This window comes from Brevundimonas sp. UBA7506, assembly GCF_002479495.1.
Classification (GTDB): domain Bacteria; phylum Pseudomonadota; class Alphaproteobacteria; order Caulobacterales; family Caulobacteraceae; genus Brevundimonas.
Genome location: NZ_DLNQ01000015.1, coordinates 655,180 through 699,692, shown reverse-complemented (window position 1 = coordinate 699,692; position 44,513 = coordinate 655,180). Strand labels below are relative to the sequence as shown.

Here is a 44,513-nt window from a genome sequence, read left to right as displayed (position 1 = left end):
TTGTCGGCGGGCGCGGCGGCGATCTCGATGTCCGAGACGATCGACACCGGTACCGAGTTCACCAGCGGCTTGGGCTCGTCTGCCGACGACCACGAGACAAGGGCGAGCGCCACCACGCCGGCGTGCAGCGCGAGCGATCCGACAATGGCGGGACTGGGTCGACGCAAAGCCGTCAGCCCTCCGTCGTCTCGTCAGCGGCGGTGTCGGTGATCAGGTTCAGCTTGGTGAAGCCCGAGGCCGACAGGCGCGCCATCACGCGCGCCACGGCCTGATAGGGCGCGCGGCCGTCGGCGCGGATGAAGACGGCCTTGTCGCGCGCCTTGTCTCCGCCCTCTTCGGCCACGCGGATCGCCAGGTTCTCCCAGCGGACCTCGCCCTCGCCGATGAAGATGGCGCCGTTCTGGTCGATCGAGACCGTGATCGGCTTGTCGGTCGTCTCGACCGCGCTGGCCTCGGTCTTGGGCAACTCAACCGGCACGCCGACGGTCAGCAGAGGCGCCGAGATCATGAAGATGATCAGCAGCACCAGCATGACGTCGACCAGCGGCGTGACGTTGATTTCGCTCAGCGGCCGCTTGCGCGCGCGGCGACGACCGCGCCCGCCCGAGCTTCCGCCTCCTCCACCCATCGCCATGGATCAGGCGCCCCGACGCAGGTTCAGGTCAGCAGACGGCGGCGGGGGCGGCGGCGGGGCCGAGGGCGCGCCCAGACGGCGGGCGATGGCCGACTGCAGGTCGTCGGCGAAGGCTTCCAGACGGCCGGTGAACTTGCCCGCCGACACCGAGAAGGCGTTGAAGGCGATATAGGCCGGGATGGCCGCGGCCAGACCAATGGCCGTGGCGAACAGGGCCTCGGCGATGGCCGGCGCCACCGTCGTCAGATTGGTGTTGCCCGCCGCCGCGATGCTGTCGAAGGCGTTCATGATGCCCCAGACCGTGCCGAACAGGCCGATGAAGGGCGAGGCCGTGGCCACCACCGACAGCACGCCCAGACCGTTCTCGATCTTCTGGCTCTCGCGGGCGATGACCGAATCCAGCGCCCGGTCGATGCGGGCGATCAGCATATTGCCCTGCGTGTCCGTCATGGCCCCGCGCGAACGCGCCTCGCGCCAGTCCTGCAGGGTCAACACCAGCATGCGCGGCAGGGGATCGGCGGGCTGGGCGCCGGCCTGAGCCGCCACGTCTTCCAGCGACCGGCCGCTCTCGACCTGCTTTTCGAACTCGCTGGCGCGGGCGTTCATGCGGGCGAAGCGCACGCCCTTGTCGATGATGATGGTCCAGGACCAGACCGAGGCCGCGGCCAGGCCGACCATCACGGTCTTCACCACCCAGTCGGCGGTCATGAACAGCTCGATGGGATTCAGCAGCGAGGCGTCGACTGGGGCGGTCATGCGGGGTCCTTGGATGGGTCCGGTGTCGTCCGACCTTATCGAGCGGGCGGACGTGGCGGTTTCATGGCGGCGGGTCTAGCCGTCGTCGGCTCCTGCGTCACGGGGGGCCGATCTGACAACCTCGTTATTGCGAGGCTTCGCCCGACAGCCAGGGCGTCACCAGCTCGATCAACCGCTTCGTCGGTCGCCGCGGCCGCCCGTCCAGATGGATGCAGACCGCCGTCACATCGGCCCGGCACAGCGCCTCGCCGTCGCGCTCGACCGTCTGGCGGATGATCAGGCGCGGCCCCTTGATGGCCTCATAGCGGGTCCGCACCACCAGGGCGTCGTCGATCCGCGCGGGCCTGGCGTAACGGATGTTCAGCTCCGCCACGACAAAGGCCAGAGGCTCGTCCTGTTCCAGCAGTTCGGCATGGCCGACACCCGCCAGCCGCAGGAAGTCCGACCGCCCCCGCTCGAAATAGCGCACATAGTTGGCGTGATAGACCAGACCGGTGAAGTCGGTGTCCTCGTAATAGACCCGCACCGGCAGCAGGTGATCCAGTCCGTCGAAACGGCCGGCGGTCGGTTGGTCGGTCATCGGTCAGCCCCGGGCGGAAGTCGTGAACGAGGCCTTAGCCGTCGGAGCAGCTGCGTTGAAGCCCGGACAGAACTCGGCCTTCATGTCGGCGAACTCGGCGCCCAGGGGCTCGTCCCCCATCAGGATGCGGTTGGGCCGCGAGACGAAGGCCACGGCCTGCCTTTGCCCGGCGATCCCGGCGTAGCCGCAGACGGCGCGGCGTTTGCCGTTTTCCAGATAGCGCACCTCGGCGGTCGGCCCCATCTGCGTCCTGACCTGGGTCAGGGCCCGCTCTGCGGGCGTCGCCTGCGTCGGCCCGAAGCGCGCGCCCTGGCCCACAGCGAACAGGCTCAGAGCGCCGAGCAGCAGTACGGCCGCACCCAGCACGGCGATCTTCTGGTCCGTCCCGATCCCGCCTCGCGCCATCACCCGTCTCCCTTCGCCGTGGAGCATGGCCGGGTTTGATGCGGCGGTGAAGCCCTTTTGCGAATCGCTTTCGTCTACTTCCCGAACAGGTCCGGCGGCGGCGTGGGCTGAACCTGGGGCGCCGTCAGCCCCAGATGCTCATAGGCCTTGGCGCAAGCCACCCGTCCGCGCGGGGTGCGCATGATGAAGCCCTGTTGCAGCAGATAGGGCTCGATCACGTCCTCGACCGCATCGCGCGCCTCGGCGATCGCAGCCGCCAGGGTGTCCATCCCCACCGGCCCGCCGCCATAGTTCTCGATCAGGGCCTTGAGGAAGCGCCGGTCCAGACTGTCCAGCCCCTGCTCGTCGACCTCTAGACGCGCCAGGGCCCGCGCCGCCGCCAGCCGGTCGATAGGCGTCCCCTCCGCGTCCGCGAAGTCGCGCACCCGGCGCAGCAGGCGCCCGGCGATGCGCGGCGTGCCCCGCGCCCGGCGCGCGATCTCCATCGCTCCGTCCTCGGTGATGGCCGCGCCCATCTTGCGCGCCGCCCCCCGGATCACCGCCGTCAGCTCCTCGGGCGAATAGAACTCCAGCCGCAGCGGAATGCCGAACCGGTCCCGCAAGGGCGTGGCCAGCAGCCCCGCCCGCGTCGTCGCCCCCACCAGCGTAAAGGGCGCCAGATCAATGCGCACGCTGCGCGCCGACGGCCCCTCGCCGATGATCAGGTCCAGCACATGGTCCTCCATCGCCGGATAGAGGATCTCCTCCACCTGCGGAGCCATGCGGTGAATCTCGTCGATGAACAGGACGTCGCGCGGTTCCAGATTGGTCAGGATGGCCGCCAGATCGCCCGCCTTGGCCAGAATGGGCCCCGACGTGGCGCGAAAGCCCACGCCCAGTTCCCGCGCCACGATCTGCGCCAGCGTCGTCTTGCCCAGGCCCGGAGGCCCGAACAGCAGGACGTGATCCAGCGCCTCGGCTCGCCCGCGCGCCGCGTCGATGAAGACCTTCAGATTGCCCTTGGCCGCCGACTGACCGACGAACTCGCCCAGCGTCTGCGGCCGCAGGGCGCGGTCGTGCTTCTCGCCCGGCTCGGCGTCGGCAGTCACCAGACGGTCAGTCACTTGTGCTCACCCTCAGTTCCGCAGCCCTTAAGATCGGCATGATGCGTTTCATTCCAGCGAGGCTGCGGGCCCGCCAAAAGATCGTCGCCTCTGAGCTGGCAGGTGTTTGAACCATACCGGTACTCCACGCGATCCAGTTCCGTCAGCGGCCTTCTCAGAACCAGCTTTTGATCAGCTTCGAGCGCCCCATGCGCACTTCGACCATCCTTGCCAATTACCGCGAACTCGACACGTGAACCGGTGTCGTTCACCAGCACGCCGCTCACGCTTTCGCATCCCGCAAGGCCGGCTGCGCCTAGGAGCCCCAGCAGGCCCACGCGCCACTCCGCCCTCACCGCCCCAGCTCCTGCAGGGCCGCGCGGATCACGGCCGACAGCTCCGCCTCATCCCCCAGCCGGATCAGCGCCTGATCCACCGCCCGGCGCGCATTGACCTCGGCTATGCCCAGCCCCAGCAGGGCCGCGACCGCTTCGCCCGTCACGCTCGGCGGCGGCGGGGCGGCGGCGACCTCGGCGTGCACGCCCGGCGCGCTCGGGGCGAAATGCCCGTCGCCCAGCGCCTTGCCCTTCAGTTCGGTGACGATGCGCAGGGCCAGCTTGGGTCCCACCATGTTGGCGCGCGCCACCGCCGCCTTGTCCTCGCGCGCCACGGCCGAGGCCAGTTCGCTCGGCGGCAGGACGTCCAGCACGGCCAGCGCCGCCTTCGGCCCCACGCCCTGAATAGCCAGCAGCAGGGTGAAGGCTCGCCGTTCGTCGCGCGTCAGGAAACCATAGAGGCGCGGCCCCGCGTCCTCGCTCCACTGGCTATGGATATAGAGGGTGGTCTCGTCACCCGGCGCCGGCAGCCGCCCCAGGGTCCGCGCCCCGCAGGCGGCGACATAGCCCACCCCGCCGCAGTCGATCAGGCACTCCGCCTCCCCGACCTCGGCCAGCACGCCTCTCAGACGCCCGATCATGCTTTGATCCTCCCCTGCGCAGCGGGGGTGGGGGACCATCCGCAGGATGGTGGAGGGGGCGACTTCAAACGCAGCATGGGGGGCTCGCCCCCTCCACCACTTCGTGGTCCCCCTCCCCCATACGCTTCGCTATGGGGGAGGATCGCAGAAATCACGATCATGCCGCGCCCCTCAGGCTCGCACTCAAACTCAAACTCCGCCGATGGTGGGCGTGGGTGATGGCCACAGCCAGGGCGTCCGCCGCGTCCGCCTTCACCTCGCCCGCGGCGGGCAACAGCCGCCTGATCATGAAGGCCACCTGGCTCTTGTCCGCCTGCCCGGCGCCGACCACCGCCTTCTTGACCAGGCTGGGGGCGTATTCCGCCACGCTCAGGCCCGCCCTTGCAGGGGCCAGCATGACCGCCGCCCGCGCATGGCCCAGCTTCAGCGTCGAGGCCCCGTTCATGTTGACGAAGACCTCCTCGATCGCCGCCTCGTCGCAGCTATAGGCGGCGCAGATCGAACCCACCTCCTCCAGCAGGTGCAGCAGGCGCGCCGGGAAGAGCGCCTTCTCCGGTGGCGCCACAACCCCGTGCGCGATCCAGCGCAGGCGGCTGCCCTCGCTTTCGATCACGCCCCAGCCGGTGCGGCGCAGGCCGGGATCCAGCCCCAGGATGCGAGTCGTTTCGTTCGCCATCCGTTCCTATTGCCCCAAAGAGGGTTAGCGAACAATGACCGGGCGCTCGGGCCTTTCACATTGCATATGCAACGACGCTGTGCTTTGCATATGCAATGATCGACGCCAGCCCCTGCATCTGCGGCCGTCTGCGCCGCGCCTCGCGCACCCTCTCCCGCGTCTATGACGAGGCCCTGGCCCCTGTCGGTCTGACCGTCACCCAGTTCTCGGTCATGCGCACCCTGTCGCGGCTGGATCGTCCCGGCCTGCTCGAACTGGCCGAGACCACCGCCCACGAGAAGAGCGCCCTGTGGCGCACCCTTCAGCCGCTGGAGCGCAAGGGCTGGGTCGCCGCCGAGACCGAGCCGGGCGCGCGCGGCCAGAAGCTGTCCGTCACTCCTGCCGGGCTGGAAAAGCTGGCCGACGCCCTGCCCCTGTGGCGCACCGCCCAGAACCGCGTCTCCGACATCCTCGGCCCGCGCGAGGCCGCCCTGATCGCCCTGTTGACCGAGCTTGAAACCGATGTCTGACGCCGCCTCCCCGGCCCCCTCTTCCGGCCTGTCGCGCCGCGCCTGGATCATGATCCTGACCGGCGCCGTCATCGTCACCCTGTCGATGGGCGTGCGTCAGTCCTTCGGCCTCTTCCTGCGTCCCGTCGGGCTGGATCTGGAGATCGACCGTCAGACCTTCGGCCTGATCATCGCCGCCCAGAACCTGCTGTTCGGCCTCATCCAGCCCTTCGTCGGGGCCTGGGCCGACAAGCATGGCGCGGGCAAGGTCGCGGTCGGCGGCGCCCTGGTCTATCTGGCCGGTCTGGCCGTGGCGGCCACCGCCGCCGACGCCCTCGGCCTGATGCTGGGCTTCGGCGCCCTGGTCGGCCTGTCCATGGCGGGCGTGACCTTCGTGGTGGTTCTGGGCGCCGTCGGCCGCGCCGTCCCGCCCGAGAAGCGCACCCTGGCCTTCGGTATCGTCACCGCCGGCGGCTCCTTCGGCCAGTTCCTCGTGGTCCCGGCGGCGCAGGGCCTGCTCGATGCGCTCGACTGGCGTCTCACCCTGTTCGTGATGGGGGGTCTGGTCGCCCTGATCATTCCTCTGGCGCTCGGCCTGGCGGGCAAGCCCCCGGCCCCAACCGCGCGCGACGGCCTGCCGCTGAAAGCCGCGCTGAAGGAGGCCCTGACCAATCCCAGCTATGCCCTGCTCAACCTCGGCTTCTTCGTCTGCGGCTTCCACGTCGCCTTCGTCGGCACCCACCTGCCCGCCTACCTGCGCGATATGGGCCTGTCGGGCGGGGTCGGCGCGGCCTCCCTGGCCCTGATCGGCCTGTTCAACATCGCCGGCTCCTGGCTGTGGGGCGCCTGGGGCTCCAAGGGGTCGAAGAAGGGCCTGCTGACCCTGCTCTACGCCCTGCGCGCCGTGGCCATCGCCGTCTTCCTGCTGGTTCCGTTGTCCCCGGCCAGCGCCCTGATCTTCGCGGCGACCTTCGGCTTCCTGTGGCTGGGCACCGTGCCCCTGACCAATGGTCTGGTGGCCCAGATCTTCGGCGTGCGCCACCTGTCGGCCCTCGCCGGCATCGTCTTCCTCAGCCATCAGGTCGGGGCGTTTCTGGGCGCCTGGCTGGCGGGCGTGGCCTTCGACCTGACCGGCTCCTACACGGCGATCTGGATCATCTCCATCATCCTCGCCGTCATGGCCGCCCTGGCCAATGTCCCGGTGCGCGAGGCCCCGGTCGTGCGCCCTGAAACGGTCCCCGCCGAATGAGCCGCCGCCTCGCCATCGGCTGCGGCGCCATGGGTCTGCTGACGCTCGCCGCCTTGGGCGGCTGGCTGTGGAGCCGTCACGGCCTCGCCGTCTGGCTCGACGCCGCCATCGCCTTCTGCATGTAGTGCGTCAGCCGGCGCCCTCGTCGTCCTATTAGTCGTCCCTGGGCATGACCGAGAACCCGGCCAGCCCGCCCTGCTGGGCCAGCCGCGCCGACAGGTCGTCGACCCGCAGGGGCATGGGCCCGCGCGCCTTGATGTGGTGTTCGTGAATCTGGCCGTCGTGGCTGACCACATGACCGACCCGCACCGGCTTCAGCCCGCTGTCGGCCAGCAGGCCGCGCAGGGTGGCCTCGCCCGGCGCCGACCCGCGCGCCCAGCGCAGGGTCACGTCCACCACGCCCACGTGCGGCAGGCGGGCGTCGAGGAACCTCAGGATGGCCAGCACCAGCAGGGTCGCCCCCCCGGCGATCAGACCCAGGTCCCACATGCCGATGCCGAACATGACCCCCACCGCCGAGGTGGTCCACAACGACGCCGCCGTGGTCAGGCCGTGCACCGAAAACCCCTCGCGGAAGATCACCCCGGCGCACAGGAAGCCGATTCCCGTCAGGATGCCGTGCGACATCCGGGTCGGGTCGATCACCAGCCTCTGGTCCGGCAGGGCGACAAAGGCCCAGGTCGCCTGATGCATGGCCGCCAGCATCAGGACGCAGGAGGTCATGCAGACCAGGATATGGGTGCGGAACCCGGCCGGATGTCCATGATAGGTCCGCTCGATCCCGATCAGGCCGCCCGCGACCATGGCCGCCGCCACCGGCCCGATCAGGCCCCAGTCCAATACTCCGGCCACCGTCATGTCTGCCCCTCAAGCTGCGCAGGACCGCTCACCGTGGACCGCGCCGCGTCCTGCCGCAAGGGTCAGTCGTCGCGGGGATCCAGCACGTATTCCGTCACGCCCGGCAGGGCGCACAGCCGGGTCGCCAGCGCTTTCAGCTCAACCTCGCTCCCCGCCTTGATCCGCCAGCTGCGGCGCACGACCTCGCCCCGCTCGATCAGTTCAAACCGGTCATGATGCGGCGTGGGATCAATGGCCTTCAGCGCCGCCTCGACCTCGCGCTCGGGTGAAGGCCCCTCACGCCGCCAGCGCACCTCCACGTCGGTCAGCACCCGCGCCGGCAGCCGCACGCTGACCAGCCGCAGTCCCACCAGGATCAGCCCTGTCGTCACCGTCCCGACCACGCCCAGGGTGAACAGCCCCGCCCCGAACAGCAGGCCGATGGCCGAGGTGATCCACAGGCTCGCCGCCGTGGTCAGGCCATGGATCGAAAAGCCGGTGCGGAAGATCACGCCCGCGCACAGGAAGCCGATCCCGGTCAGCACCCCATGCGCCATCCGCGTCGGGTCGGTGACGATGTTCTCGTCCGGCAGGGCGCGAAAGGCCCAGTCCGCCTGCCCCATGGCCGCCAGCATCAACAGGGCCGAGGCCAGACTGACCAGGATGTGGGTGCGGAAGCCCGCCGCCCGACCGCGCCATTCGCGCTCGAACCCGATGATACCGCCCGCCACGACGGCGCCCAGGATGGGCAGGGCGAAACTCTCGATCTCGGACAGGTTCATCCCACGGCAACGGTCGGCCGCGTCGCCTGTTCCTCCCGGCGTCCAGCCTCCGGCCCGGCTCCGCTTGCCCCATCCCGGCATCGAGCGCATTCTTCCTCGATCAGCGATCGCCGAAAGGAAGCCGCCATGCGCGCCGCCCTGTTCGTAGCCTCTCTCGCCGGCCTGCCCTGCCTCATGACGACGCCCGCCGCCGCGCAGGAGACGCAGGATCAGTTCATGGCCCGCTGCACCCAGGTTCTGGCCGAAACCGCCAACATGGCCAGTTACGCCGAGGGCGCCTGCGCCGAGCAATGGCCCAAGGTCACCCGCGCCAATCAGATGGTGGACGCCATCCTGTCGGTCTTCGTCGCCGGCACGCCTTCGGCGCTCGACCCCGCCGACGTCCAGCGCCGCGCCTCCATGGTCCGCTGGACCTCGCCGTCCCAGGGCCGGCTGGCGGACCTGAACGTCGAGACCACGCGCACGCCTACGACGCAGATCATCTTCAAATGGTCGGCGACGGGCGAACCCGTGCCCTTCGATCCGGTCGAGGCCCTGCGGGTGCGCGGGGCCAGCGTCGATCCGATCGGCTGCTACGCCTTCGGCGCGGGCGAAAGCAACAGCGTCTGGCGCGTCGAGGCGCCGGGCCACGCGCCCTTCGCCCTGACGGTCTATAATCGCGAGGCGCCCACGGCCTCGGCCATGTCCCACATCACCGTCAGCGCCGACGCCGAGCGCAACATCCCGACGCTCGGCGACCTCAGGGCCGCCGAGCCGGATCCGGACTGGATGCAGACCTGCCCCCGCTAGAAGGCAGCCATCAGGACGATCAGCCCGCGTACTTGGCCGCGTCTTCGTCCGAGATGTCTTCGTTGGAATAGACCGACGACACGTCGTCCTCGGCGTCCAGGGCGTCCAGCAGCTTGAACAGGGTGCCGACGGCCTCGCCGGTGACCGGCACTTCCGACTGCGGCTTCCAGACGATGGCGGTCGACTTCGGGTCGCCCAGCACCTTGGACATGGCCTCGGCCACCTCGTTCAGATCCTCGTAGGCGGTCCAGATGACGTGGCCCGGCGCGTCCTCATAGATGTCCGGCTTGACCAGGTCGCTCTCGACGTCCGAAGCGCCGGCCTCGATGGCGGCCTCCATCACGGCGTCCTCGGTGCCGGCTTCGGCGGGATAGGTGATCTTGCCCACCTTGTCCCACATGAAGGCGACCGAGTTCATCTCGCCCAGGGCGCCGCCGTTCTTCTTGAAGGCCGTGCCGATGTTCGAGGCCGCGCGGTTGCGGTTGTCGGTCAGTGCCTCGACGATGATGCCGACGCCGCCGGGGCCCCGGCCCTCGTAGCGGACCTCTTCCATCGTGTCGGCGTCGCCGCCGGCGGCCTTGTTGATGGCGCGCTGGATGACGTCCTTGGGCAGGCTTTCGGCCTTGGCGTTGTTGACCGCCAGACGCAGGCGCGGGTTCAGGGCCGGATCGGGCATGCCCGACTTGGCGGCCACGGTGATGTCGCGCGACAGTTTGGAGAACAGCTTGGAGCGCTGCGCATCGGCGCGCCCCTTGCGGTGCATGATGTTCTTGAATTTCGAGTGGCCGGCCATGAATCTCGCTGCCAGATTTCTGAAACGTGAGGCGCGCCCTTTACTGGATGTGCGATCCTCTGTCACGACTGGGAACCGCCCGACCGCGCCGGGGATTTAGCGCAGGCAATAAGGAGACGCCTATGGCCGCCGCCGACGAAACCTATCTGGACGACGCCTATGACGAGGGCCTCGACCACGCCCACGCCGGCGAGATCGTCGAATGGTACGCCAAGCGCCCGGTCACCGTCTCCACCGCCGCCGCCACCGGCTCCCTGGTCGCCGCCTTCGCCCTGGGCGCCCTGACCGCCGTCGGAACCCTCTTCCTGCTGCGCCAGTACGACGAACGCTAGGCGCCAAGCCCTGTGGATCCTCCCCCGTTCACGGGGGAGGGGGACCGCCGCAGGCGGTGGAGGGGGCGAACGCATCCCCCCTCCTTTAAACTCCACGCAGATCAACGCCGGCGTTCAAACCGCGACGCGCGATCTCGCCCCCTCCACCATCCTTCGGATGGTCCTCCTCCCCCGCTTCGCAGGGGAGGATGGGTTAAGCCAACAACCCCTCGACCTCTTCGCGCGTGCCCAGCGACGGCTGCGCCCCCGGCCTCGTCGCGGCCAGAGCCCCCGCCGCGCAGGCGAAGTGCAGGGCGGCATCCGGCGTCATCCCGTCCAGCAGGGCCACGGTGATGGCGCCGACGAAGGCGTCGCCCGCCCCGGTCGCGTCCACCGCTTCGACACGCGGCGGCGTGGCCCAGGCCATCTCGACGCCGCGCCGATACATGACCGCCCCGCGCGCCCCCTTGGTCACCGCCACCAGACCGCCGCCGACGTGCAGGGCCTCGCCATAGAAGGCGGCCTCGGTCTCATTGACCACCAGCAGGTCGGCGCGCCGCAGCAGGGCCTCCGACACCGGGGCGGCGGGCGCCAGGTTGGCGCAGACGAAGTCCGTGGCCCGGCCCACCGCCGCCTCGACCGTCTCGATCGGCAGCTCCAGCTGGACGATCAGCGGCGTCTCGATCCGTGACGGCAGCTGTTCCGGCGTGACGAAGTGGTTGGCACCGGCGGCGACCACGATCTGGTTCTCTCCGCCCGGATCGACCGCGATCAGGGCCACCCCCGTCGGCGCCGCGATGTCCGTCTCGACCCCGGACAGGTCCACCCCGTGCGCCAGCATCAGGGCCACGGCCGCGCCCGACATCTCATCCTCGCCGACCCGCCCGATCAGGCTGACCTCGGCCCCCAGCCGCCGCGCCGCCAGGGCCTGATTGGCGCCCTTGCCGCCCGCATGGCGGGCCAGGGTCGCCCCCGTCACCGTCTCCCCCGGCGCGGGCAGACTGGGCGCGGACGCCACCATGTCCAGATTGATCGATCCGACGACAGTGATCCTCATTGCCCTGCTCCCAGTCTCTCCGCGATCAGGGCGAAAACCCCGTCCGCATCCGCCCTTGTCGCCCAGAAATGCCTGGCCGTCGCCGCGTCGACGCGGAACTCGACCGCCGTATGGCCGCGCGTCAGATCGCTCTCAGTCTCCACGTCGATCCGGCACGGCGCCAGCTCGAACAGCTCCGGCTTCAACAGCCAGGCCACGGTGCAGGGGTCATGCAGCGGCCCTGCGTCCCAGCCGACGATCTCGCGCTCGGTCCGCTGCGAGAAGCGCAGCATCCCCGCCGCCGTCCGCCCCGAGGCCGTGTCCACCGCCTCGATCATCCTGATGCGCGCCTCGGTCGAGCGCACCTGATGGGTGGCGTCCAGTCCCAGTACGATCATCCGGCAACCCGACGCGAAGACCTCCGCCGCCGCGTCCGGGTCGGCCCAGATGTTGAACTCGGCGCTGGCGGTGATGTTGCCGCCTTCCGCGCGCGCCCCGCCCATGACCACCACCGGCCCCAGATGGTCCGCCAGCCTCGGCTCGGCCCGCATCGCCAGCGCCAAATTGGTCATCGGCCCCATGACGATCAAGGCCACGCTGCCCAGGGGCCGCGCCATCACCAGCCTTGCGATGGCCTCCGCCGCCGCCCCCTCGGCCGCCGGCGCGGCGGGCTCGAACGGCTCCAGATCGCCCAGCCCCTCGGCCCCGTGGAACTCGCCCGCCCCCGCCGGCTCGCGCCTCAGCGGCCGCTCGGCCCCGGCGTGGACGGGCACATCTTCACGCCCCGCGATCTGACGCAGGATGCGGGCGTTGCGCGCCGTCTTTTCGGCGCTGACGTTGCCCCCCACCGTGGTCACGGCCAGCAGGTCGAGGTCATGGGAGGCGAAGGCGGTCAGCAACCCCGTGGCGTCGTCGACGCCGGGATCGCAATCAATGATGAGAGACTGTTTCACCGCCCTTCCCTGCCCCGACCGGCCGAGCGCCGCAAGCGCCTCAGTCGCGCGGAGCAGGTGAATGGGCGATCAGTTGGATCTCGACAATGCTGCCCTCGCCGCCCAGCAGACCGCTGGTCCCCACCGCCGTCCAGGCCGGTCGCGGTCCCTGCGAAAACTCGCGCCAGACCTTGGACAGGACCGCGATCTGCTCATCGCGCGTGCCCGCGAACCCCGGCCCGTCCCAGACGTGAAAGGTGTTCAGCATGGCCACGTCGTCCAGGCTGCTTCCCGCCGCCCGCAGCGTCTGGTTCAGTTGGCGCAGGGCGCGGCGCACCTGACCCTCGAAGGCCGTCACGTCGTTCCCCTCGCCCTCAGCGCGGAACACCACCAGCCCCGATACATACAGAACGTCGCCGACCCGACGCGCGGGCGCATAGCCGATTTCATCGTGCGCCCGTTTCTGCCCCGCCGAAGGGATGATGACCTCTCCGCCCGGCGAGGGCAGGCGTTGCGGAAAGGCCGCCTCCTGGGCGACGACCGGCCCGGCGGCCCCCAGCGCCAACACGGTCGCGACGACACGAAGACACAGGCTCATGATCCCTACCTCGCTGCTGCAAAGCCGGAAGCGTTCGCCTCGACGGTCGCTCCCGGCAACTTAAGCTTTTGTCAGAGACACGTCTCAACGCAGACCCGCGCCAGCACCTCGGCCGAGTCCGTCAACCGAACCGCTGTGTCGCCCGCGTCCAGCAACAACGGCACCTCGGTGCAGCCGCCGATGATCCCTTGCGCCCCCGCCGCGACCAGAGCCGCCGCCAGGCCCCGCATGGCCGCCCTCTGCTGCGGCCCCGTATCGCCCGCCTTGACCCCGAACACCACGGCCATGAAACGCGCCCGGTCGGCCTCGGACAGCCGCACCATCACCACGCCCTCGGCCGCCAGGGCCTCGGCGTAGAGCACCTCGCCGCCCGGCGTCGCCAGCACCCCGATCCGGGTCGCGCCGCCTGCCGCCGCAACGCGCGCCGTCTCCACCACCATGTCGATGAAGGGCAGGCCGGCCGCCCGGATCGCCCCGGCGTGGGCGTGGGCGGTGTTGCACGGCATGGCCAGGACCTCGGCTCCGGCATCGCGCAGCCGCGCCGCCATCTCGCCCAGGGTTCGCCCCGCCGCCTCGGGCTGTGTGTGCCGGTTCGGCACCTGGGGGTTCATGTCCATGAGCACCCGCACGTGGTCCTCGTCGCCCCTGGCCGGGGTCAGGGCCTGGACCCGCGCCAGAAAGGCCACCGTCGCCGCTGGACCCATGCCGCCCAGAACGCCCAAAGTCTTCATCCCGCGCGCCTCTGTCTTGTTCGAAAACACATCTTTCAACCGTTCTCTGACGAAGGAAACCGCCGCCTCGCCGACCCGCGTTCAACAATCATGGTGAACGCGCGAATTCTTGCGGAACCAAGTTTCAGGTCCGTTGTTATTGCATCGGACACATCGGACGCCCCCCAACCCCGATGTCGTCTGTGGCGGTCCGGCCTTAACGCCCCCCCGACTGAGAAGCCGGACCGCCCCCCTCTCCCTCAATCCAGCCTCAGCACCATGTCCCAGCGATCAATGCCGGGCGCATAGCCGTCGGGCGTGACCTTTTCCGCCTCGAAGCCGAACCGCGCATAAAAGCCTTGGGTATGCTGGCTGGTGTTCAGGATGACGCGGCTGATCCCCGGCGTCGCCCGCGCCGCCGCGATCCGCGCCTCGGTCAGCACCCGCCCCAGCCCCTGGCCGTGCAGCTCGTTGCCCACCATGCCCCAGCACAGGGCGACGCTGACTCCGTCCGCCTCGACCGCATGGCCGCCGCAGCCGACGATCCGCCCGTCCCGCTCGATCACCTGATAGGGCCAGCGCAGGGCCTGATCCTTCAGAAAGCCGACAAACCCCTCGCGCTCGCTGACGTCGAAAAAGCGCGGTGTATTGCTGTCGAACAGGGCCAGACACCCGGCCATGTCCTCGGGGCGATAGGTGCGGGAAAGGATCATTCCCCTTCCTGCCACGCCCGCCTCGCTTGACCTACCCCCGAAACGAGCTAGGGTCGCGCCGTTCTCCGGGGGGTCGCAATCGAGCGGCTGAGATAGAGGTTTCTCCTCTGACCCGTCGAACCTGATCCGGGTCATGCCGGCGAAGGGATGAGTACGCTTCCGGCCTCGGCTTCACGCCACAGGACCGGCACGCCCGACGTCGGCGGACCTCAAACGTTTTGAGGCCGCCATGAACATCAACGTCACGCCGACGACCGAACAACCCCACGAGCCGAACGTGGAACTCCCCCTCGCCGAGGCCCGCAAGGCCGTCGAGGCCGAGACCGGCCGCATCCCCACCGGCCCCCGCGCCGGCGGCGTCAAGGTCTATGTGGCGGGCGAGCTCTTCCCAGACATCCGCGTCCCCTTCCGCGAGGTCGCCGTCCACCCTTCGGCCAACGAGCCGCCGGTGACGATGTATGACTCATCGGGCCCCTACACCGACCCCGCCGTGACCATCGACATCAAGAAGGGCCTGCCCCGCGTCAAATCCAGCTGGCAGCTGGATCGCGGCGACATCGCCCCCGTCGCCGAACCGCGCGAGGTCAAACCCGAGGACAACGGCCACGCCAGCGGCAAGCACCTCGCCCCCCGCTTCGACGTCTCCAACCATCAGGTCTTCAAGGGCGTCGAGGGTCGCCCCGTCACGCAATACGAATACGCCAAGGCCGGCATCATCACGCCCGAGATGGAATACGTCGCCATCCGCGAGAACCTGCGCCGCGAGCAGAACGCGCCCTGCATCCGCGACGGCGAAGACTTCGGCGCCGCCATCCCCGACTTCGTCACGCCCGAGTTCGTGCGCCAAGAGATCGCCCGCGGCCGCGCCATCATCCCTCACAACATCAACCACCCCGAAGTCGAGCCGATGATCATCGGCCGCAACTTCCTGGTGAAGATCAACGCCAATATCGGCAACTCGGCCGTCCTCTCCAGCGTCGACGACGAGGTGGACAAGCTGGTCTGGGCCACCCGCTGGGGCGCCGACAACGTCATGGACCTGTCGACGGGCCGCAACATCCACAACATCCGCGACTGGATCATCCGCAACTCGTCCGTCCCCATCGGCACCGTCCCCATCTATCAGGCGCTGGAGAAGGTGAACGGCGTCGCCGAGGACCTGACCTGGGAGGTGTTCCGCGACACCCTGATCGAACAGGCGGAACAGGGCGTGGACTACTTCACCATCCACGCGGGCGTGCGCCTGCCCTTCGTGCCGATGACGGCCAAGCGCGTGACGGGCATCGTTTCGCGCGGCGGCTCCATCATGGCCAAGTGGTGCCTGGCCCACCACAAGGAGAGCTTCCTCTACGAACACTTCGAGGACATCTGCGACATCATGCGCGCCTATGATGTCAGCTTCTCGCTGGGCGACGGCCTGCGCCCCGGCTCCATCGCCGACGCCAATGACGAGGCCCAGTTCGCCGAGCTTCGCACCCTCGGCGAGCTCACAAAAATCGCCTGGGCCAAGGGCTGCCAGGTCATGATCGAAGGCCCCGGCCACGTGCCGATGCACAAGATCAAGGCCAACATGGATGAGCAGCTCAAGCACTGCCACGAGGCGCCCTTCTATACGCTTGGCCCGCTGACCACCGACATCGCCCCCGGCTATGACCACATCACGTCCGCGATTGGAGCGGCCATGATCGGCTGGTTCGGCACGGCCATGCTCTGCTACGTCACGCCCAAGGAACACCTCGGCCTGCCCGACCGTCAGGACGTCAAGGACGGCGTCATCACCTACAAGATCGCCGCCCACGCCGCCGACCTGGCCAAGGGCCACCCCGCCGCCCGCATGCACGACGACGCCCTCAGCCGCGCCCGCTTCGAGTTCCGCTGGGAGGACCAGTTCAACCTCGGCCTCGATCCCGAAACCGCCCGCAAATACCACGACGAGACCCTGCCGAAGGAGGCGCACAAGACCGCCCACTTCTGCTCCATGTGCGGCCCCAAGTTCTGCTCGATGAAGATCAGCCAGGACATCCGCGACGCCGCCCGCAGCCAGAACGACGCCGGCGCCAGCCTCACCGAAGCCGAAGCCGGCATGGCCGAAATGAGCGCCAGGTTCCGGGCGGGGGGCGCAGCGCTTGAGGTGAAGGTGTGATGAGCATTTGACTAAGCGCTGTGGAGTGTTACCAACCCCAGCAAGGATTGTCGGTGAGGGCTGCTATCGATGAAGGTCGTTTCTTTCTTTAACAATAAGGGCGGCGTGGGAAAAACAACCCTCACCGGCAACATAGCTGCCTATCTCGCTCTCGAAATGAAAAAGCGAGTCCTTGTTATAGATTGCGACCCTCAGTGCAATATCACTCAATTTATTCTGGGCGATACAAAAACAATCGACATCTATTGGCCAGAGTCCCCCGAAAAAGACGACCCAAGAACAAAGACCATTCTTGATATAGTCCAGCCAATACTTGACGGCGACGCCAGCATTAACCGGCACATCAAACCACTTTCTGCGAGGACAAATCGGTTCGGTGTCGACTTGGTCCCCGGGCACCCGCGCTTCTCTCTGTTTGAAGAACCGCTCTCGACCGCATGGACCGAATTGCCGAGCGGAAAACCTGGAGGGTTTCGGGTTTCTAACTGGCTGCGGTCGTATCTAGAGACACACTCCCAAACTTACGACGTCGTCTTCGTAGACGTGAGCCCGTCGCTCGGAGCACTAAATCGGTCCGTACTTCTTAGCTGCGATTACTTCATCGCACCACTAGGTGCTGACGCATTCAGCCTCCTTGGCATTCGCAATATTTCACGCTGGATGGAGGGATGGATCGACTATTACAAGGTCGGACTAGAACAATCGGAGCGATTGAACGCTGGTGCGCTAGATAGGTTCAAGGTTCGCCGAGACATCCCCATTGAAAATGGATTTATAGGTTACACGCTACAGCAATACATCGCCAAAGCTAAAGAAGGCGAGAGACGCCCCACCAAAGCTTATGAGCGCATACTGTCCGACGTACCTAAAGAAGTGAGCAAATTCTTAGCGCGCTTCTTACGCGCAGACGTCGTAAAAGACCCTCACCTCGGCGACGTACCAAACCTCTACAGCCTGATCCCGTTGGCCCAAAGCGCCAACGCGCCAATCATTGCGCTCAAATCGCGAGATGGATTGGTCGGAAGCCAGTTCATTCAGTCGGCCAACTACAAGCAAATTATAGGAAGCCTGGCTGACAAAATCGCGGCGCGAGTATTAGCGTAATGGCATTCTGGCCAGACAGCCTAGCTCGCGAGATTGCGGACCGACGCGTACTGATCTTCATAGGCGCAGGACTGTCGAAGTCCGCGTGCCCAACACTACCCACTTGGCCCACACTTCTCACGACCCTCTCCGAGAGGCTCGGAAAACAAAAGGACAAAATCCTAATAAAATCTCTCATTAAAAAGGGAGAGCTATTGGACGCGGCGCAGATAATTCGGGATGGCGTCGACGGCGCTGTTTTGAGCACCGATATCAGAAACAAGTTTCAGATCCGCCCAACACCATACAACGACATTTACAAACACCTACTACTTCTAGATCCAAAAACTATAGTAACCACAAACTACGATGAGTTCGTAGAGAGAAATTTTGAGCATTTTAGCGGGGGAACGGAGGCGCACAGCATAGTAAGGCACGACGGAACGCATTTACTAAACGACTTACGATCTCCAATCCGAAACATTGTCAAGATACATGGATGCGTATCGAACCCACACGACGTCGTCCTTGACAGAACTTCATACTTCGAAGCTAGAAAGAAAAATCCCTCTTTATTCTCCCTAGTATCCGCACTTATGACAGTTAATACTGTGTTATTTCTTGGATACTCCGTAAGCGATCCAGACATTCGGATAATTTTAGAAAATATCAACCTGGTCAGCAAGGCCGAGAATTCACACTACGCCCTTGTAAGCAAATTTGATCACTCCTCCATAAAAGGAGCCCTAACATCTACATACAACATCAAATATCTTGAGTATCCAGATGGTCAACACGGCTTGGTTCCTGGGCTAATCAAGGAGTTGGCTGAAAGCGTCGAGGCAATCCGTTCATCCAGGGGTATTGTCTGAAGCAAGAACTTCAGAAAACAGCACAGTGCCAGTGCCGCCCTCCCAGTCGGGCCAACCCCCACTTGGAAGGCCGCCCCCCCCGTCCGATCCTGACGCACCCGTCCGCCATCCTGCTTCGCTCAGGCAGGAGGCGGCGAGATGGACGACCAGACGTACCGGCACGAGGGCGAGCCCCGGATCGTCGCCTCGGGACGGTGGCAACAGGACGAGTACGGCGACACCACCTACATCCCCGACCACATCCGCCCCTCGACGGCGCCGCCCGCCGATGCCGACGCGGCCTCTGTCAACGACGAGTGCGCAAGGACCGGGGCCGACGGCTATCGCATCCGTTCCGACGCCGTCTGGACGGCGGCGCGGCGCGACTATCTGGCCGGGGACGCGGCCGAGGCCGTCTGCGCCCGCTATGACCTGAAGCTGGGGACCCTGCGCTCCCGCGCCGCGCGCGAGGGCTGGCGCCGCAGCGACGTCGAGGACGTCTGGCCCGACCCGCAGGACGAAGAGGCCGACACGACCCCGCCCGACCTGACCCGGATGGCGGCCCAGGCCCTGATGCGGCTGAACCGCGCCCTGCAGCGCGGCCGCGCCGCCGAGGCCGCCTCCTGGCTCCGCACCTGGCGCGCCCTGACCGACCCGGCCCTTCTGGCCGCCGCCACGCCCAAAGCGGAGCCCGAACCCGCGCCCCTCTCCACACTGGAGCAGGACCTGCAAGAGGTCGCCGCCGTCGCCCGCGACGCCGCCGCCCTCTCCCCCGACGACCACGCTGGCCGCCGCGCCATCGAAGCCCGCATGGCCGCTCTCAAGGCCCGCCTCGATCCCGAGGGCGCGATTTCAGACGATTCAGACGAATTGGACTCTGTTTTTCTGGCGGAGGCGCACCCGCCCTGACCCCACCTCCGTCATCCTCCGGCAACCCGCGCAGCGGCGCCGACCGGGGGACCCAGCGGCGCCGAAGGCGATCTTTGCAGCAAGTGCGGAGCGCGATCTTTCGCCCTACGGGCGCCGCTGGGTCCCCCGGTCTCGCTCTGCTCGCCGGAGGATGACGAAAGGTATTAAACCTCCGCAGCGATCTGCCGCAGGGCCTGTTCGAACGCCGCCGCCGGTTGGCCGCCGCTGATCAGGTACTTGCCCTCGACCACGACGGCGGGGACCGAGGTGATGCCCCGCGCCCGCCACAGGTCCTCGGCGCCGCGCACCTCCTGGGCATACCGTCCCGAGGCTAGGACCTCGCCCGCCTCGGCCCGGTCCAGCCCCGCCGCCTCGGCGGCCTCGGTCAGGACGCGGGCGTCGGTGAGGTTGCGGTTGTCGGTGAAGTGGGCGGTGAACAGGGCGCGCTTCAGCGCCTCCTGCTTCTCCGGGGCCGTTTCGTGGGCCCAGTGCAGCAGGCGGTGGGCGTCGAAGGTGTTCCAGATGCGGCTGTCCGGCCCCATGCGCATGTCGAACCCGACCTCGGCGGCGCGGGCGCGGATCATCTCGCGGTTCTGGGCCGACTGTTCGGGGGTGGAGCCGTATTTGGCGCCGATGTGCTCGACGATGTTCTCGCCTTCCGGCGCCATCTGCGGGTTCAACTCGAACGGCTGGAAGGCGATGTCGGCGGCGATCCCCTCGCCCTTGAGCTTGTCCAGCGCCGTCGTCAGCCCGCCCAGCCCCACGGCGCACCAGGGGCAGACCACGTCCGAGACGAAGTCGATCTTCAGGGTCTTCAGGGCGGGGGCGGCGTCGGTCATGGTGCGGTTCCTCTGGTTATCCGCACCATATGGTGTTGCTGATCGGGCGCGCCAGTGGCGGAGCTACCGTTTACCCATCAAGGGGGTCAGCAGGGTGTTGACCTCGTCCATCTGGCCGTGGCCGAGGGCGGCGCGACGCTCCAGCTCGTCGGCCCGGGCCTGCAGCTCGCGGGCGCGGGCGGCGCGGGGGTCGTCTTCGGGCACCGCCTCCAGATCGGGGCGGCGGGCCTCCAGCTCGGCCAGCAGTTCGTCGAAGCGGGCCTGGTTCATCGCCTCGCCCTGCTCGAACAGGGCGATCGCCTCTTCCAGGGCGGCTTCAAAGGCGGTTTGTTCAGGCATCACAGGGTCCCCTATGCTCACGCTTATCAATGGACGAGAGCCGCGCCGGGTTCCGTCTCGACCCCATGGCGTGAAGCGTCTAGTCGTCGTTTTTTCCCGCCGACCCGACCGGAGCCCCTGATGCGGCCGACCCTGCTGATCTCGCCCGCCGTTCTGGGCGCCGCCCTGCTGCTGGCCGCCTGCGAGCCGCGTCTGTCGTCCCCGGTCATGACCGCCGCCGAGGGCGCGACCTGCGCCGTCCCCGCCGACCTGACGCCCGCCCGCCCCTATACGCCGCCCGCCGACGAGGTCGCCGCCGACGTGCCGGTCGCCTTCAACATGCTGGCCGTCAGCTGGTCGCCCCAGGCCTGCCGCTCGGGCAAGGACTACCCGGACGAGCGTTACCAGTGCGCCCAGAACCAGTTCGGCCTGACCCTGCACGGCCTGTGGCCCAACGGCGCCGACAACCGACACCCGCGCTACTGCGCCGCCCCCGGCCCGGCCATCCCGGTGGCGACGGTGAAGAAGCACTTCTGCATGACCCCCTCGCCGTCCTTGCAGCAGCACGAATGGGCCGCCCACGGCACCTGCGGCTGGGACAGCCCCGAGGCCTATTTCGAACAGGCCGCGCGGATGTGGAACGGCCTGAACAAGCCCGATCTGGAGGCCATTCCGGCCGAGCGCCTGACCGCCGGCGCCGTCCGCGACGCCTTCGTCGCCGCCAACCCCGGCCTGCCGCGCGACGGCGTCTTCATCGCCACCACCGACGGCTGGTTCCGCGAGGCGCGGCTCTGCTACTCGAAAACCTATCAGCCCATGGCCTGCCCGCGCGGCCTGGGCGCCCCCGACCGCGAGCGGCTGAAGCTGGCCCCTACCGGCATGCAAACGACCCGTTAACCGAAGCGGCGCAGCCTCAGGCCGCAGTCCGAGTGGACCGCCCAGTGGAGCGCCGCCGATGTCGACCGTGCTGACCCAGAGCTATCGCCGCCAGCGCGACCATTTCGAGCCCCAGGACATGGACCCGCAGGAGCAGCGCCGCCTGCGCGGCCTGCTGGAGCAGATCGACTACGCCGCCTTCGTCTCGAACCGCGAGGTCATCAGCCAGACCTTGTCGCAGGTGAACACCGGGACCTTCCAGAAGCTGGCCGTCCTGACCGCCAGCGCCCGCGCCCGCTGGGCCGCCGAGGCCCTGCGCCTGTCGGAATCCGGCTCGGCCGTGACCCCCGACCAGACCGCCCGCCTGACCGCCGCCCGCACCGCCTACGAGGAACTGGCCGAAGCCTACGAGGCCCTGCGCCGCATGGTGGAACGCGGCTACCTGACCTTGCGATAGGGCCGCCTCCATGCGCCTATCAGCGCCATGATCGCCGCAGCAACCCTTCTGTCCGCCCTGCTCGCCGCCACTCCGGCGGCCGCGCAGGACAAGGACGGCTGGACCCTGACGGAGGCCAGCGGCGCCCTGATCGCCAGCGCCAGCTATGAGAGCGGCCAGTCCTTTGTCGTCCGATGCCGCAACAGGCGCCTGGACGTCATGATGACCGGCGTGCCGACCGAATCCGGCCCGCAAACTCGTCGGCTCGAATGGGCGGTGCAAGGCGAGGAGCATCAGAGACAGACCTGGCTCAACCTGGCCAATCAGCCCATGATCTTCGCCAGCCGCCCCGTCCATGTCGCCCGCATCTTGAGAAAGGGCGGTACGGCGTCGGTTCGATTGCCAGCCAGCAGCGAGACCGCCCAGGCCCGTCGATACGACCTGCCTCTCCCATCTGACGCTGACGGCCTCGATCAGGTCCTCGCCGCCTGCGAAGCCCGGCTGGACGATCCGCGTGACGATCTGATCGAGATCGATCCGCCCTACGAACGTCCCGGCGTCTTTCCCGACATCTGGCAGAGGCTTGCGACGCCGCAGTATCCCAACAGCGCCATATCGGCCGGCGCTGGAGAGGTCCTGTTCAGCTGCATTGTGGCCGAGAGCGGCCGACTGCGCGATTGCCGCATCGAGATGGAGAACCCGCCGCGCGTCGGCTTCGGGCAAGCCACCCTGGACGCCCTGCCTTCCTCGCGCCTGCGCCTCGGACCGGGTGTGGAGCCGGGTCGTCTCGTGATCAGCCGCCTGCTCTACCGCCTGGAGTAGAAGGGCCTGTCCATCCGGACGACCGGCCCTCGCCCGAAGTCACAGAACAAAGATACCCAGACTTGCGCCAAGCGTTGCCGTTCCCCTTATCCAGGGACATGAAACCTCTGGCTCCCCTCCTCGCGGCCCTGCTTCTGCTCACGGCCTGCGGTCCCTCGGCTCGCACTGACGACGCACCCGCGCCCGTGGCCGTGGCCGTGGCGGACAACCGGGCGCTAGCGGCCTTGTTCAGGGACGATCAAGCCGCGCGCAAGCACGGCGGGCCCGATCCGATGGAAAGCCTCGCCGACGCCGAGCGGCGGGACCAGGTCCGGGCCATGCTGGACCGGGGCGAGGTGCGGTCCGGCAGGGACTACTGGCGAGCGGGTTTCATCTTCCAGCATGGCGACCGTCCTGAAGACTTTCTGCTGGCCCACGCCCTGGCCACCGCCGCCCTGAGCCAAGGCGAACCGGACGGCGCCTGGCTGGCGGCCGCCAGTCTGGATCGCTACCTGCTGGCGACGGGCCGGCCGCAGATCTACGGCACCCAGTTCATCGCGTTTTCGAACCAGCCGACGATCCAGAGCGCCCTCGACCGCGACCTGCTCACCGACGCCATTCGCAAGGCGACCCGCGTGCCGGCCCTGGCCGAGCAGACGCCCCGGCCCGGACACTAGCCTCGTTCGACGCGGTTCCGGCCCGTGTTCTTGGCGCGATACAGGGCCTCGTCTGCGGCCTTGATGAGGTAGTTCTCGTCGGGGTGGCCGCCGTGCTCGGCGACGCCGATCGAAGCTGTGACGCTGAAGGGCTCCAGCCCGCCGGCCTTGATGGCGCGTCCCTGGAGGGCGGCGCGGACGCGCTCGGCGATGGTCATGGCCTGATCCAGCCGGGTCTCGACCAGCACCACCAGGAACTCCTCGCCGCCATAGCGGAAGACGAAGTCGCTGGGCCGGACGTTCTCGGTGATGGCCTCGGCGACCTGACGCAGCACCTCGTCGCCGGCCTGGTGGCCGCGCGTGTCGTTGACGTTCTTGAAGTGATCCACGTCGATCAGCATCACCGACAGGGCGCTCTTGTTGGCGTTGGCGAACCCGATCTCGCGGCTCAGGATCGAGGGCAGGAAGCGCCGGTTCAGCGCCCGCGTCAGGGGATCGCGTCCGTTCTCCATGTCGCCCAGGACCTGGAACATCTCGTTCAGCAGGAAGGCGACCTCCTCGACCGCCGTCTGCAGGGCCTTCAGGGCCTCGGCGCGGTCGCCGCCGCTGTCGGGCTCCAGCCGGGGCAGCAGAACCCCGTCGATCCGCGCCATGGCCTGGTTCAGCGCCGCCAGATGCGGCGAGGTCTCGAACAGGAAGCCCGCGCGGTGGCGAATCCACAGGCCGAAGGGCGAGTTGGCCATGGCCTCCCGCCCGTCGCCGGCGCCGTTGCCGAGGATGCGGAACAGGGTCTTCTGGCCCCACTCCATCAGGCTGGCGCGCTGGCTCTCGCGCTCCAGATTGACGTCCTGATCCAGGGAGAACAGGCGATAGGCCTCGTCGAGGCGGGCCCGGTTCATGGTGCCCTTCACATAGGACTGGCTCATCAGGCGGATCGCCGCGTCGATGCGCTCGTCGATCAGGCGGAACTGGCGGAAGCCGTCGGCCTCGTTCTCCAGCAGGTCGGCGAGACGGGCCTTCAGGACCGAGGCCCCGGCCATGACCAGGTGGACCGGGATCTTGATGCGGGCGTGGACCTCGCCGATCTTGATCTGGCGGGCGATGAAGGCCGCGTCGTTCGCGTCGCCGGTCGTGTCCAGCAGGTCCAGCAGCCAATCGTGCAGCGACCGGCTCAGCCGCTCCTGAACGATGGAATGATGCAGGAAGGCCTTGGCCTCGGGGTCGTCCAGCAGGGTGTCGTAGAAGGCCGTGACCAGATCGTCGGCGTGCGCGTTCAGCAGAGCCCGGACCGAGGCCGCCGTCTCGCCCCTATGCCCCTCGCCGCCGAGACGCACGGCGAAGGCTGCTGGGTTGGAGGTAGGCATAGGCTGGACTCGCGCGACATTTACTGGGGACGGCAGAGCGCCCCGACCAGCGCGCCCTCTCAGACCCCGGCCATAGCCAAGCCGGACAGGCCGGACAAGCGCCTCCCGCCCCTTTGGCGCCCTAGTCCAGCGGCTGGGGCTTGGTGACCACCGGGGCGTCCGGGTCGCTCTGGGCCGGGCGCGCGGCGGTGGGCGGGGGACCGGCGGGCGGGACCGGCTCCGGCGCGGGCGCGACCACCACGACCGGCGGGGCGACCGGCGCGGGCGCGACAGACGTCGCGGCCTGGGGCGTCGCGGCCTGGGGCGTCGTGGCCTGAGGCGTCGTGGCCTGAGGCGTCGTGGCTGGGGGCGTCGTGGCGGGGCGCGCGGCCCTGTTCGCCGCCAGGGTTTCCGGAGAGGCCGATTGAGCCCGGCGGGGGGCGGAGGAACGGGCGGCGGCTGGCGCCGGGGCGGGCGTCAGCGGCGCCGCGTCGGGCGCAACGGCCTCGGTCGCCGGGGCGGCCGCCGTCTCAAGCACGGAAGCCGCCGGCGCCGACGGCGCGACCGGTTCGCTGTTCGAGCGCGTGATCAGCCAGGTGGCCAGGGGCGCCCCGATCACCACCAGGACGGCGGCGGCGACGTAGAGCGGCGTGCGGCTGCGCGCCGGGGCCTTCGCGGCCGTCACCGCCCGGGGCACCGCGATCTCAGGCGCGACAACGGGACGAGGCGCGGGCGAGGCCTCTGAAGCAGGCGTCGGCTTAGGCGCGACCGTCGGCTTCGGGGCCGGCTGCGGGTCGCGGGCCACAAGCGGGGCCGCCGGCAGGGGCCTGGGCGTGGCGTCGACGGGCGCCGACGGGGCGACAGGGCGCGGTGGCGTCGGCGTGGTCGGCATCGGCGCCGTGAGCAGGGTCGGTCCGACGGCGGGTTGCGGCGCGCGGCGCTGCGGCACCAGGGAGCCGCCGAAGACCCCGCTCGAACCTTGCGACGGAGCCGGTCGCGGCGAAGTCGCCGCCGGAGCCGCCGGAGCCGCCGGACGGGGCGCAGGCTTCGGCGCTTGCGGCGCCGGTGGGATCAGACCCGTGCCGCGCGGCAGAGGCCCGGCCATGAAGGTCGTCTGTGGCGGGCGTCCCCATTGCACCTGACGGCGGGCGAAAGGAACGGGCTTGTCGTCGGCGTCGGACATTCGGGCTCCGGCGCCGGGCGGCGCGCATCACGAAAAGGTCGGAAGACCATCAAACTGCTGAGCGAGTTCGGCGGTTTCGTGACGCGCTGAACCGTCCTCAGTTCTTCAGACGATAGCCCGTCTTGAAGATCCAGCCGACCACCGCCAGGCAGGCGAAGAAGAAGCCCAGCGTGGCCGTCAGGCTCAATCCCACGCTGACGTCGCCGACGCCATAGAAGGCCCAGCGGAAGCCCGAGATCAGATAGACCACCGGATTGAACAGGGTCACCGTGCGCCAGGCCTCGGGCAGCATGTCGATCGAGTAGAAGGCCCCGCCCAGGAAGGTCAGGGGCGTGACGATCAGCATGGGGATCATCTGCAACTGCTCGAAACTCTGCGACCAGACCCCGATGATGAAGCCGAACAGGCTGAAGGTGGTCGAGATCAGGATCAGGAAGGCCAGCATCCAGAAGGGGTGCAGGATCTGCAAAGGCACGAACAGGGCCGCCGTCGCCAGGATGATCAGCCCCAGCACGGCCGACTTGGTCGCCGCCGCCCCGACATAGGCGATGACGATCTCGAGAGGGCTGACGGGCGCCGACAGGATCTCATAGATGGTGCCGGTGAATTTCGGGAAATAGATGCCGAAGGAGGCGTTGAAGATCGACTGGGTGAACAGGCTCAGCATGATCAGGCCCGGCACGATGAAGGCGCCGTAGGGCACGCCCCCGACCTCTTCCATGCGGCTGCCGATGGCCCCGCCGAAGACGACGAAGTAGAGCGCCGTGGTGATCACCGGCGTCACGATCGACTGCCACAGGGTGCGCAGGGCCCGCGCCATCTCGAAGCGATAGATGGCCCAGACGCCATGTCCGTTGAACGTCATCACGCGCTCTCCCCGTCGCGGTGAACCAGGCTGACGAAGATGTCTTCCAGCGAGCTCTGGCGGGTGTTCAGGTCCTTGAAGGCGACGCCCAGATCGGACAGGCGGCGCAGCAGCGACGGCACCCCGGTCTTCTCGGCGTGGGCGTCGAAGGCGTATTCCAGCTCTCCGCCCTCGTTCTTCAGGCTCAGATCCCATTCGGCCAGTTCCGGCGGGATCGCCGCCATCGGTTCCTGCAGGTTCAGAGTCAGGGTCTTCTTGCCCAGCTTCTTCATCAGGACGGCGGTCTGCTCGACCAGGATCAGTTCGCCCTTGAGGATGACCCCCACCCGGTCGGCCATCTCCTCGGCCTCCTCGATATAGTGGGTGGTCAGGATGATGGTGACGCCGTGATCGCGCAGCTGGCGCACCAGCCCCCACATGTCGCGGCGCAGCTCCACGTCCACGCCCGCCGTGGGCTCGTCCAGGAACAGGATGTCGGGCTCGTGGCTCAGGGCCTTGGCGATCATGACGCGGCGCTTCATCCCGCCGGACAGGGTCATGATCTTGGCGTCCTTCTTGTCCCACAGGCTGAGGTCGCGAAGGATGCGCTCGATCAGGGCCGGGTTCGGGGCCTTGCCGAACAGGCCCCGGCTGAAGGTGACGGTGGCCCAGACGGTCTCGAAGGCGTCCGTCGTCAGCTCCTGCGGCACCAGACCGATCTTGGTGCGCGCGGCGCGATAGTCCTTCTGGATGTCATGGCCGTCGGCGACCACCGTCCCCGTCGAAGGCGTGACGATGCCGCAGATGATCGAGATCATCGTCGTCTTGCCCGCGCCATTCGGCCCCAGCAGGGCGAAGATCTCGCCCTTCTCGATCTCCAGATCGACGCGCTTCAGCGCCTGATGGCCGGACTTGTAGGTCTTGGTCAGACCCTGAATGGTGATGACTGACGGCATAGCCCCTCCCGGCTCAGGTTGCGCAGATAGGAAGGCGTGGCGACGCGCTCAAGCCCCGCCGCCGACCGGTTTTCCAACCGAAGTCATCCGACAGGGAACGGCGGACGTAAACCTGTGTTCGTCACACGGAGGCTCCCATGCCCGTCGCCGACCCGCCCTTGCGTCGCCTCGCCGTTGCGGCGCCGGCCGCCGCCCTGGTTCTGATGCTGGTCCTGACCCTGGGCGCCTGCGCCACGGCCCCGTCCATGAGCGAAACCCGCGCGCCCCAGCCGCTGAAGCCCGTCGACGCCCAGCGCCTGTGGTCGGGCCGCTGGCACGAGGTGGCGCGCCTGCCCATGAAGATCACCGACGGCTGCGTGGCCGGGGCCAGCAACTACGACTTCAGCCCGCCCACCCGCGTCGCCATGCGCGACACCTGCCAGGTCGGCACGCCCCAGGGCCGCGAGAAGGCCATCGAGGGCCGCGGCGAAATCCTCGACCCCGGCATGAACGCCAAGCTGCGGGTCAGATACCTGTGGGGCTTCATCACCTGGGATTACTGGGTGCTGGACCGGGCCGAGGACTACAGCTGGTTCATCTCGTCGGACCCGACCTTCGACAAGCTGTTCATCTATACCCGCGAGGTCCCCACGCCGGATCAGCTGGTGCGGCTGACGCGACGGGCGGGGGAACTGGGGTATGATGTCAGCCGCCTGGAGTTCCCGGCCCTGCCCGAACGCTGAGGAGACAAGCCCATGAGCCGTCGCCGCCTCGTCGCCGCCCTGCCCCTGCTGACGGCGCTCGCCGCCTGCGGCACGGAAAGCACCCTGCCGGAAAGCGTCGGCTTCGGCGCCGACCCGCAACTGCCCCAGGCCCGGCCCCAGACCATCCCCACCGTCAAGATCGCCCCCGCCGTCGGCTGGCCCGCAGGCCGCACCCCGGTGGCGGCGCAGGGTCTGACGGTCAACGCCTTCGCCACGGGCCTGGACCATCCGCGCTGGCTTTATGAGCTGCCCAACGGCGACGTCCTGGTGGCCGAAAGCAACGCCCCGCCCAAGCCGGACGACAAGAAGGGCGGCCTGCGCGGCTGGGTTCAGGGCCTGGTCATGGGCAAGGCGGGCGCGGGCGTGCCCAGCGCGAACCGCATCAGCCTGCTGCGCGACGCCGACGGCGACGGCGTGGCGGAACTGAAGACCGCCTTCCTGTCCGGCCTGACCTCGCCCTTCGGCATGGCCCTGGTCGGGGAGCGTCTTTACATCGCCAACGCCGACGCCGTGGTGGCCGTCCCCTATCAAACCGGCGAGACCCAGATCGCCGCGACGCCGGTCAAGGTGGCGGACCTGCCCGCCGGCCGCAACCACCACTGGACCAAGAGTCTGGTCGCCTCCGCCGACGGCTCGCGGCTCTACGTCGGGGTCGGGTCCAATTCCAACGTCGGCGAGAACGGCCTGGACGAAGAGGTGGACCGCGCCGCCGTGCTCGAGATCGACCCGGCCGCCGGCGCCCGGCGCGTCTTCGCCTCGGGCCTGAGAAACCCTGTCGGCATGGCCTGGAATCCCGAGGACGGGCGGCTGTGGGTGGCGGTCAACGAGCGCGACGAGATCGGCGACGATCTGGTCCCCGACTACATGACCTCGGTCACGCCCGGCGGCTTTTACGGCTGGCCGTGGAGCTACTATGGCCAGACCGTCGACGCGCGGGTCAGGCCGCCCCGCCCCGACGTGGTGGTCAGGGCCATCAAGCCCGACTACGCCCTGGGCTCGCACACCGCCTCCCTGGGCCTGACCTTCTATACGGGCGCCCTGATGCCGCAGTGGCGCAACGGGGCCATCGTGGGCCAGCACGGCTCGTGGAACCGCAACCCGCCCGCCGGCTACAAGGTCATCTTCATCCCCTTCAGCGGAGGAAAGCCCGCCGGTCCGCCGCAGGACGTCCTGACCGGCTTCCGCAACGAAAAGGGCGAGGCCATGGGCCGCCCGGTCGGGGTGCTGGGCGTCCGCTCGGGCGCGCTTCTGGTGGCCGACGACGTCGGCGACGTGGTCTGGCGCGTGACCCCGTCACAGCCCTGAGCGCGAAGGAAAAGGCCCGGCGCGAGCCGGGCCTTTCCTGACGGACGACGATCAGGTCGTCGGAACGATGATGACGGGCGCGGGCGGCGCGGCGGGCGTGACTGGCGCCGGCGGCGGCGTCACGACCGGAGCCTGGGGCGCGACCGAAAGATAGGGCTGCGGTCCGGTCGACACGATCGGCGCCTCCGTCTCTTCGACGGGAGCGGCGCGCGGGGCCCTGGCCGGGGCGGTCGGCGCCGGGGGCGCGCGACGCTCGACCGGGACGGCGACCGACGGAGCCGCAGGCGTGGCCGTCGTCAACTCGGCCGGCGCGGTCGGAGCCGCCGTCAGCGACGAAACCTCAGGCGAGACTTCCGGCGCGACCAGCGGCGCAGGCGGCGCGGCCTCGATGGCCGCAGGCGTCGCCTCCTCACCGGGCTGCATCAGCATGGCCGCCGCCGCGCCCCCGATCACCAAGACCCCCAACGGGGCCAGAAACATCCAAGTTTTCACGGGTTTCTTCGACATCCGGCCGCTGCGGCGGGCATAGACGGGCACATAGGCCTCGCTGTCCAGGCGGTCAGCGGCGGGGCGAATTTGATCAGTATAGGTCACGGACATGATGTCTTCTCCTTGATCCAGGGCCACTCAACCCGGTCAAAAGAGCGTGGTTCCGCGAATAACGTCATCGCCCCCAAGAAACACCACTGGCGCCACAGTTCAGGCGAAAGCGTGATCAAGTCATCCAGCCGTCATTTCTTCGGTCATTCTCGCCGTTGATCGCCGCACAGGTTGACGTAACGTCGCGCATCAACCTTACCCAACGTCATCGAAAACGAGGCTCAAGCATCGCGCCGATGAAACATTGTGGCGATGTGCGCTTGCTACCTGTTGACCCGCCGTCGCCGCCCGTTCATCACCGTTGAAAGTCATAAACTCGGGAAGAGGCGGCGCAACCATGGGTCTGGCAGCGAACATCCGGCGCGATATGAGATTCGCGGGCGGGCTGTACCGCCTCCTGAAGCGCATCAAGCCTATCACCCTCGACAGCGACGTCCTGGTCTGTGACGACATCGAGGAGGCCGTCGACAAGTTCCCCGACAATGTCGCGCTCGAGGATGAAAGCCGCCGCCTGACCTATCGCGAGCTGGACGCCCTGGCCAACCGCTACGCCCACTGGGCCAAGGCGCGGAACCTGAAGCGTTCGGACGTCATCGCCCTGGTCATGCACAACAGGGTCGAATACCTGGCCGCCTGGATCGGCTTCTCCAAGGTCGGCGTGGCCACGGCCCTGATCAACACCAATTTGACCGGTCAGGCCCTGGCCCACTGCCTGACCATCTCCAACGCCTTCAACGTCGTCACCGATCAGGAAAGCTGGCGCGCGGTCGAAGAGGCCCGCCCCTTCATCGACCGCAACCTGATGGTCTGGGTCCACGGCCTGGCCGACGAAGACGAGACCAACGAGCGCCGCGACATCGACAACGCCGTGCGCAGCGCCTCCTCGGTGCGCCCGGACAAGGGCCTGCGCAGCGGTCTGACCAACCGCGACACGGCCCTGTTCATCTTCACCTCGGGCACGACCGGCCTGCCCAAGGCCGCGCGCATCCCGCATTCGCGCGCCCGCACCTATATGCGCGCCTTCGCCGGGGCCACCGCTTCGACGTCCAGGGACGCCCTCTACAACTGCCTGCCGCTGTATCACTCGACCGGCGGCCTGGTGGGGGTCGGATCGATCCTGCTGAACGGCGGTCGGATGATCATTCGCCGCCGCTTCTCCGCGACCCACTTCTGGCCCGACGTGAAGACGTCCGGCGCCACCATGTTCGTCTATATCGGCGAGTTGTGCCGCTATCTGGTCAACTGCCCGCCCAACGAGGACGAGCGCGCCCACAAGCTGCGCCTGGCTTTTGGCAACGGCCTGCGCCCCGACGTCTGGACCGAGTTCCAGAAGCGTTTCGGCATCAAGAACATCATGGAGTTCTACGGCTCCACCGAGGGCAATGTCTCCCTGTTCAACTTCGACGGCAAGGCGGGCGCGATCGGCCGCGTGCCCGGCTTCCTGAAGTCGCAGTTGAACATCCGCCTGATCGCCCTGGACCCCGAGACCGGCGAGCCGATCCGCGGCGCCGACGGCATGTGCCGTCTGGTGGCGACGGGCGAAACCGGCGAGGCCATCGGCCAGATCGCCTCGGACATCCGTCACGACTTCTCGGGCTACGCCGACAAGAAGGCCTCGGAGAAGAAGATCCTCACCGACGTCTTCAAGAAGGGCGATCGCTGGTTCCGCACCGGCGACCTGATGCGCCAGGACCGCGACGGCTACCTCTATTTCATGGACCGTCTGGGGGACACCTACCGCTGGAAGGGTGAGAACGTCTCGACCGCCGAGGTTGAACAGCGCCTGCACGACGCCCCCGGCGTTCAGGAAGTCATCGCCTACGGCGTCGTCGTCCCCGGCCAGGAAGGCAAGGCCGGGATGGCCGGCCTGGTGCTGGAGGGCAAGTTCGATCCCGCCGCCTTCGCCGCCTACGCCGACGAGCAACTGCCGCCCTACGCCCGTCCGGTCTTCCTGCGCCTGATGAAGTCGGCCGAGACCACCGGCACCTTCAAGTACCGCAAGGTCGATCTGGTCGCCGACGGCTTCGATCTGGAGAAGGTCGAGGGCCCGGTCTATGTGCGCGGCGGCAAGGCTGGCTACCAGAAGCTGACCGCCAAGGCCTATGAGGCCATTCTGGACGGCACGACCCGGCTTTAGGCGCCCGACGCCTGCGACATCGCGCACCTGGATTGCGTCCCGAACCGGGATTCGTGAAACGCGCCCTTAAGCATTAACGCCGATAACGGGCGTCCTGAGCTTTCTCCCGCAGGACGTCCGACCCCGCCATGTTCCAGATTATCGGCATCATCATGCTGTTCGCCATGGTGTTCGGCAGCTACGTCCTGGCGGGCGGCAAGTTCGGCGTCATCATGCACGCCCTGCCGCACGAGTTCATGGCCATCGGCGGTGCCGGCGTCGCCGCCTTCCTGATCTCCAACAGCCTGCCGGTGATCAAGGCGTCGCTGGCCGGTTTCGGCAAGACCTTCGCCGGACCCAAGTGGAAGAAGCAGGACTACAAGGACCTGCTGTCCCTCCTGTTCCAACTGACCAAGACGATGAAGTCCAAGGGCGTCATCGCCCTGGAAAGCCACATCGAGAAGCCGGCCGAGAGCAGCATCTTCCAGAAATACCCCAAGGTGCTGAAGGACCACTTCGCCACCGACTTCATCTGCGACACCCTGCGGATGATGACCATGAACCTCGAGGATCCGCATCAGATCGAGGACGCCATGGAAAAACAGCTGGAGAAGCACCATCACGAGGCCCTGGCCTCGGCTCACGCCCTGCAGAACCTGGCCGACGGCCTGCCCGCGCTCGGCATCGTGGCCGCCGTTCTGGGCATCGTGAAGACCATGGGCTCGATCACCGAGCCGCCGGAAGTCCTGGGCGGCATGATCGGCGGCGCCCTGGTCGGCACCTTCCTCGGCGTCTTCCTGGCCTACGGCCTGGTCGGCCCCTTCGCCGCGCGCCTGAACGCGATCATCGAAGAGGAAGGCGCCTACTACAAGATCATCCAGTCGGTGCTGGTCGCCCACCTGCACGGCAACGCCGCCCAGATCTCGGTCGAGATCGGCCGCGGCGACATCCCCTCGACGGCCCAGCCCTCCTTCGCCGAGATGGAAGAAGCCCTGGCCGCCGCTCCGACGGACGCCTGACCGGTCGTCTCCCCTTCCGTTCACGGCGGGAACACGGATCGCTCACGATGGTTCTCCACGGGTCACGTTCGCGTGCATTCCTGTGGAGCCCTGCATGAAAGCCCTGTCCGCCCTGCTTCTCGGCGCCAGCGCCCTAACGGTCCTGGCGGCGTGCGAAGACGAGCCGTCGCCATCCCCGGCCGCCCCGGCTGCCGAATCGGCGGCCGTCCCCGCCGAGGGCGCCGCGTCCGCACCGGCGCCGGACTCCGCCGCGCCTCCGCCCGGCGAATCGACGGCGCCGACTTCGCCACCCGCCCAGACACCGCCGACCCTGCCCGAAGACAGGCCGCCGACCGACCCCATGGATCCGGCCGCCCGTCCGGTCCCCCCGGCCTGAGGCCGGTCCGGGCTTGTCGAACCCTGCAATCTCGCGTTACGCCTTGCATCGGCGGGATGGTCCCGCCGAAACTTGAAGTCAAAGGGGCTATAGTCACATGACCATCCGTCGCCTGATGATCGTCGCCGCGGGCCTGAGCGCCCTCTCGCTGGCCGCCTGCCAGCAGCCGGCGCCCAAGACCGAAGAAGCCGCCGCTGTCGCTGACGCGGCCGCCGACACCGCCACCGACGCCGCGGCCACCGCCGCTGACGCCGCCACGGCCGCCGCCGGCGCCGCCACCGACGCCGCCGCCTCGGCCGGCGACGCCGCTCAGACGGCCGCCGACACGGCCGCCGCTGCCACGACCCCGCCGCCCCCGCCGCCCGCCGAGAAGGCCGCGCACTAAAAAAATCGGTCCCCCAAAGACCGTGAAAAGGCCGCCCCGGCGGGATGTCGGGGCGGCCTTTTTGCTGGGAATAACGAGACTTCACGAACCCGTGAGAATTTCGCTTGCGGTTTTGCTCACGATCCCGTTATCTCCCCCCTAGCGAGGGTTCATGATCTCGCTTTTACCTTCTGAAGGATAACAACTATGCGCATCACCGCTCTGATCGCCGCTTCGGCCGCCGCTCTGGCCCTGGCTGCTTGCCAACCGGCCGCCACCGACAAGGCTGAAGACGCCGCCGCCGACGCCACCGACGCCGCCGCCACCGCCACGGACGCCGCTGCCACCGCCGACGCCGCCGCCACCGACGCCGCCGCCGCTGCTGGCGCCGCCACCGACGCTGCTGCCGCCGCTGCTCCGGCTGCTGCCGACGCTGCTGCTGCTCCGGCCGCCGCTGCTCCGGCTGCCGCTCCGGCCGCCGCTCACTAAGACTTACGTCTTGGATCGCGGCCTCCGGGTCGCGATGCGGAAAGGGGTCGTCTTCGGACGGCCCCTTTTTTCGTGCCCGCTATCCAGCCGGACGCCTGACGGCTAAAGCCCCGCCATGACCGACGACCCGCGCGAACAGTCCCCCGGCGACGCCTCCCCACAGCTGGTCTGGGCCGAGGACGGCTCGCCCCGCTCAGGCCGGTTCGGCGACGTCTATTTCTCCAAGGACGACGGTCTGGCCGAGACCCGCGCCGTCTTCCTCGACGGCTGCGGCCTGCCCCAGGCCTGGGCCGACCGCGCCGACTTCACCGTCGCCGAACTGGGCTTCGGCACCGGACTGAACATCGTCGCCCTGCTGGACCTGTGGCGTCGCGCCCGCCCCGAGAACGGCCGTCTGCACGTCTTCTCCATCGAAGGCTTCCCCCTCACCCAGGGCGAGGCCGCCCGCGCCCTGTCCGCCTGGCCCGAACTGGCCGCGACCGCCGAGGCCCTCCTCGCCGTCTGGCCCGAGAGAACGCCCGGCTTCCACCGCCTCGACCTGCCGCAGTGGAACGCGACCATCGACCTAGCCGTCGGCGACGCCCAATGGGCGCTGGAGCAATGGTCCGGCGCCGCCGACGCCTGGTTCCTCGACGGTTTCTCGCCCGCCCTGAACCCCGGCATGTGGTCGCCCGAGATCATGGCCCTCATCCCCGCCCGCTCCGCCCCCGGCGCGCGGGTCGCCACCTTCACCGTCGCGGGCGCCGTGCGGCGCGGCCTGGCCGAGCACGGCTTCGTCGTCGAGAAGAAGCCCGGCCACGGCCGCAAGCGCGAACGACTGGAGGCCCATCTGCCCTCGCCCCCGCCCCCCGCCCCCCCGCAACGCCATATCGCCGTCGTCGGCGCCGGGATCGCCGGGGCCTCGGTCGCGCGCGCCCTGATCGCCGGCGGCGCCCGCGTCACCGTCATCGAGGCCGAGCGCCCCGGCGCGGGGGGCTCGGGCTTTCCCGCCGCCCTGGTCACGCCGCGCCTCGACGCGGGCGACGCCCTGATCGCCGGCTTCCACGCCCAGGCCCTGGAGCGCGCCCGTCACCTCTACCGCGCCCTGCCCGACGCCGTGATCGCCGAGGGCGTCCTGCAACTGGAACAGGCGCCCCGCGACGCGGCCCGTTTCGACAAGATCGCCGCCCAGGACCTGTGGCCCTACGACGCCATGACCCGTCTCGACGCCGCCGCCTGCGCCGAACACCTCAGCCAAGCCGTCCAGAGCGGCGGCCTGATGATGCGCGGCGCGCTGGCCCTGCGCCCTTCGGCGGTGCTCGAAGCCTGGCTGGCGGGCGCCGAACGCCTTAGCGCCGCCGTCGAGCCCCTCCAGCCCGAAGGCGAGGGCTGGGCCCTGCTCGACGCCGACGGCGCGCTCCTGATCGAAGCCGACGCCGTGGTCCTGGCCGCCGGCTGGGGAACAGCCGCCCTCGCGCCCGACCTTCCCCTCGCCCCGGTCGCCGGTCAGGCCGATTGGGTCGAGGATCCGACCACTCCGCCCGTCGCCTGGGGCGGCTACGCCGTGCCCACGGGCGAGGGCCTGCTGTTCGGCGCCACCCACGACCGTGGGCAGGTGGACACCCTCCCCACGGAGGAGGCTTCAGCGCGCAATCTCGTAACCCTCAGCGCCGCCCTGCCCGCGCTCGCGGCCCAGGTCGAGACCGCAGGCCCCGTCCGGACCCGCAAGGCCGTGCGCGCCACCACGCCGGACCGTCTGCCGGTCGTCGGCGCTCTGGACCAGCCGAACCTCTATGTCTTGACCGGTCTGGGTTCGCGCGGCTTCTGCGTCGCGCCCCTGCTCGGCGAGCATCTGGCGGCGTGCATCCTGAACCAGCCGTCCCCCCTGCAAAACACAGCGGCTGACCGCCTCGCGCCCGGCCGATTTCCGCCGGGCTCAGGCAACCCGCACGCCGCTTCGCGCGCTTAGACAGCCAAGGTTCATCTTCTCGGCGTTAGGGAACCGCAGCGCTTTCAAGGAGCCTCACATGCCCCGCCTCATCCCCGCACTTCTGACCGCCACCGCAAGTCTGGTCGCCCTGGCCGGCTGCGCCCCGACCGCCTCGAACCCGACCGCCGCCTCAACCTCCGCGGCCCAGCGACAGTGTCTCTTCCAGAACGACGTCCAGAGCTTCCGGGTTCGCTCGTCGGACCAGACGGTGTTCGTGCGCGGCATCGGCAAGGCCGTGTTTGAACTCCAGGTCTCGGGCGCCTGCCGCGACATGGACCACGCCATGGGCATGGCTTTCTGGCCGCAACGCGGACTGGACCGCCTGTGCACCGGCGACACGACCCAGATCGTCTTCTCGGGCGGCACGCCGCCCGCGACGCCCTGCCATGCGCGGATCGTCAAAAAGCTGTCCGAAGCCGAGGTCGCCGCCCTGCCGGACCGGGACCGTCCCTAGCCGAAAAGACGGCAGGATTACTTCGCGGTAATCCTGCCGTGCGAGGTTTGAGAACGGCTCGCTGAAACGCTAAGAACGGGCCCAATCCCTAACTGCGTTCCGGCGTGGAACAGAAGGTTCGCACGCCATGCCCCGACCCTCTCAAGGATCCTCGCACGTGGCGAAAACCCCTCGCACCCCGGCCCTCTTCCTGATGGCCGCCGCAGCCCTGACGCTCGCCGCCTGCGGCGGACACGACGACGACAAGTCCAAGGCCGGAGAAAAGGCGGGCGCCTCGCGCCAGACGGTCAGCGTCGCCACGGCGACCCAGGTCGCCCTTCCGCGCGTCATCGTCGCCTCGGGCAGCGTCTCGGCCTGGGAGGAGGTGCCGGTCGGCGCGGAGACCGGCGGCCTGACCGCCGTCGGCGTCTATGTCGATGAGGGCTCCTACGTCCGTCAGGGTCAGGTCCTGGTCAAGCTGAACGACGCCCTGCTGCAGGCCCAGCTGCGCCAGCAGCAGGCGGGCGTCCAGACCGCCGAGGCCAACGCCGCCCGCGACGACGCCGCGCTCGGCCGCGCCCAGGAACTGAAGTCTCGCGGCTTCCTCAGCCAGGCCTCGCTGGACACCGCCCTGGCCAACCAGCGCGCCTCGCAAGCCAATCTGGCCTCGGCTCGCGCCTCGCTGTCGGAAACTCGCACCCGCCTGGCCCAAAGCGAGATCAAGGCCCCCGTCTCGGGTCTGATCATCAGCCGCAGCGTGACCAAGGGTCAGATCGTCGAGGCCGGAACCCAGCTCTTCCGCATGGTCCGCGACGGCCGTCTGGAACTGGACGCCCAGGTGCCCGAGACCGATCTGCCCGCCTTGCGCGCCGGCCAGACCGCCACCATCACCTCCAACGAGGGCGTCGCCACCTCCGGCACGATCCGCATCGTCACCCCCGAGGTCGACGCCCAGACCCGCCTGGGTCTGGCCCGCATCACCCTGTCGCCCGGCAGCGGCCTGAAGCCCGGCATGTTCGCCCGCGCCTCGATCAACGCCGGCGCCCAGCCCGCGACCGTGGTGCCCACCGGAGCCGTCCTCTACCGCAGCAACAAGTCGGGGGTCTTCGTTCTGGATACGCAAGGCGCCGCCCGCTTCCGCCCGGTGACGGTCCTGTCGCGGCGCGACGACCAGACCTCGGTCAGCGGGATCGAGCCCGGCGTCCGCGTCGTGGTCCAGGGCGCCGGCTTCCTGAACGAGGGCGACAAGGTGACGGTCGCCGCCGCCCCGACTGCCGCACCGACCGTTGCTCCGGCCGCGAAGTAAGGCCCGGCCATGAACAATATCTCCTCCTGGGCCATCAAGAACCCCATCCCCATCATCCTGCTGTTCCTGTTGCTGACCCTGGCGGGCGTGACCGGCTTCATGGGGATGCGGATCAACAACAACCCCGACATCGACTTCCCCCTGGTCTCGGTCACCGCCGCCCGCCCGGGCGCCGCCCCGGCTGAGATGGAGGTCCAGGTCACGCGGGTGATCGAGGACTCGATCGCCGGCCTGTCGGGCGTGCGCCACATCTATTCCAACGTCACCGACGGCGTGTCCTCGACCACCATCGAGTTCGAGCTGGGCACCGACACGGAACGCGCCACCAACGACGTGCGCAACGCCATGAGCGGCGTGCGCGGCTCCCTGCCCCAGGACATGCAGGAGCCGACGGTCCAGCGCATCGACATCACCGGCGACGCCCTGATCACCTATGTGGTCCGCTCGCCCACCATGTCGCCGGAACAGATCAGCTGGTTCATCGACAACGAGATGAGCCGCGCCCTGCTGGCGCTGGGCGGCGTCGGCGAAGTGAACCGCTCGGGCGGCGTTGATCGTGAGATCCGCGTCGAACTGAACCCCGTGCGCCTGGCCTCGTACGGCGTCACCGCCGCCCAGGTCAGCCAGGCCCTGACCAACGTCAACAACAACCTGCCCGGCGGCCGCGTCACCGTGGCCGGGTCCGAGCGCGCCGTCCGCACCCTGGGCGCCGCCGGTTCCGTCGAGCAACTGCGCGAGACCCTGGTGCCGCTGGGCGATGGCAGAAGCGTGCGCCTGGGCGACCTGGGCGCCGTGGTCGACAAGTGGGGCGAGCCCCGCCGTCTGGCCCGCTACAACGGCCAGGAAGCCGTGACCTTCAACTTCCTGCGCTCCCGCGAGGCCAGCGAGGTCAAGGTGGCCGAAAAGGTCCGCGCCGAGGTGGCCAAGATCGACGAGGCCCATCCCGAACTGACCATCGAGCAGGTCACCTCCAGCGTGAAATACATCGAGGAGAGCTACCTCGCCTCGCTGGAGGCCCTGCTGCTGGGCGCCGTTCTGGCCGTCATCGTGGTCTTCATCTTCCTGCGCGACTGGCGCGCGACCCTGATCGCGGCCACGGCCATGCCGATGTCGCTGATCCCCACCTTCGCCCTGCTCGGGCCGATGGATCAGTCGCTGAACGTGGTCACCCTTTTGGCCCTGTCCCTGACCATCGGCATCCTGGTCGACGACGCCATCGTCGAGATCGAGAACATCGTCCGCCACATGCGGGACGGCAAACCGCCATACGACGCCGCTTTCGAAGCCGCCGACGAGATCGGTCTGGCCGTCGTGGCGACGACCGGCACCATCATCGCCGTCTTCGCCCCCGTCGGCTTCATGCCGGGCATCATCGGCCAGTTCTTCAAGGCCTTCGCCCTGGCCGCCTGCATCAGCGTCTTCTTCTCGCTGGTGGTGGCGCGGACGCTGACCCCGCTGATGGCCGCCTACCTGCTGAAGCACACCAAGCACGAGGACAAGGACCCCTTCTGGATGGCGGGCTATCTGCGCGCCCTGCACTGGTGCCTGGGCAACCGCTGGAAGGTGTTCGTCATGGGCGCCCTCTTCCTGGTCGGTTCGATCGGCCTGTCGGTCGTGGCCAAGATGTCCTTCGAGTTCATGTCGCCGGGCGACGAAGGCCGCGCCGCCTTCCAGGTCGAACTGCCGCCTGGCTCGACCCTGCGCCAGACCGACGCCGTGGTTCATCAGGTCACCGCCAGGCTGAACGCCAGACCCGAGGTCACCTCCGTCTACGCCGCCATCGGCGGTCAGGACGTGGGTCAGGCCAACATCTACGCCGACCTCACCCCCAAGGGCGAGCGGGCGCTCAGCCAGCAAGCCTTCCAGCGCGTCATGGTTGACGAACTGAAGCAGATCCCCGGTGCCCGCATCCGGGCCGGCATCGCCCAGCAGGGCGGCGGCCCCGGCGACGGCACCAGCTACACCTTCTCCATCCTGGGCGATGATCCGGCGACCCTGGAAGCCGCGGCCCGCAAGGTCGAGGAGGAGATGCGCGGCGTGCCGGGGCTGGCCAATGTGGTCAACACCGCCGCCATCGCCCGACCGGAAATCCTGGTCACGCCGCGCCCCGACGAAGCCGCCCTGCTGGGCGTTTCGGCCGGCAGCATTTCCCAGGCCGTGCGTGTCGCCACCATTGGCGACATTGAGCAGAACCTGCCCAAGTACAACCTGGGCGACCGCCAGATCCCGATCCGGCTGCAACTGACCGAAGAGGCCCGCGAGGATCTGAACGTGCTGGAAAACCTGCGCGTGCCGACCGCCTCGGGCGCCTCCGTGCCGCTCAGCGCCGTGGCCGACATCGAGTTCGGCGCCGGCCCGGCCACCGTCAGCCGTCAGGATCGCTCACGCATCGCCTCGATCACGGCGGAACTGGACGGTATCACCACCGGCGCCGCGGGACAGGCCGTCAACCGTCTGCCTTCGGTCAAGAACCTGCCGACCGGCGTGCGTCAGGTGCCCGCCGGCGACGCCGAGTTCATTCAGGAAATGCTGGTCGGCTTCGGCATCGCCTTCATTTCCGGCATCCTGCTGATGTACGCCGTCCTGACCCTGTTGTTCAAAAGCTTCGCCTACCCCGTCACCATCATGGCGGCCCTGCCCCTGGCGATCGGCGGCGCCTTCATCGGCCTGGTGATCGGCGGCAAGAGCTTCTCCATGTCCGCCCTGATCGGGGTGCTGATGCTGATGGGGATCGCGGCCAAGAACTCCATCCTGCTGGTCGACTACATCATCATCGCCGAGAAGGAGGGGATGACGCGGCGCGAGGCCATCATGGACGCCGCCCACAAGCGGGCGCGCCCCATCCTGATGACCACCTTCGCCATGGGCGCCGGCATGGTGCCCATCGCCATGGGGATCGGCGCCGACGTCGAGTTCCGCTCGCCCATGGCCATCGCCGTCCTGGGCGGTCTGATCTCCTCGACCTTCCTGTCCCTGCTCTATATCCCGGCCATTTTCACCATCGTCGACGACATCGCCGGCTTTGGTCGCCGGGTTCTGGGCCGCATGTTCGCCGGACAGCGCAAGCTGGCCGACGGCACCCGGCCGGGCGAGGCGACCGCCTTGCACGACTGAATACACCTCCAGACGAAGAGCCCCCGGAGAGCGATCTCCGGGGGCTTTTTCATGCGCGATCTCGGGGGAGGCTTTCCGCCAAGGTCCGAAGATCGGTCCGGCTCAGATCGTCAAAAGAAAAGGCGGCCCGGATCGCTCCGGGCCGCCCTGACCTCGCCGCGAGGGCGAAGGCCGATCAGTATTTGACGCGCAGGGTGGCGCCGTAGGTGCGCGGCTGGCCCATGAAGGCGTTGTAGGTCTGGGTGTCCAGGGCCGGGTTGAAGTAGGTCCCGTTCGGCTGGACCGTCGTCTGGAAGGCCGAACCTTGCAGCGGGGCGTTGATCGCCACCTGCTTGTACTCCTCGTCCGTCAGGTTCTGCGCCCAGATGTCCAGGGCCCAGCGCTCGTCCTCCGAGCCCAGGGTGACGCGGCCGTTCACGAGGGTGAAGGCGTCCTGCATCTTGTAGGGCAGCAGGTCCGAACCGGTGTTGTATTCGGTCGAGTACTTGGCCGAGAGGTTGAAGCCGACCTTCAGGCCCGAGCCGATCGAACGATCAAAGGCGACCGAACCCGTGGCCGACCATTCCGGCGCGAACGACGCCCGCGCGCCGGGCAGCAGCGACAGCTGCGGGAAGTTGCCCGGGTTGGTCAGGTCGGCGGCGACGAAGTCCCCGTACTTGGTGTCGGTGTAGGTCAGGCCGCTGCTCAGCGACAGGCCCTCGATCGGGGTGAACCAGACGAAGTCGGCGTCGAAGCCCTGCGACTTCAGCTCGGGGATGGATTCGACCACGAAGGCCGTGCCCAGGAAGGTGTTGAGCTGGAAGTCCTCGAACTTCTGGTTGAAGTAGGTGAGGTTCAGCAGGACCGTACGATTGAACAGGGTGTTCTTCAGACCCAGTTCGAAGCTGTCGACGGTTTCCGAGGGGAACAGCAACGAGGCGGTCGGCGTGATGCCCGTCTGCACGCGGTCCAGGTTATAGCCGAACGACTTGTAGCCGCGGGCGTAGGAGCCGTAGGCCATGACCGAGTCGTTGAAGCGATAGGCCGCCTTGATCGTGCCGCTCAGCTCGCCGTCGTCGGTCTCTTCCGAGATGCGACGGTTGTCGAACAGCGGGTTGGCCCAGGGCAGGCAGACGTTGCCGGCGACGCGCTGGGCGCTGGCGGCCGCCGCGGCCGGGGTCAGACCCGCGCCGATGAAGGCGTTGGTCAGGTTGGTGACATTGCCCAGGGCGCCGCCGCAGGCCGCGCCATTGGCGCCCAGGTTGTCCTGCACGCCCAGAAGGCGCTTCTTGTCCTGGGTGTAGCGCAGGCCCAGGGTCACATCGAACTGGTCGGTGACATGCCAGGTGTTGTTGGTGAACAGGGCCAGCGAGTCTGAACGCTGGCTATAGTGGTCCTGCACCCCGTGGCCGACGCCGAAGCCCGGCCCGGTCGGCGCCAGGGGTCCCGAAGTCGAGGTGCCGCCGTTCAGCAGGCAGCCCGCCAGGAAGGTCGGGGTGGTGCCGGCCCGCGTCAGACAGCCGATGATATTACCGCTCTGCGGAATGGCGCCGCCCGTGCCGGCGTTCAGTTGCGACGAGATCAGCAGCGACAGGAAGGGCGTATAGCCGGCGCCGTACCAGTAGCTGTCGTTGCGGCTGATGTTCTCACGCGTGGCGAAGACGCCGACCAGCCAGTCCAGCTTGTCAGTCGAGCCCGCCAGGCGGAATTCCTGGGTCAGGTTGTCCAGTTCGAAGCCGTAACCGCCGTCATCGACACGATACAGCAGGTCCGCCGTCGTATAGTCGAGGTCCATGGCGTTGATGCCCTCCCAGTTCCGCCAGGAAGTGACGGAGGTCAGGGTGGCATCCCACGAGGGGATGTCGATGTTGGCTTCCGCCGAGAAGCCCATGTCTTCCATGGTCTGGGCGGTGCTGCGGTTGGCGTAGGCCGTGCGCGAGAAGGGCAGAGCGCCGAAGCCGGGCGCCGGAGGCTGCTGCTGGCCGCCGACCGCCGTGACCGCGCCATAGGTCTGGCCGGTGCGCACCTGGGTCGAGACGCAGCAGTATTCGTCGCGCTTGGAGTAGTCGGCGATCAGACGGATCGACACCTCGTCGGACGGCAGGATCAGCAGTTGGCCGCGCGCGGTCCAGAAGTTCTGGTTCTGGTCGTCCTTCTCGGTGCGGGGACCGGCGCCGGTGACCACGTCATAGAAGCCGTCGCGCTCGCGCTTGGCCACATACAGACGACCGGCGATCTGATCGGTGATCGGGCCGGTGACCGAGCCGGCCACGCCCCAGGCGTTGAAGTTGCCGTAGGTGGCCTCGGCGTTGAAGCCCGGCGTGAACGAAGGCGCCTCGGTGATGATGTTGATGACGCCGGCCGAGGTGTTCTTGCCGAACAGGGTGCCCTGCGGTCCCTTCAGCACCTCGATGCGGCTCAGTTCGCCCAGGTCGCCGAAGCCGACGCCGTTGCGCGAACGATAGACGCCGTCGATGACCACGCCGACCGAGCTTTCCAGGCCGGGGTTGTCGCCGACCGTGCCGACGCCGCGGATACGGGCCGTGGTCGAGGCTTCCGACTGGGTCGAGGTGACGGTCATGCCCGGCGTCAGGATCTGCAGATCCTTGATGTCGCGCACGCCCGCGCCGTCCAGCGCCTCCTGCGACAGGGTCGTGACCACGATCGGCACGTCCTGCAGGTTCTGTTCACGCTTCTGCGCGGTGACGATGATGTCGTCGATCGTCGTCGGCCCCTCCTGGGCCGAGGCGGCGCCGGCGAAGCCGAAGGCGACGACGCCGACGACGGCGGCCGACGCGGTGCAGCGAAGGATGTTGTTGAAACGCATATGGCGGCTCCCCGGCTCTGTGGCCCGGCCGCCCGCGGCGACCGTGGCGATTCCTGTCCCTGTCGATCCACGCTCATTGAACGGCGTGAATTCTCCATGAACAGGGGTAAGCCAGGGTCGGGAAAGCGACAAGAAGCCGCAAAGCTGCGAATGGCGATTTCAGCCAACGTCGCTCTACGTGTGGCGAGAAAGCGACAAAAATCGATTACGCAAGGTCAATATTATCAACGTTCACTGCAAGATCTTGGCAGTTGAGGCGGCTTGCCTTTGTTGCTGACGTCGCGCCGC

At 68.3% G+C, this 44,513-nt stretch carries 48 protein-coding genes and 1 riboswitch (1 of these 49 running past the window's edge); of the genes, 23 read left to right on the top strand and 25 right to left on the bottom strand.

Annotated elements, in window-relative coordinates; translation table 11 throughout:
- Window positions 1-172 precede the first annotated feature (172 nt).
- The 8 genes from B3K53_RS16165 to ruvC form a co-directional block, all read right to left on the bottom strand.
- Complete coding sequence (locus B3K53_RS16165; RefSeq protein WP_292085665.1) at window positions 173-634, bottom strand: ExbD/TolR family protein; 462 nt, start codon at window positions 632-634, stop codon at window positions 173-175.
- A gap of 3 nt (window positions 635-637) precedes the next feature.
- Window positions 638-1,390, bottom strand: coding sequence for a protein TolQ (gene tolQ / locus B3K53_RS16160; protein ID WP_292085664.1), 753 nt, complete (start codon window positions 1,388-1,390; stop codon window positions 638-640).
- Between the two features lie 124 nt (window positions 1,391-1,514).
- The gene (ybgC, locus tag B3K53_RS16155; protein ID WP_292085663.1) at window positions 1,515-1,970 is read right to left on the bottom strand and encodes a tol-pal system-associated acyl-CoA thioesterase; all 456 of its coding nucleotides are present in this window, start codon (window positions 1,968-1,970) and stop codon (window positions 1,515-1,517) included.
- Between the two features lie 3 nt (window positions 1,971-1,973).
- Window positions 1,974-2,375: a hypothetical protein gene (locus B3K53_RS16150; RefSeq protein ID WP_292085662.1), complete on the bottom strand. Its 402-nt coding sequence runs from the start codon at window positions 2,373-2,375 to the stop codon at window positions 1,974-1,976.
- Window positions 2,376-2,449: 74 nt separating this feature from the next.
- Complete coding sequence (gene ruvB, locus B3K53_RS16145; protein ID WP_292085660.1) at window positions 2,450-3,478, bottom strand: Holliday junction branch migration DNA helicase RuvB; 1,029 nt, start codon at window positions 3,476-3,478, stop codon at window positions 2,450-2,452.
- Complete coding sequence (locus B3K53_RS16140; protein WP_292085659.1) at window positions 3,475-3,744, bottom strand: hypothetical protein; 270 nt, start codon at window positions 3,742-3,744, stop codon at window positions 3,475-3,477. The genes ruvB and B3K53_RS16140 overlap by 4 nt, the downstream gene beginning before the upstream one ends.
- Window positions 3,745-3,809: 65 nt before the next feature.
- Complete coding sequence (ruvA, locus tag B3K53_RS16135; RefSeq protein ID WP_292085657.1) at window positions 3,810-4,433, bottom strand: Holliday junction branch migration protein RuvA; 624 nt, start codon at window positions 4,431-4,433, stop codon at window positions 3,810-3,812.
- A 157-nt stretch (window positions 4,434-4,590) separates the two neighbouring features.
- Window positions 4,591-5,109 (bottom strand): crossover junction endodeoxyribonuclease RuvC, encoded by a 519-nt coding sequence (ruvC, locus tag B3K53_RS16130; RefSeq protein ID WP_292085656.1) that lies wholly within the window; start codon window positions 5,107-5,109, stop codon window positions 4,591-4,593.
- 95 nt (window positions 5,110-5,204) lie between these two features.
- On the opposite strand from ruvC, the gene B3K53_RS16125 reads away from it, so the two are divergent.
- The 3 genes from B3K53_RS16125 to B3K53_RS16115 are packed head-to-tail and all read left to right on the top strand — an operon-like array spanning window position 5,205 to window position 6,971.
- Window positions 5,205-5,618, top strand: coding sequence for a MarR family winged helix-turn-helix transcriptional regulator (locus B3K53_RS16125; protein ID WP_292085654.1), 414 nt, complete (start codon window positions 5,205-5,207; stop codon window positions 5,616-5,618).
- Window positions 5,611-6,846, top strand: a complete 1,236-nt coding sequence (locus B3K53_RS16120) for an MFS transporter (RefSeq protein ID WP_292085652.1) — start codon at window positions 5,611-5,613, stop codon at window positions 6,844-6,846. Before B3K53_RS16125 ends, B3K53_RS16120 begins: the two co-directional genes overlap by 8 nt.
- Complete coding sequence (locus B3K53_RS16115; protein WP_292085651.1) at window positions 6,843-6,971, top strand: hypothetical protein; 129 nt, start codon at window positions 6,843-6,845, stop codon at window positions 6,969-6,971. The genes B3K53_RS16120 and B3K53_RS16115 overlap by 4 nt, the downstream gene beginning before the upstream one ends.
- Window positions 6,972-6,999: 28 nt before the next feature.
- Here the strand turns inward: B3K53_RS16115 and B3K53_RS16110 are convergent, their stop codons facing one another.
- Together B3K53_RS16110 and B3K53_RS16105 are read right to left on the bottom strand one after the other, a co-directional pair.
- Window positions 7,000-7,704: an MgtC/SapB family protein gene (locus tag B3K53_RS16110; protein ID WP_292085649.1), complete on the bottom strand. Its 705-nt coding sequence runs from the start codon at window positions 7,702-7,704 to the stop codon at window positions 7,000-7,002.
- Between the two features lie 62 nt (window positions 7,705-7,766).
- Window positions 7,767-8,465, bottom strand: a complete 699-nt coding sequence (locus B3K53_RS16105) for an MgtC/SapB family protein (protein WP_292085648.1) — start codon at window positions 8,463-8,465, stop codon at window positions 7,767-7,769.
- Window positions 8,466-8,591: 126 nt separating this feature from the next.
- On the opposite strand from B3K53_RS16105, the gene B3K53_RS16100 reads away from it, so the two are divergent.
- Complete coding sequence (locus B3K53_RS16100) at window positions 8,592-9,254, top strand: hypothetical protein (RefSeq protein WP_292085647.1); 663 nt, start codon at window positions 8,592-8,594, stop codon at window positions 9,252-9,254.
- Window positions 9,255-9,273: 19 nt separating this feature from the next.
- On the opposite strand, the gene B3K53_RS16095 is transcribed toward B3K53_RS16100, so the two are convergent.
- Complete coding sequence (locus B3K53_RS16095) at window positions 9,274-10,047, bottom strand: YebC/PmpR family DNA-binding transcriptional regulator (protein ID WP_292085645.1); 774 nt, start codon at window positions 10,045-10,047, stop codon at window positions 9,274-9,276.
- A gap of 122 nt (window positions 10,048-10,169) precedes the next feature.
- Here B3K53_RS16095 and B3K53_RS16090 point away from each other — a divergent pair, with 122 nt between their 5' ends.
- Window positions 10,170-10,379 carry a hypothetical protein gene (locus tag B3K53_RS16090; protein ID WP_207825389.1) on the top strand — a complete coding sequence of 70 codons (210 nt, stop codon included), beginning with the start codon at window positions 10,170-10,172 and terminating at the stop codon, window positions 10,377-10,379.
- Window positions 10,380-10,572: 193 nt separating this feature from the next.
- Here B3K53_RS16090 and B3K53_RS16085 read toward each other — a convergent pair whose 3' ends face one another.
- From B3K53_RS16085 to B3K53_RS16065, 5 genes are all read right to left on the bottom strand, one after another.
- Window positions 10,573-11,415, bottom strand: a complete 843-nt coding sequence (locus B3K53_RS16085; protein ID WP_292085641.1) for a ribokinase — start codon at window positions 11,413-11,415, stop codon at window positions 10,573-10,575.
- Window positions 11,412-12,347, bottom strand: coding sequence for a nucleoside hydrolase (locus tag B3K53_RS16080; RefSeq protein ID WP_292085639.1), 936 nt, complete (start codon window positions 12,345-12,347; stop codon window positions 11,412-11,414). The genes B3K53_RS16085 and B3K53_RS16080 overlap by 4 nt, the downstream gene beginning before the upstream one ends.
- 40 nt (window positions 12,348-12,387) lie before the next feature.
- Window positions 12,388-12,924, bottom strand: a complete 537-nt coding sequence (locus B3K53_RS16075; RefSeq protein WP_292085638.1) for a Rid family hydrolase — start codon at window positions 12,922-12,924, stop codon at window positions 12,388-12,390.
- A gap of 71 nt (window positions 12,925-12,995) precedes the next feature.
- Window positions 12,996-13,655, bottom strand: a complete 660-nt coding sequence (locus B3K53_RS16070; protein ID WP_292085637.1) for an aspartate/glutamate racemase family protein — start codon at window positions 13,653-13,655, stop codon at window positions 12,996-12,998.
- Window positions 13,656-13,894: 239 nt separating this feature from the next.
- A complete protein-coding gene (locus B3K53_RS16065) occupies window positions 13,895-14,347 on the bottom strand; it encodes a GNAT family N-acetyltransferase (protein ID WP_292085636.1) in 453 nt (150 codons plus the stop codon).
- A 56-nt stretch (window positions 14,348-14,403) separates the two neighbouring features.
- Window positions 14,404-14,513, top strand: a riboswitch (TPP riboswitch).
- 63 nt (window positions 14,514-14,576) lie between these two features.
- On the opposite strand from B3K53_RS16065, the gene thiC reads away from it, so the two are divergent.
- From thiC to B3K53_RS16045, 4 genes are all read left to right on the top strand, one after another.
- A complete protein-coding gene (thiC, locus tag B3K53_RS16060; RefSeq protein WP_292085635.1) occupies window positions 14,577-16,490 on the top strand; it encodes a phosphomethylpyrimidine synthase ThiC in 1,914 nt (637 codons plus the stop codon).
- 69 nt (window positions 16,491-16,559) lie between these two features.
- Window positions 16,560-17,594: a ParA family protein gene (locus tag B3K53_RS16055; RefSeq protein WP_292085634.1), complete on the top strand. Its 1,035-nt coding sequence runs from the start codon at window positions 16,560-16,562 to the stop codon at window positions 17,592-17,594.
- Complete coding sequence (locus tag B3K53_RS16050) at window positions 17,594-18,445, top strand: SIR2 family protein (protein ID WP_292085631.1); 852 nt, start codon at window positions 17,594-17,596, stop codon at window positions 18,443-18,445. Before B3K53_RS16055 ends, B3K53_RS16050 begins: the two co-directional genes overlap by 1 nt.
- A gap of 138 nt (window positions 18,446-18,583) precedes the next feature.
- The gene (locus B3K53_RS16045) at window positions 18,584-19,333 is read left to right on the top strand and encodes a hypothetical protein (protein WP_292085629.1); all 750 of its coding nucleotides are present in this window, start codon (window positions 18,584-18,586) and stop codon (window positions 19,331-19,333) included.
- Between the two features lie 164 nt (window positions 19,334-19,497).
- Here B3K53_RS16045 and B3K53_RS16040 read toward each other — a convergent pair whose 3' ends face one another.
- Together B3K53_RS16040 and B3K53_RS16035 are read right to left on the bottom strand one after the other, a co-directional pair.
- Window positions 19,498-20,172 carry a DsbA family oxidoreductase gene (locus B3K53_RS16040; protein WP_292085627.1) on the bottom strand — a complete coding sequence of 225 codons (675 nt, stop codon included), beginning with the start codon at window positions 20,170-20,172 and terminating at the stop codon, window positions 19,498-19,500.
- A gap of 63 nt (window positions 20,173-20,235) precedes the next feature.
- On the bottom strand, window positions 20,236-20,511 hold the full coding sequence (locus B3K53_RS16035; protein WP_292085626.1) for a hypothetical protein: 276 nt from the start codon (window positions 20,509-20,511) through the stop codon (window positions 20,236-20,238).
- A gap of 120 nt (window positions 20,512-20,631) precedes the next feature.
- Between B3K53_RS16035 and B3K53_RS16030 the strand changes: the two genes are divergently transcribed.
- The 4 genes from B3K53_RS16030 to B3K53_RS16015 all read left to right on the top strand — a co-directional run bounded on the left by B3K53_RS16030 (window position 20,632) and on the right by B3K53_RS16015 (window position 23,280).
- The gene (locus B3K53_RS16030) at window positions 20,632-21,387 is read left to right on the top strand and encodes a ribonuclease T2 family protein (protein WP_292085625.1); all 756 of its coding nucleotides are present in this window, start codon (window positions 20,632-20,634) and stop codon (window positions 21,385-21,387) included.
- A gap of 58 nt (window positions 21,388-21,445) precedes the next feature.
- A complete protein-coding gene (locus B3K53_RS16025; RefSeq protein ID WP_292085624.1) occupies window positions 21,446-21,823 on the top strand; it encodes a hypothetical protein in 378 nt (125 codons plus the stop codon).
- A gap of 27 nt (window positions 21,824-21,850) precedes the next feature.
- The gene (locus B3K53_RS16020) at window positions 21,851-22,624 is read left to right on the top strand and encodes a hypothetical protein (protein WP_292085622.1); all 774 of its coding nucleotides are present in this window, start codon (window positions 21,851-21,853) and stop codon (window positions 22,622-22,624) included.
- A gap of 98 nt (window positions 22,625-22,722) precedes the next feature.
- On the top strand, window positions 22,723-23,280 hold the full coding sequence (locus tag B3K53_RS16015) for a hypothetical protein (RefSeq protein ID WP_292085621.1): 558 nt from the start codon (window positions 22,723-22,725) through the stop codon (window positions 23,278-23,280).
- Here the strand turns inward: B3K53_RS16015 and B3K53_RS16010 are convergent.
- The 4 genes from B3K53_RS16010 to B3K53_RS15995 all read right to left on the bottom strand — a co-directional run bounded on the left by B3K53_RS16010 (window position 23,277) and on the right by B3K53_RS15995 (window position 27,585).
- Window positions 23,277-24,623 carry a GGDEF domain-containing protein gene (locus B3K53_RS16010; protein WP_292085620.1) on the bottom strand — a complete coding sequence of 449 codons (1,347 nt, stop codon included), beginning with the start codon at window positions 24,621-24,623 and terminating at the stop codon, window positions 23,277-23,279. The genes B3K53_RS16015 and B3K53_RS16010 overlap by 4 nt on opposite strands.
- Before the next feature lie 121 nt (window positions 24,624-24,744).
- On the bottom strand, window positions 24,745-25,785 hold the full coding sequence (locus B3K53_RS16005; protein ID WP_292085618.1) for a hypothetical protein: 1,041 nt from the start codon (window positions 25,783-25,785) through the stop codon (window positions 24,745-24,747).
- Window positions 25,786-25,882: 97 nt separating this feature from the next.
- Complete coding sequence (locus tag B3K53_RS16000; RefSeq protein WP_292085617.1) at window positions 25,883-26,650, bottom strand: ABC transporter permease; 768 nt, start codon at window positions 26,648-26,650, stop codon at window positions 25,883-25,885.
- Window positions 26,650-27,585 (bottom strand): ABC transporter ATP-binding protein, encoded by a 936-nt coding sequence (locus tag B3K53_RS15995; protein WP_292085615.1) that lies wholly within the window; start codon window positions 27,583-27,585, stop codon window positions 26,650-26,652. The genes B3K53_RS16000 and B3K53_RS15995 overlap by 1 nt, the downstream gene beginning before the upstream one ends.
- Before the next feature lie 137 nt (window positions 27,586-27,722).
- On the opposite strand from B3K53_RS15995, the gene B3K53_RS15990 reads away from it, so the two are divergent.
- Both B3K53_RS15990 and B3K53_RS15985 read left to right on the top strand, forming a co-directional pair.
- On the top strand, window positions 27,723-28,307 hold the full coding sequence (locus tag B3K53_RS15990; RefSeq protein WP_292085614.1) for a lipocalin family protein: 585 nt from the start codon (window positions 27,723-27,725) through the stop codon (window positions 28,305-28,307).
- 12 nt (window positions 28,308-28,319) lie between these two features.
- Complete coding sequence (locus B3K53_RS15985) at window positions 28,320-29,633, top strand: PQQ-dependent sugar dehydrogenase (protein ID WP_292085613.1); 1,314 nt, start codon at window positions 28,320-28,322, stop codon at window positions 29,631-29,633.
- Between the two features lie 51 nt (window positions 29,634-29,684).
- Here the strand turns inward: B3K53_RS15985 and B3K53_RS15980 are convergent, their stop codons facing one another.
- Window positions 29,685-30,233, bottom strand: coding sequence for a hypothetical protein (locus B3K53_RS15980; protein ID WP_292085612.1), 549 nt, complete (start codon window positions 30,231-30,233; stop codon window positions 29,685-29,687).
- 337 nt (window positions 30,234-30,570) lie between these two features.
- On the opposite strand from B3K53_RS15980, the gene B3K53_RS15975 reads away from it, so the two are divergent.
- From B3K53_RS15975 to B3K53_RS15940, 8 genes are all read left to right on the top strand, one after another.
- Window positions 30,571-32,370 carry a long-chain-acyl-CoA synthetase gene (locus B3K53_RS15975; protein ID WP_292085610.1) on the top strand — a complete coding sequence of 600 codons (1,800 nt, stop codon included), beginning with the start codon at window positions 30,571-30,573 and terminating at the stop codon, window positions 32,368-32,370.
- Window positions 32,371-32,498: 128 nt separating this feature from the next.
- Window positions 32,499-33,368: a flagellar motor stator protein MotA gene (gene motA / locus B3K53_RS15970; RefSeq protein ID WP_292085609.1), complete on the top strand. Its 870-nt coding sequence runs from the start codon at window positions 32,499-32,501 to the stop codon at window positions 33,366-33,368.
- A 473-nt stretch (window positions 33,369-33,841) separates the two neighbouring features.
- On the top strand, window positions 33,842-34,129 hold the full coding sequence (locus B3K53_RS15965; protein ID WP_292085608.1) for a hypothetical protein: 288 nt from the start codon (window positions 33,842-33,844) through the stop codon (window positions 34,127-34,129).
- A gap of 186 nt (window positions 34,130-34,315) precedes the next feature.
- Window positions 34,316-34,597, top strand: a complete 282-nt coding sequence (locus B3K53_RS15960; protein WP_292085606.1) for a hypothetical protein — start codon at window positions 34,316-34,318, stop codon at window positions 34,595-34,597.
- A 115-nt stretch (window positions 34,598-34,712) separates the two neighbouring features.
- Window positions 34,713-36,545, top strand: a complete 1,833-nt coding sequence (mnmC, locus tag B3K53_RS15955) for an FAD-dependent 5-carboxymethylaminomethyl-2-thiouridine(34) oxidoreductase MnmC (RefSeq protein WP_292085605.1) — start codon at window positions 34,713-34,715, stop codon at window positions 36,543-36,545.
- Window positions 36,546-36,603: 58 nt separating this feature from the next.
- Entirely contained in the window at window positions 36,604-37,020 is a 417-nt protein-coding gene (locus B3K53_RS15950; protein WP_292085604.1) for a DUF6491 family protein, read from the top strand.
- A gap of 157 nt (window positions 37,021-37,177) precedes the next feature.
- On the top strand, window positions 37,178-38,305 hold the full coding sequence (locus B3K53_RS15945; protein WP_292085602.1) for an efflux RND transporter periplasmic adaptor subunit: 1,128 nt from the start codon (window positions 37,178-37,180) through the stop codon (window positions 38,303-38,305).
- A gap of 9 nt (window positions 38,306-38,314) precedes the next feature.
- Complete coding sequence (locus B3K53_RS15940; RefSeq protein WP_292085601.1) at window positions 38,315-41,419, top strand: efflux RND transporter permease subunit; 3,105 nt, start codon at window positions 38,315-38,317, stop codon at window positions 41,417-41,419.
- Between the two features lie 175 nt (window positions 41,420-41,594).
- Here the strand turns inward: B3K53_RS15940 and B3K53_RS15935 are convergent, their stop codons facing one another.
- Complete coding sequence (locus B3K53_RS15935; RefSeq protein ID WP_292085600.1) at window positions 41,595-44,225, bottom strand: TonB-dependent receptor; 2,631 nt, start codon at window positions 44,223-44,225, stop codon at window positions 41,595-41,597.
- A 231-nt stretch (window positions 44,226-44,456) separates the two neighbouring features.
- Window positions 44,457-44,513: the final stretch of a Na+/H+ antiporter NhaA gene (gene nhaA, locus B3K53_RS15930; RefSeq protein ID WP_292085599.1), read on the bottom strand. It continues 1,155 nt past the right edge of the window; only the last 57 of its 1,212 coding nucleotides appear in the window; the start codon falls outside the window, past its right edge; its stop codon occupies window positions 44,457-44,459.

What these genes read in the sequence shown, in the direction of transcription:
- B3K53_RS16165 (WP_292085665.1), bottom strand. Translation starts at nt 634, where the DNA reads ATGGCGATGGGTGGAGGAGGCGGAAGCTCGGGCGGGCGCGGTCGTCGC.
- tolQ (WP_292085664.1), bottom strand. Translation starts at nt 1,390, where the DNA reads ATGACCGCCCCAGTCGACGCCTCGCTGCTGAATCCCATCGAGCTGTTC.
- ybgC (WP_292085663.1), bottom strand. Translation starts at nt 1,970, where the DNA reads ATGACCGACCAACCGACCGCCGGCCGTTTCGACGGACTGGATCACCTG.
- B3K53_RS16150 (WP_292085662.1), bottom strand. Translation starts at nt 2,375, where the DNA reads ATGGCGCGAGGCGGGATCGGGACGGACCAGAAGATCGCCGTGCTGGGT.
- ruvA (WP_292085657.1), bottom strand. Translation starts at nt 4,433, where the DNA reads ATGATCGGGCGTCTGAGAGGCGTGCTGGCCGAGGTCGGGGAGGCGGAG.
- ruvC (WP_292085656.1), bottom strand. Translation starts at nt 5,109, where the DNA reads ATGGCGAACGAAACGACTCGCATCCTGGGGCTGGATCCCGGCCTGCGC.
- B3K53_RS16125 (WP_292085654.1), top strand. Translation starts at nt 5,205, where the DNA reads ATGATCGACGCCAGCCCCTGCATCTGCGGCCGTCTGCGCCGCGCCTCG.
- B3K53_RS16120 (WP_292085652.1), top strand. Translation starts at nt 5,611, where the DNA reads ATGTCTGACGCCGCCTCCCCGGCCCCCTCTTCCGGCCTGTCGCGCCGC.
- B3K53_RS16115 (WP_292085651.1), top strand. Translation starts at nt 6,843, where the DNA reads ATGAGCCGCCGCCTCGCCATCGGCTGCGGCGCCATGGGTCTGCTGACG.
- B3K53_RS16110 (WP_292085649.1), bottom strand. Translation starts at nt 7,704, where the DNA reads ATGACGGTGGCCGGAGTATTGGACTGGGGCCTGATCGGGCCGGTGGCG.
- B3K53_RS16105 (WP_292085648.1), bottom strand. Translation starts at nt 8,465, where the DNA reads ATGAACCTGTCCGAGATCGAGAGTTTCGCCCTGCCCATCCTGGGCGCC.
- B3K53_RS16100 (WP_292085647.1), top strand. Translation starts at nt 8,592, where the DNA reads ATGCGCGCCGCCCTGTTCGTAGCCTCTCTCGCCGGCCTGCCCTGCCTC.
- B3K53_RS16095 (WP_292085645.1), bottom strand. Translation starts at nt 10,047, where the DNA reads ATGGCCGGCCACTCGAAATTCAAGAACATCATGCACCGCAAGGGGCGC.
- B3K53_RS16090 (WP_207825389.1), top strand. Translation starts at nt 10,170, where the DNA reads ATGGCCGCCGCCGACGAAACCTATCTGGACGACGCCTATGACGAGGGC.
- B3K53_RS16085 (WP_292085641.1), bottom strand. Translation starts at nt 11,415, where the DNA reads ATGAGGATCACTGTCGTCGGATCGATCAATCTGGACATGGTGGCGTCC.
- B3K53_RS16075 (WP_292085638.1), bottom strand. Translation starts at nt 12,924, where the DNA reads ATGAGCCTGTGTCTTCGTGTCGTCGCGACCGTGTTGGCGCTGGGGGCC.
- B3K53_RS16070 (WP_292085637.1), bottom strand. Translation starts at nt 13,655, where the DNA reads ATGAAGACTTTGGGCGTTCTGGGCGGCATGGGTCCAGCGGCGACGGTG.
- B3K53_RS16065 (WP_292085636.1), bottom strand. Translation starts at nt 14,347, where the DNA reads ATGATCCTTTCCCGCACCTATCGCCCCGAGGACATGGCCGGGTGTCTG.
- thiC (WP_292085635.1), top strand. Translation starts at nt 14,577, where the DNA reads ATGAACATCAACGTCACGCCGACGACCGAACAACCCCACGAGCCGAAC.
- B3K53_RS16055 (WP_292085634.1), top strand. Translation starts at nt 16,560, where the DNA reads ATGAAGGTCGTTTCTTTCTTTAACAATAAGGGCGGCGTGGGAAAAACA.
- B3K53_RS16050 (WP_292085631.1), top strand. Translation starts at nt 17,594, where the DNA reads ATGGCATTCTGGCCAGACAGCCTAGCTCGCGAGATTGCGGACCGACGC.
- B3K53_RS16045 (WP_292085629.1), top strand. Translation starts at nt 18,584, where the DNA reads ATGGACGACCAGACGTACCGGCACGAGGGCGAGCCCCGGATCGTCGCC.
- B3K53_RS16040 (WP_292085627.1), bottom strand. Translation starts at nt 20,172, where the DNA reads ATGACCGACGCCGCCCCCGCCCTGAAGACCCTGAAGATCGACTTCGTC.
- B3K53_RS16035 (WP_292085626.1), bottom strand. Translation starts at nt 20,511, where the DNA reads ATGCCTGAACAAACCGCCTTTGAAGCCGCCCTGGAAGAGGCGATCGCC.
- B3K53_RS16030 (WP_292085625.1), top strand. Translation starts at nt 20,632, where the DNA reads ATGCGGCCGACCCTGCTGATCTCGCCCGCCGTTCTGGGCGCCGCCCTG.
- B3K53_RS16025 (WP_292085624.1), top strand. Translation starts at nt 21,446, where the DNA reads ATGTCGACCGTGCTGACCCAGAGCTATCGCCGCCAGCGCGACCATTTC.
- B3K53_RS16020 (WP_292085622.1), top strand. Translation starts at nt 21,851, where the DNA reads ATGATCGCCGCAGCAACCCTTCTGTCCGCCCTGCTCGCCGCCACTCCG.
- B3K53_RS16015 (WP_292085621.1), top strand. Translation starts at nt 22,723, where the DNA reads ATGAAACCTCTGGCTCCCCTCCTCGCGGCCCTGCTTCTGCTCACGGCC.
- B3K53_RS16010 (WP_292085620.1), bottom strand. Translation starts at nt 24,623, where the DNA reads ATGCCTACCTCCAACCCAGCAGCCTTCGCCGTGCGTCTCGGCGGCGAG.
- B3K53_RS16005 (WP_292085618.1), bottom strand. Translation starts at nt 25,785, where the DNA reads ATGTCCGACGCCGACGACAAGCCCGTTCCTTTCGCCCGCCGTCAGGTG.
- B3K53_RS16000 (WP_292085617.1), bottom strand. Translation starts at nt 26,650, where the DNA reads ATGACGTTCAACGGACATGGCGTCTGGGCCATCTATCGCTTCGAGATG.
- B3K53_RS15995 (WP_292085615.1), bottom strand. Translation starts at nt 27,585, where the DNA reads ATGCCGTCAGTCATCACCATTCAGGGTCTGACCAAGACCTACAAGTCC.
- B3K53_RS15990 (WP_292085614.1), top strand. Translation starts at nt 27,723, where the DNA reads ATGCCCGTCGCCGACCCGCCCTTGCGTCGCCTCGCCGTTGCGGCGCCG.
- B3K53_RS15985 (WP_292085613.1), top strand. Translation starts at nt 28,320, where the DNA reads ATGAGCCGTCGCCGCCTCGTCGCCGCCCTGCCCCTGCTGACGGCGCTC.
- B3K53_RS15980 (WP_292085612.1), bottom strand. Translation starts at nt 30,233, where the DNA reads ATGTCCGTGACCTATACTGATCAAATTCGCCCCGCCGCTGACCGCCTG.
- B3K53_RS15975 (WP_292085610.1), top strand. Translation starts at nt 30,571, where the DNA reads ATGGGTCTGGCAGCGAACATCCGGCGCGATATGAGATTCGCGGGCGGG.
- motA (WP_292085609.1), top strand. Translation starts at nt 32,499, where the DNA reads ATGTTCCAGATTATCGGCATCATCATGCTGTTCGCCATGGTGTTCGGC.
- B3K53_RS15965 (WP_292085608.1), top strand. Translation starts at nt 33,842, where the DNA reads ATGACCATCCGTCGCCTGATGATCGTCGCCGCGGGCCTGAGCGCCCTC.
- B3K53_RS15960 (WP_292085606.1), top strand. Translation starts at nt 34,316, where the DNA reads ATGCGCATCACCGCTCTGATCGCCGCTTCGGCCGCCGCTCTGGCCCTG.
- mnmC (WP_292085605.1), top strand. Translation starts at nt 34,713, where the DNA reads ATGACCGACGACCCGCGCGAACAGTCCCCCGGCGACGCCTCCCCACAG.
- B3K53_RS15950 (WP_292085604.1), top strand. Translation starts at nt 36,604, where the DNA reads ATGCCCCGCCTCATCCCCGCACTTCTGACCGCCACCGCAAGTCTGGTC.
- B3K53_RS15940 (WP_292085601.1), top strand. Translation starts at nt 38,315, where the DNA reads ATGAACAATATCTCCTCCTGGGCCATCAAGAACCCCATCCCCATCATC.
- B3K53_RS15935 (WP_292085600.1), bottom strand. Translation starts at nt 44,225, where the DNA reads ATGCGTTTCAACAACATCCTTCGCTGCACCGCGTCGGCCGCCGTCGTC.